At 72.8% G+C, this 57671-nt stretch carries 44 protein-coding genes, 1 pseudogene and 1 riboswitch (1 of these 46 running past the window's edge); of the genes and pseudogenes, 19 read left to right on the top strand and 26 right to left on the bottom strand.

Annotated features, from left to right (window positions below; all coding sequences use genetic code 11):
- Window positions 1-319 carry the 3' portion of an SDR family oxidoreductase gene (locus ACFXGI_RS05305; RefSeq protein WP_384703568.1) on the top strand. 440 nt of this gene lie to the left of the window's left edge, so the window shows 319 of its 759 coding nt (coding positions 441-759); its start codon lies off the left edge, out of view; the stop codon is at window positions 317-319.
- Between the two features lie 88 nt (window positions 320-407).
- Window positions 408-1091: an HAD family acid phosphatase gene (locus ACFXGI_RS05300; RefSeq protein WP_384703566.1), complete on the top strand. Its 684-nt coding sequence runs from the start codon at window positions 408-410 to the stop codon at window positions 1089-1091.
- Window positions 1092-1181: 90 nt separating this feature from the next.
- On the opposite strand, the gene ACFXGI_RS05295 is transcribed toward ACFXGI_RS05300, so the two are convergent.
- The 10 genes from ACFXGI_RS05295 to ACFXGI_RS05250 all read right to left on the bottom strand — a co-directional run bounded on the left by ACFXGI_RS05295 (window position 1182) and on the right by ACFXGI_RS05250 (window position 11893).
- Window positions 1182-2423 carry a cytochrome P450 gene (locus ACFXGI_RS05295; RefSeq protein WP_384703563.1) on the bottom strand — a complete coding sequence of 414 codons (1242 nt, stop codon included), beginning with the start codon at window positions 2421-2423 and terminating at the stop codon, window positions 1182-1184.
- Between the two features lie 26 nt (window positions 2424-2449).
- Window positions 2450-3841: an NAD(P)/FAD-dependent oxidoreductase gene (locus ACFXGI_RS05290; protein ID WP_384703561.1), complete on the bottom strand. Its 1392-nt coding sequence runs from the start codon at window positions 3839-3841 to the stop codon at window positions 2450-2452.
- Window positions 3834-4082 (bottom strand): ferredoxin, encoded by a 249-nt coding sequence (locus tag ACFXGI_RS05285; protein ID WP_384704086.1) that lies wholly within the window; start codon window positions 4080-4082, stop codon window positions 3834-3836. The genes ACFXGI_RS05290 and ACFXGI_RS05285 overlap by 8 nt, the downstream gene beginning before the upstream one ends.
- 131 nt (window positions 4083-4213) lie before the next feature.
- The gene (locus ACFXGI_RS05280; RefSeq protein WP_384703558.1) at window positions 4214-4843 is read right to left on the bottom strand and encodes a hypothetical protein; all 630 of its coding nucleotides are present in this window, start codon (window positions 4841-4843) and stop codon (window positions 4214-4216) included.
- A gap of 105 nt (window positions 4844-4948) precedes the next feature.
- Window positions 4949-5752, bottom strand: coding sequence for an IclR family transcriptional regulator (locus tag ACFXGI_RS05275; RefSeq protein WP_384704084.1), 804 nt, complete (start codon window positions 5750-5752; stop codon window positions 4949-4951).
- 950 nt (window positions 5753-6702) lie between these two features.
- On the bottom strand, window positions 6703-7281 hold the full coding sequence (locus ACFXGI_RS05270; RefSeq protein ID WP_234435147.1) for an RNA polymerase sigma factor: 579 nt from the start codon (window positions 7279-7281) through the stop codon (window positions 6703-6705).
- Between the two features lie 346 nt (window positions 7282-7627).
- Window positions 7628-8239, bottom strand: a complete 612-nt coding sequence (locus ACFXGI_RS05265; RefSeq protein ID WP_384703554.1) for a nucleoside/nucleotide kinase family protein — start codon at window positions 8237-8239, stop codon at window positions 7628-7630.
- 50 nt (window positions 8240-8289) lie between these two features.
- A complete protein-coding gene (locus tag ACFXGI_RS05260) occupies window positions 8290-10380 on the bottom strand; it encodes a SpoIIE family protein phosphatase (RefSeq protein ID WP_384703551.1) in 2091 nt (696 codons plus the stop codon).
- A 59-nt stretch (window positions 10381-10439) separates the two neighbouring features.
- The gene (locus ACFXGI_RS05255; protein WP_384704082.1) at window positions 10440-11642 is read right to left on the bottom strand and encodes a beta-ketoacyl-[acyl-carrier-protein] synthase family protein; all 1203 of its coding nucleotides are present in this window, start codon (window positions 11640-11642) and stop codon (window positions 10440-10442) included.
- Entirely contained in the window at window positions 11642-11893 is a 252-nt protein-coding gene (locus tag ACFXGI_RS05250) for an acyl carrier protein (protein WP_384703548.1), read from the bottom strand. Before ACFXGI_RS05250 ends, ACFXGI_RS05255 begins: the two co-directional genes overlap by 1 nt.
- 141 nt (window positions 11894-12034) lie before the next feature.
- On the opposite strand from ACFXGI_RS05250, the gene ACFXGI_RS05245 reads away from it, so the two are divergent.
- On the top strand, window positions 12035-12817 hold the full coding sequence (locus ACFXGI_RS05245; protein WP_384703546.1) for a lysophospholipid acyltransferase family protein: 783 nt from the start codon (window positions 12035-12037) through the stop codon (window positions 12815-12817).
- Window positions 12818-12848: 31 nt separating this feature from the next.
- Here the strand turns inward: ACFXGI_RS05245 and ACFXGI_RS05240 are convergent, their stop codons facing one another.
- The 3 genes from ACFXGI_RS05240 to ACFXGI_RS05230 are packed head-to-tail and all read right to left on the bottom strand — an operon-like array spanning window position 12849 to window position 16928.
- Complete coding sequence (locus tag ACFXGI_RS05240; RefSeq protein ID WP_384703543.1) at window positions 12849-13895, bottom strand: beta-ketoacyl-ACP synthase 3; 1047 nt, start codon at window positions 13893-13895, stop codon at window positions 12849-12851.
- 13 nt (window positions 13896-13908) lie between these two features.
- Window positions 13909-15405, bottom strand: coding sequence for a hypothetical protein (locus ACFXGI_RS05235; protein ID WP_384703540.1), 1497 nt, complete (start codon window positions 15403-15405; stop codon window positions 13909-13911).
- A 38-nt stretch (window positions 15406-15443) separates the two neighbouring features.
- On the bottom strand, window positions 15444-16928 hold the full coding sequence (locus ACFXGI_RS05230; protein WP_384703537.1) for a hypothetical protein: 1485 nt from the start codon (window positions 16926-16928) through the stop codon (window positions 15444-15446).
- Window positions 16929-17233: 305 nt separating this feature from the next.
- Between ACFXGI_RS05230 and ACFXGI_RS05225 the strand changes: the two genes are divergently transcribed.
- From ACFXGI_RS05225 to ACFXGI_RS05205, 5 genes are all read left to right on the top strand, one after another.
- The gene (locus ACFXGI_RS05225) at window positions 17234-18043 is read left to right on the top strand and encodes a dienelactone hydrolase family protein (protein ID WP_384703534.1); all 810 of its coding nucleotides are present in this window, start codon (window positions 17234-17236) and stop codon (window positions 18041-18043) included.
- An 84-nt stretch (window positions 18044-18127) separates the two neighbouring features.
- Window positions 18128-19897 (top strand): PQQ-binding-like beta-propeller repeat protein, encoded by a 1770-nt coding sequence (locus tag ACFXGI_RS05220; RefSeq protein WP_384703531.1) that lies wholly within the window; start codon window positions 18128-18130, stop codon window positions 19895-19897.
- Window positions 19872-20600, top strand: a complete 729-nt coding sequence (locus ACFXGI_RS05215; protein WP_384703528.1) for a hypothetical protein — start codon at window positions 19872-19874, stop codon at window positions 20598-20600. Before ACFXGI_RS05220 ends, ACFXGI_RS05215 begins: the two co-directional genes overlap by 26 nt.
- Before the next feature lie 47 nt (window positions 20601-20647).
- Window positions 20648-21049, top strand: a complete 402-nt coding sequence (locus ACFXGI_RS05210; RefSeq protein ID WP_384703525.1) for a hypothetical protein — start codon at window positions 20648-20650, stop codon at window positions 21047-21049.
- A 54-nt stretch (window positions 21050-21103) separates the two neighbouring features.
- On the top strand, window positions 21104-21964 hold the full coding sequence (locus ACFXGI_RS05205; RefSeq protein ID WP_384703522.1) for a hypothetical protein: 861 nt from the start codon (window positions 21104-21106) through the stop codon (window positions 21962-21964).
- A 146-nt stretch (window positions 21965-22110) separates the two neighbouring features.
- On the opposite strand, the gene ACFXGI_RS05200 is transcribed toward ACFXGI_RS05205, so the two are convergent.
- Entirely contained in the window at window positions 22111-22575 is a 465-nt protein-coding gene (locus ACFXGI_RS05200) for a hypothetical protein (protein ID WP_384703519.1), read from the bottom strand.
- Between the two features lie 523 nt (window positions 22576-23098).
- Between ACFXGI_RS05200 and ACFXGI_RS05195 the strand changes: the two genes are divergently transcribed.
- From ACFXGI_RS05195 to ACFXGI_RS05185, 3 genes are all read left to right on the top strand, one after another.
- On the top strand, window positions 23099-24136 hold the full coding sequence (locus ACFXGI_RS05195) for a terpene synthase family protein (protein WP_384703516.1): 1038 nt from the start codon (window positions 23099-23101) through the stop codon (window positions 24134-24136).
- A 22-nt stretch (window positions 24137-24158) separates the two neighbouring features.
- Window positions 24159-25520, top strand: coding sequence for a cytochrome P450 (locus ACFXGI_RS05190; RefSeq protein WP_384703513.1), 1362 nt, complete (start codon window positions 24159-24161; stop codon window positions 25518-25520).
- A 190-nt stretch (window positions 25521-25710) separates the two neighbouring features.
- Window positions 25711-28611 carry an ATP-binding protein gene (locus ACFXGI_RS05185; RefSeq protein ID WP_384703510.1) on the top strand — a complete coding sequence of 967 codons (2901 nt, stop codon included), beginning with the start codon at window positions 25711-25713 and terminating at the stop codon, window positions 28609-28611.
- A 100-nt stretch (window positions 28612-28711) separates the two neighbouring features.
- Here the strand turns inward: ACFXGI_RS05185 and ACFXGI_RS05180 are convergent, their stop codons facing one another.
- From ACFXGI_RS05180 to ACFXGI_RS05155, 6 genes are all read right to left on the bottom strand, one after another.
- The gene (locus ACFXGI_RS05180) at window positions 28712-29527 is read right to left on the bottom strand and encodes an enoyl-CoA hydratase (RefSeq protein ID WP_384703507.1); all 816 of its coding nucleotides are present in this window, start codon (window positions 29525-29527) and stop codon (window positions 28712-28714) included.
- The gene (mmsB, locus tag ACFXGI_RS05175) at window positions 29524-30429 is read right to left on the bottom strand and encodes a 3-hydroxyisobutyrate dehydrogenase (protein WP_384703504.1); all 906 of its coding nucleotides are present in this window, start codon (window positions 30427-30429) and stop codon (window positions 29524-29526) included. The genes ACFXGI_RS05180 and mmsB overlap by 4 nt, the downstream gene beginning before the upstream one ends.
- A complete protein-coding gene (locus tag ACFXGI_RS05170; protein WP_384703501.1) occupies window positions 30426-31511 on the bottom strand; it encodes an enoyl-CoA hydratase/isomerase family protein in 1086 nt (361 codons plus the stop codon). The genes mmsB and ACFXGI_RS05170 overlap by 4 nt, the downstream gene beginning before the upstream one ends.
- Window positions 31511-32659, bottom strand: coding sequence for an acyl-CoA dehydrogenase family protein (locus tag ACFXGI_RS05165; protein ID WP_384703498.1), 1149 nt, complete (start codon window positions 32657-32659; stop codon window positions 31511-31513). Before ACFXGI_RS05165 ends, ACFXGI_RS05170 begins: the two co-directional genes overlap by 1 nt.
- A 5-nt stretch (window positions 32660-32664) precedes the next feature.
- Window positions 32665-34164 (bottom strand): CoA-acylating methylmalonate-semialdehyde dehydrogenase, encoded by a 1500-nt coding sequence (locus ACFXGI_RS05160; protein ID WP_384703495.1) that lies wholly within the window; start codon window positions 34162-34164, stop codon window positions 32665-32667.
- 328 nt (window positions 34165-34492) lie between these two features.
- A riboswitch (cobalamin riboswitch) is annotated at window positions 34493-34689 on the bottom strand.
- A 65-nt stretch (window positions 34690-34754) separates the two neighbouring features.
- Window positions 34755-37313, bottom strand: a complete 2559-nt coding sequence (locus ACFXGI_RS05155) for an MDR family MFS transporter (protein WP_384703492.1) — start codon at window positions 37311-37313, stop codon at window positions 34755-34757.
- A gap of 210 nt (window positions 37314-37523) precedes the next feature.
- Here ACFXGI_RS05155 and ACFXGI_RS05150 point away from each other — a divergent pair, with 210 nt between their 5' ends.
- The gene (locus ACFXGI_RS05150) at window positions 37524-38333 is read left to right on the top strand and encodes a class I SAM-dependent methyltransferase (protein WP_384703489.1); all 810 of its coding nucleotides are present in this window, start codon (window positions 37524-37526) and stop codon (window positions 38331-38333) included.
- Between the two features lie 19 nt (window positions 38334-38352).
- On the opposite strand, the gene ACFXGI_RS05145 is transcribed toward ACFXGI_RS05150, so the two are convergent.
- Entirely contained in the window at window positions 38353-38511 is a 159-nt protein-coding gene (locus ACFXGI_RS05145) for a hypothetical protein (RefSeq protein WP_229334564.1), read from the bottom strand.
- A gap of 292 nt (window positions 38512-38803) precedes the next feature.
- Entirely contained in the window at window positions 38804-39592 is a 789-nt protein-coding gene (locus tag ACFXGI_RS05140) for a peptidoglycan recognition family protein (RefSeq protein WP_384703486.1), read from the bottom strand.
- A gap of 68 nt (window positions 39593-39660) precedes the next feature.
- Here ACFXGI_RS05140 and ACFXGI_RS05135 point away from each other — a divergent pair, with 68 nt between their 5' ends.
- Window positions 39661-40038, top strand: coding sequence for a hypothetical protein (locus tag ACFXGI_RS05135; protein WP_384703483.1), 378 nt, complete (start codon window positions 39661-39663; stop codon window positions 40036-40038).
- A gap of 59 nt (window positions 40039-40097) precedes the next feature.
- On the opposite strand, the gene ACFXGI_RS05130 is transcribed toward ACFXGI_RS05135, so the two are convergent.
- The 4 genes from ACFXGI_RS05130 to ACFXGI_RS05115 all read right to left on the bottom strand — a co-directional run bounded on the left by ACFXGI_RS05130 (window position 40098) and on the right by ACFXGI_RS05115 (window position 45127).
- A complete protein-coding gene (locus ACFXGI_RS05130) occupies window positions 40098-40991 on the bottom strand; it encodes a geranyl diphosphate 2-C-methyltransferase (RefSeq protein ID WP_384703480.1) in 894 nt (297 codons plus the stop codon).
- A gap of 14 nt (window positions 40992-41005) precedes the next feature.
- Window positions 41006-42262 (bottom strand): family 2 encapsulin nanocompartment cargo protein terpene cyclase, encoded by a 1257-nt coding sequence (locus tag ACFXGI_RS05125; protein WP_384703477.1) that lies wholly within the window; start codon window positions 42260-42262, stop codon window positions 41006-41008.
- 63 nt (window positions 42263-42325) lie between these two features.
- Window positions 42326-43738: a family 2B encapsulin nanocompartment shell protein gene (locus ACFXGI_RS05120; protein WP_384703473.1), complete on the bottom strand. Its 1413-nt coding sequence runs from the start codon at window positions 43736-43738 to the stop codon at window positions 42326-42328.
- A gap of 258 nt (window positions 43739-43996) precedes the next feature.
- Complete coding sequence (locus ACFXGI_RS05115; RefSeq protein WP_384703470.1) at window positions 43997-45127, bottom strand: PP2C family protein-serine/threonine phosphatase; 1131 nt, start codon at window positions 45125-45127, stop codon at window positions 43997-43999.
- Window positions 45128-45304: 177 nt separating this feature from the next.
- On the opposite strand from ACFXGI_RS05115, the gene ACFXGI_RS05110 reads away from it, so the two are divergent.
- The 6 genes and pseudogenes from ACFXGI_RS05110 to ACFXGI_RS05085 all read left to right on the top strand — a co-directional run bounded on the left by ACFXGI_RS05110 (window position 45305) and on the right by ACFXGI_RS05085 (window position 57553).
- Window positions 45305-46234 (top strand): cyclase family protein, encoded by a 930-nt coding sequence (locus ACFXGI_RS05110; RefSeq protein ID WP_384703467.1) that lies wholly within the window; start codon window positions 45305-45307, stop codon window positions 46232-46234.
- 105 nt (window positions 46235-46339) lie between these two features.
- On the top strand, window positions 46340-49078 hold the full coding sequence (locus tag ACFXGI_RS05105; protein ID WP_384703464.1) for a SpoIIE family protein phosphatase: 2739 nt from the start codon (window positions 46340-46342) through the stop codon (window positions 49076-49078).
- A gap of 129 nt (window positions 49079-49207) precedes the next feature.
- On the top strand, window positions 49208-50791 hold the full coding sequence (locus ACFXGI_RS05100; protein WP_384703461.1) for a sugar ABC transporter ATP-binding protein: 1584 nt from the start codon (window positions 49208-49210) through the stop codon (window positions 50789-50791).
- Complete coding sequence (locus ACFXGI_RS05095; RefSeq protein ID WP_384703458.1) at window positions 50788-51861, top strand: ABC transporter permease; 1074 nt, start codon at window positions 50788-50790, stop codon at window positions 51859-51861. The genes ACFXGI_RS05100 and ACFXGI_RS05095 overlap by 4 nt, the downstream gene beginning before the upstream one ends.
- Before the next feature lie 17 nt (window positions 51862-51878).
- On the top strand, window positions 51879-53024 hold the full coding sequence (locus ACFXGI_RS05090) for a substrate-binding domain-containing protein (protein WP_384703455.1): 1146 nt from the start codon (window positions 51879-51881) through the stop codon (window positions 53022-53024).
- Window positions 53025-53300: 276 nt separating this feature from the next.
- A pseudogene (locus ACFXGI_RS05085) lies at window positions 53301-57553 on the top strand (molybdopterin-dependent oxidoreductase).
- Window positions 57554-57671 lie beyond the last annotated feature (118 nt).

Here is a 57671-nt window from a genome sequence, read left to right as displayed (position 1 = left end):
CGTGGCCGCCAAGCACGGACTGGAGGGGCTGAACAAGGTGACCGCGGTCGAGAGCGCCCCGTACGGGGTGACGAGCAACTGCATCAGTCCGGGCTACGTCCGCACGCCCCTGGTCGAGGCGCAGATCGGACAGCAGGCCGCCGCGCACGGCATCGGCCCCGGCGAGGTCCTGTCCGAGGTACTGCTCACCCGGTCCGCGATCAAGCGGCTGATCGAACCGGAGGAGGTCGCGGCGGCCGCGGTATGGCTGTGCGGACCCCACACCGGCTACCTCACCGGAACCTCGCTCCCCCTCGATGGTGGCTGGACGGCCACCTGAATTTAACTACCGACCAGTAGACAGGGGGTTCGATCTTACGGATTCTGGCTCCGTACATGTCAATTCAGCCATTGAGGAGCGCCCCCACATGCGCAGCACCCGCGCCCGCGTCCGCCTGCTCGGCACCGCCACCGGCACGGCCGCGGCCACCGTCGTCCTGATGCTGGCCCCCACCGCCTCCGCCCAGGCCGCGCCCGCTCCGGTCCCCGCCCCGGCGGTCGCCCCGGCCTCGGCCACCGCCTCCGCGCCCGGCGGAAACGCGCTCATCCGCGGGGTCGACTACGGCACGTGGAAGCGTGACGTGGCCGCCGTCATGGCCACGGCGCGCCCGTACGTCGAGCAGCGCATCGCCCGGTCGCCCGCCGGCGAGAAGCCCGCGATCGTCCTGGACATCGACAACTCCTCACTGGAGACGGACTTCCACTGGTTCTGGACCTTCCCGACCCCGGCGATCTCCGAGGTCCGCGACCTGACCCGGTACGCCGACGACCACGGTGTCGCCATCTTCTTCGTCACCGCCCGCCCCGGGATCATCCAGTCCCTCACCGAGCACAACCTCAAGGCGGTCGGCTACCCCGTCACGGGCCTGTACGTCCGGGACCTGCCCGACCTCTTCGACGAGGTCAGCGCGTACAAGACGGGCAAGCGCGCCGAGATCGAGGGCCGCGGCTACACGATCATCGCCAACATCGGCAACAACAACAGCGACCTGGTCGGCGGCCACGCGGAGCGCACCTTCAAGCTGCCGGACTACGACGGCAAGCTGTCCTAGCCGCCTCCGGTGCCGACCGCCCGCGCACAGGCGGGCGGTCGGCACCGGTACTCCGGCCTCCCCGGGGTCCGGGCGCCGGCTGCTTCCGCCTCAGGAGGGACGGACCCCGTCGCAGGTGATCCGCAGGTGGCGCGGACCGCGCAGGACCGCGTTCTGCCGGTAGGGCGGCGGGTCCTCGACCAGGCGCGGATTCTCCAGGCGGCGGGCCAGCTCGGTCAGCGCGAGCTGCGCCTCCAGCCGGGCCAGCGGGGCACCGAAGCAGCTGTGGATGCCGCTGCCGAGGCCGAGGTGCTGGACGTCCTTGCGGTACGGGTCGAAGCGGTCCGGGTCCTCGAAGCGGTCCGGGTCCCGGTTGCCGGCGGCGAGGACCAGCCACATCGACGAACCCTTGGGGATCGTGACCCCGCCGATCTCGATGTCCACGAGCGGGGTGCGCTGCGGCAGCAGCTGCACCGGGGGCTCGAACCGCAGCAGTTCCTCCACCAGCGGCACGGCGAGGTCGGGCGTCTCCCGCAGCTGCCGGAGGATGTCCGGGTTGCGCAGCAGGGTCAGCATCCCGTTGGTGATGAGGTTGACCGTCGTCTCGTGGCCCGCGATGAGCAGCAGGGCCGCGGTGCTGAGCAGTTCCATCGTGCTCATGGTCTCGTCCTGGCCGTGTCCGACGGCCAGTTGGGAGAGCATGTCCTCGCCTGGGTTCTTGCGGCGCTCCTCGATGAGCCCGGCCAGGTACATGCCGAGCTCCATCCGGGCGTCGTGGGTCGTCTTCTCCCGTTCCTTCGGGTCTGCGCCGGGGTCGGGGTCCAGGCTCGCGGCGAGGGTGTCGGCCCAGACGTGGAAGCGGGCCTCGTCCTCGCGCGGTACGCCGAGCAGCCGGCAGATCATGGTGACGGGGAACGGGTAGGCGAACTGGTCGACCAGGTCGATCCGTTCCGGGTCGCCGAGGTTGTCGATGAGTCCGGTGACGGTGGTGTGCAGGAAGCCGCGCATGTCGTCGACGCGGTGCGGGGAGTGCGGCGGCCCGAAGGGGCGGTTGGTCATCCGGCGCAGCCGGTCGTGCTCCGGCGGGTCCAGCTTGAGGAAGCTCGGCGGCAGGGCCGAGGCGCCCTCCTCCTCCGCCCCGGCCAGCGGGTCCCCGGCGCCGGCAGCCAGGTTGCGGGCGTCGGAGCTGAGCCGCGGGTCGTGCAGCAGGCCCTGGATGTGGTGGTACGTGCTGATGACGTACGGGCCGTCCCCGTCGTGGAAGACCGGGGTCTTGCGCAGCTCCGCGTACAGCGGGTACGGGTTCGCGCGGTTCGAGTAGTCGAGGATGTCGCTCAGGATGCCTTGCTTCATGCCGGGTCCTCCGGAGGGCGGGCGGGTCAGTGCCCGGCGGGGGTGAACGTGAGGCGCCGGTCGGCCGGCGAGTATCCGCTGAGGGTGACGGTCGGCCCGTGCGTGGGCACGGAGGGGTCCGGGAAGTCCGCGGGGAGGGGCTTTTGCCCCTCGGGGCGCCGGTCGACCGTGGGGAACGGGGGCGGGAACGGCGCGGTGGCCTCGATCTGCTGCTGGTAGAACTGCAGCCAGCGCGAGTTGTCGAAGGTGACCGCCCCGATGACGCGGCCCTGGTAGCCGTAGACGCCGGTGAAGCGGCGTTCGGCGCGCGAGCCCTGGGTGATCATGATCTCGGTGCCCATCGAGGGCACTCCGACCGATTTGATGCTCACCCCGAACTGCGAGGACCAGAAGGCCGGCACCCAGATGTGCGGGCGGCGCTCGGTGCTCTCGCTGAGCATGTTGTGGGCCGCGGTCTCCGCCTGCGAGACGGCGTTGCCCCAGTGCTCCAGGGACAGGAACTGGTATCCGAACAGCGGGTGCGGGGAGCGGGCGACGTCGCCCGCCACGAAGATGTCGTCGGTGACGATGCCGCGGATGTCGAAGGCCCGGCAGCCCGCGTCGCAGGCGATGCCGCGGGGGCCCGCGCCGAGTCCGGAGCCGGTCAGCCAATCGGTGTTGCGCTGGGCTCCGAGCGAGACGACCACGACGTCGCACTCCAGCGACGTGCCGTCGGAGAAGTGCGCGGCGCGGACCCGCCCGGTGGAGTCGCCCTCCAGGGCCGTGACCATGATTCCGGTGCGCAGGTCGACGCCGTTCTCCCGGTGGAGTTCGGCGGCGACCGCGCCGATGACCCCGCCGAGGGCTCCGACCAGGGGCGCGTCGGCGCGCTCGGCGACGGTGACCTCCACGCCTCGCTCGCGGCAGGCGGAGGCGATCTCGGAGCCGGTGAACCCGGCGCCGATGACCAGGACCCGGCGCGGGCCGGCGTCGAGCCGCCGGGCCAGGGCCACTCCGTCGTCGCGGGTCCGGAGCACGAACACGCCGTCGAGCTCGCCCTCGGCCTGGTTCGGCCAGGGCCGGGCCCGGACGCCGGTGGCGATCAGCAGCCGGTCGTAGGGGACCTCGTCCCCGTCGGCGAGTCTGACCCGCCGGGCCGCCATGTCGAGGCCGCTGGCCGCCACCCCGAGGCGCCATTCGGCGTCGATGTCGCGGCGGCGGGGCAGCGCGGTGCCCTCGGCCGTCCCCATGCCCAGCAGCGCCTGCTTGGACAGGGGCGGGCGGTCGTACGGCTCGTGGGGCTCGTCGCCGATCATGGTCAGCGAGCCCTTGAAGCCCTTCTCGCGCAGGGTCTCGGCGCCGCGCAGCCCGGCGAGCGAGGCGCCGACGACGACGATCCGGCCGTTCGCCTTGAGGTGGTCCAGGGCGGTGTCAGCCATCGGATGCCTCCCCGGCGGCACCCGGGGCGCCGGGCGCGGTGGCGGCCATGTCCAGCTCGTCCACGAGGATCGCCTGCACGGGGCAGGCGGCGACCGCCTGGGCCACGCGCTCACGGTGGGCGTCCTGCGCCTGCGGGTCGTAGAGCAGGCCTTCGTCTCCGTGCATCGCGAAGACGTCGGGTGCGAGGAAGGCGCACTGCGCGTATCCCTGGCACCGATTGAGATCGACGACAAGCCTCAGCAAGGTCCAGTCCTTTCGTTGGCCCCTCCGGCTTCCCGGCCAGCGTGCGGCCGGGAGAGCGGGACGGCCCGTCCGGCAAGGCCATTGGGGTGACGGCGGGGTGGCGGTGACGCGGCGCGGCCCGGTGGGGATCACGCGGAGCGGCGGGCGATGCGCAGGATGTACAGGCTGATGAGCAGCGCCCAGGCCGGGAAGACGAGCTCGCAGTAAGGCACGCTGGAGCCCACCACCAGCAGGAGCAGACCGGCCACGGTCCCGATCGCGACCAGGGGTCTGGGCAGGACTCGGAGCTTGCGGCCGAGCGTCGACGTCGCGAGGACGAAGACGGCGGCCATCCGCATCCCGTACGTGGTGAGCAGCGTGTACGCGAAATGGCGGCCGAAGCCGGTGGGGTCCTCGGCGTCGAGCACGGTCCCGGCGGCGGCGACGGCGCCGAAGAGGCAGGCGACGAAGACCAGTCCGCTGCCCAGGAACACGGTCGCGATGAACCGGTCCTCGGCCTCCCCGGTGTGCTCGCGCAGTGCGCCCATGAACCACAGGAAGGCGATGCCGGCGAACGGAACGAGCTCGGTCGCCGTCTGCAGTGCCCCCCGCTCGCCCTGGGCGACCTTCAGGTCTTCGCCGCCGCCCCCTTCGGGCAGGGCGATCCGGGCGAGCACCATCGCCGTCGCGAGCAGGACGGCGAAGACGACCCCCGCCAGCCCTGCGGCCTTGGGCGTGCTCAGGGCTTGTTGCCGGGTCCGCCCCGGTGCCTGTGTCATTCCTCCAGCAAGCCGCCCACCGGGCCCGCGTGCCAGCGGGGCAGCGCGGTCGGGTGACGCCCGGGGCGGTCCGCGGGAGGACCGCGCCCGGGGACCGAACACCTCCTAGGTTGTGATGAGGATGCTGCCCGGCTCTCCCGCCACCTCCTCCCGCTCGGCGGCCGTACGGGAGGCGCCCGGGCCGGTGCCGGCCACGATCAGGGCGAGCAGCACCGCCGAGGCCTCGCTCTGCAGGATCCTGGCGGCCTGCACGAGGCGGTGCGGGTCCGGGGCCGGGATGGACAGGGCCAGGCATTCGGCGTTGGGGCCCGAGGTGATCGGGACGGCCGCGCAGACCGTGCCCACGGCGTACTCCTGGAGGTCCAGCAGGGGGGCACCGGGCCGGCGGGTGTCGAGCTGGCGGAAGAGCTCGTCCTGCCGGGTGATGGTGTGGGCCGTGAACCGCGCCGCCCGGTGGCGGGACAGGTGGTCCTTGCGGCCGTCGGAACCGAGCTGCGCCAGCAGGGCCTTGCCGACCGCCGAGGCGTGGGCGGCGGCCCGGAAGTCGACCCACTCGTCCACGAGCGGGGTCGCCGGACCGTCGGCGTACTGGGTGATGCACACCTCGCCGTCGGTGTAGCGGGCCACGTAGACGGCGGCCCCGACCGCGTCCCGGACCCAGGCGAGGGTCTCCTGCAGGTGTCCGTGCCCGTCGCCGGACGCCGCCTCGGTCAGTAAGAGCGCCCGGCCCGCGATGTACGCGCCGGGGGCGGCCGGGGCCGCCAGGTTCGCCCGTACGAGCTGCTCCATGACCCGGGCCAGCACCAGCTGCGGCAGCCGCGTCTCGCGGGCGATCTGGGCGAGGCTCACCCCGCCGGAGTACCGGTTGACGATCTCCAGGACGCGCAGCGCCCGGTGGACGGCCTCCATCGCGACCGGCGCCGGCCGCCCTTCGGAGGCTCTGCGCCCGGCGCGTTCCGGCTGCGGCTGCCGGAGCGCTTCCAGTGCCCAGGCGTTCGCCTCGTCCGTCAGGTGCAGGAGGTTCAGCCGCGCGTGCTGGGCGACGGCCACCGCCACGTGCGGGCCGAGGAGGAACACCTCCCCCAGGTCCTGGTCGTCGTTCCAGCTCAGGGCCGTCACGGCCCTCCGCAGCCGGGCGGGCAGCCGGTAGGGGGGCCGCCCGCCGTGCCCTCTCACCGCCGTGAGGGCGGTCAGGTCCTGGGTGCTGATCGGCGGTGAGGTCCAGATGACCGAGGCGCCGAGGGCCTCCTCCAGGTTCTCCGGGACCTCCGGCAGGTGCGGCAGACCCTCGTCCGGGGGCAGCGCCTCGGCCAGTGCCTTCCAGTGCCGGGCGGTGTCCACCTCGGCGCGTGCGAGGTGGTGGAGGTGCAGGAGGCTCGCGGCGGTCCGCGATCCCGATCCGGCCGCGTACTGGAACCAGAACTGCGCGCCCTCCATCCGGTCGGCCAGATGCAGGAGACAGCCGAACAGCAGGGCCGGTTCCGATCCGTGCGGCCAGGTCCCCGCGGCGAGGGCCAGCTCGGCGAAGGGCCGGCTCTCGGCCAGCGACCAGGCCAGGTCGTCCAGCGCCCGCGCTGCCCGTACGTGGCAGGCGGCGTCGAGTACGAGGTCGTCCGCCGGACTGGGCACGAGCGCGGGCAGCGGCCTGCGGCCGGTGAGGGAGGCCGGTGCAGGGAAGCCGCCGAGGCCGGTGGCGCCGGTCGCCGAGCGGGCCCGGTCCGCCGCGATGCGGCGGGCGATGCGCCGCCGGGCGGCGTCCTCGTCGTAGCCGGCGTACTCCTCCACCAGCACCTCGGCGTCCTCCAGTGCCGCCGCCAGCTTCTCCCCCGGCACGGCGTCGTGGTCGGCCGACATGTCGCTCACTGGCCCTTCTCCTCTCCAGGCGCCCAGTCCGCCCCGAGTTTGTGGGACAGGATTCGGCTCGCGCCTCGAATGTGCGAACGGACCGCCGCGGGGGAGATCCCCATCATCCGGCCGACGGTGCCGTTGTCGTACCCCAGCAGGAAGGCCAGCAACACCACGTCGTAGTGCCGTTCGGGCAGGCACGCGATCGCCGCGTACAGGCCCAGCTTGGCCTCCAGCAGTTCCATCCGGTGCCGGGACGCACGGCGCAGCGCGGCGAACCAGGCCGTCTCGACCATGGCGGCCGGCCGGCCGAGGAGCGCCAGCCTGCGTGCGACGTGTTCGCGCAGCACCGCCCAGGCGAAGCCGTGCAGGCTCGCCTCCTTCAGTGCCTGGCGCCACACCTTCAGCAGGAAGGTGAACACGTCGTCGACGACGTCCTCGGCGTCCTGGCGGGAGCCCAGCTGCAGGTGTGCGTAGCGCAGGTAGGCGCGGTGGTGCTGGGAGTGGAACGCGCTGAACTCCACCGGCAGGACGCCGGCCAGCTCGCTGGAGACCGCCCGGTCCCCGGACGGGTCGAACTCGCCCTCACTCATGCGCTCCTCCAGGGATGCCGGTCGTCGCCGGCACGAGCGGTCGCCGCCCGGGGCCTCGCACCCGGCAGGCGTGGGTGTCTCCTGACGGCATCGAAAGCGACGAAGGCGACGAGTATCAGCACGGGAGTGAAGGTCTGGAAACGATTCACGTCGGCGGGAAGCCTTCCGGTGAAGAGAACGGAACGGACATGCCTGCCCCCCACATCCAGCGGCCGGTCGGACCGGCCGCTCCCCCAACACCACCCCATCGGAAAACACGCCCGAATGTGCACGGCTGTCGACGGAAATCTTTCGGGAAATGGCGCATCTGATCCGCTGCGCGCCCCCTTGGCCGCCGCGTACGCCCCTACTCCACCACCAGGTCGGCCCGGATCCGACCGGCGGCGATCAGGCGGGCGTTCGCCTCGTCCGAGCGCGCCACCCACTCCTCGGCGTGGGCCGGCGCCATGCCGTGGCGTACGTGGCGGTCGACCAGCCGCCTGACCCTCAGGGCGTCGTCGGGCGCGAGGAACCAGACCTCGTCGAGGAGCTCCCGCAGCGCCGCCCACTCCCCCGCCTCGTACAGCAGATAGTTGCCCTCGGTGATCACCAGGCGTACGGCCGGGCCGACGGGGATGCTCCCGGCGACGGGCTCCTCCAACGACCGGTCGAAGGCCGGGGCGTAGACCGCGGCGGCCGCGGGCGTGCGCAGCCGGGCCAGCAGCGCCGCGTACCCGGCGGCGTCGAAGGTGTCGGGGGCGCCCTTGCGGTCGGCCCGTCCCAGCCGCTCCAGTTCGGCCTGGGCCAGGTGGAACCCGTCCATCGGTACGACGACGGCCCGCTCGGGACCGAGCGCCCGCGCGAGGCGGGCGGCGAGGGTGGACTTGCCGGCTCCGGGCGGCCCGGTGATGCCGAGGATCCTGCGCACGCCCGAGTCCGCGAGCGCACGGGCCCGCTCCTCCAGTTCGGTGAACTCCATCCCGCCATCCTGCACGAGGGGGTGTCCGGCGGACCGGGCCCGGCCCCGCCTCAGGGAGGGGGCGGCGTGTGGGGGTCGGTGCCCACGCGGGCGACGAGCAGGGCGATGTCGTCGTCCGCGGACGCCGGGACCAGTTGCGCGATCAGCGAGTCGCACAAGTGGTCCAGCGAGCGTGGGGGTTCGGTGAGCAGCCGGGTCAGTTCCGCCAGGCGCTCGTCGATGTCGCTGCCGCGGGCCTCGACGAGGCCGTCGGTGTACAGGACGAGGAGGCTGCCCGGGGGCAGGGTCAGCTCGGTGGAGGAGTACACGGTCCCGCCGACGCCCAGCGGAGTGCCGGGCGGCAGGTCGAGGAGGCGGACCGTGCCGTCGGGGGTGACGGTCGCGGGCGGCGGGTGCCCGGCGCGGGTGATGCGGCAGCGGCCGGTCTCGGGGTCGACCACGGCGTACAGGAAGGTGGCGATCATCGGATCGGCGAGGTCGTCGAGCGTCGCTTCCAGCTGGTGCATCAGGGCCTCGGGGGCGAGGTCGAGCCGGGCGAGGGCGCGCACGCTGGCGGAGAGGCGTCCCATGACCGCCGCGGCCCCGATGCCGTGGCCCATGACGTCGCCGATGAGCAGGGCGGCCTTGCCGCCGGGGAGGTGCAGGACGTCGTACCAGTCGCCGCCGATCTCGTTGACGTCGCTGGCGGGCAGGTAGCGGTGGGCGACCTCGATGCCGGGCGGCGGGGTGATGTGCTGGGGCAGCATGCTGCGCTGGAGGACGACGGCGGTCTCGTGTTCGCGGTGGTAGAGGCGCGCGTTGTCGATGCTGATGGCGGCGCGGGCGGCGAGCTCCCCGGCGAGGGTGACGTCGTCGGGGCCGAACGGGCCGACGGGGCTGGTGCGGTAGAACGTCGCGACGCCCAGTACGAGGTCCCGCGCGACCAGCGGAGTCATCATGAACGAGTGCACGCCGACGGGCAGGAGCTGGGCGGGCTTGCCCGTGTGGCGGGCGGCGGAGGCGACGGCCTGCTCGTCCAGGTGCGCGATCACGAAGGGTCTGCGGGCGGCCAGGGCCTGGGTGTAGGGGGCGGCGGCCGGGAAGACGAGGGTCCTGCCCAGCGGGGCGAGGATGCCGATCACCGCGGAGCCGGTCAGCGGCGCTTTGCCGAGGCGCCGCAGGCCCACGCCCCCGGCGAGCCCCGGGCCGGGCTCGTCACCGCGCGCGAGGGTGTCCAGTACGTCCACGGTGGCGGCGTCGGCGAGCTGCGGTACGGCGAGCTCCGCCAGCTCCTGCGCGGTGCGCTCCAGCTCCAGGCTCGCGCCGATGCGGACGCTGGCCTCGCTGAGCAGCGCCAGCCTCCGGCGGCCGGCTTCGGCCTCGATGTGGTCGCGCTGCTGCTCGGTGATGTCGAGCAGGGAGGCGATCACGCCGATCGGCCGGCCGCCCGGGTCCTCGACGCGGACGTACGAGCACGCCCAGACCCGGTCGCGGGTGGGTTCGGCGGGGGTGCGGCCCGAGCGTCGGCGGTCCAGCACCGGCTCCCCGGTGGCCAGGACCTGCCGCATCGCGTCCTCCATGTCCCCCGCGTTCACCTCGGGCAGGACCTGGACGAGGCGCCGTCCGATGTGGGCGGACTCGGGGAGGCCGTTCATGACCTCCAGGGCCGGGTTGACCTGGAGGAACCGCAGCTGCGTGTCGAGGATGGCGATGCCGACGGGTGAGCGGGCGAAGAGTCCGTCCCAGACCGCCGACGATCCCCGGATCCGGCGGGCCGCGTGGGCGTCGGCGGCGAAGACCAGCACCGCGGAGGTGCCGTGCCGCCGGCTGGGCACCGGGCAGGCCCAGATCTCCAGCTCCAGCGGGTGCCCGTCCTGGTGCCAGGCGGTCACGGTGCCCATCACCCCGCGTCCGGTGACGGCGGTCTCCCACAGGGCGCGGCCGAGGCTGCGGTCGGCTCCCGGGTGGAGGAGGTCGGCGATGTGGCGGCCGACGATCTGCGGCGGGGCGTAGCCGAGCAGCTCCTGTGCCGCCCGGTTCCAGCGGACGATCGTCCCGTCGGCGCCTGTGGCCAGCTGCGCCACGGGCAGGGAGCCGAGCCAGCCTCCGGCGTCCTGTGCGGCACCGCTGATCAGATCCTCGATGGGCGTCTGCTCGGTCATGGCGCACCTTCCACACCCCCATGGTCGCCCGGCGGGCCCGGGGACGCCCCCCGGCGCCGTCAGGGGCGTGCGAGCACCGCCACCGCGTTGTGGCCGCCGAACCCGAAGGAATTGCTGACGGCGACCTGTGCGGCGTGCTTCCTGGCCGTTCCGGCGACGGCGTCGATGTCCGTCCCGGGGGCGGTCGCGGCCAGCCCGGCCGTGGGCGGAACGATTCCCTCGGCCAGCGCCAGGACGGTCAGGGCGGCCTCGATGGCCCCCGAGGCCCCGAGCGTGTGCCCGAGGGCGCCCTTGGCCGAGGTGACGGGCGGCCGGTGGGGGAAGACGCGGCGCAGGACGGCGGCCTCGACGGCGTCGTTCCGCCGGGTCGAGGTGCCGTGCGCGTTGACGTGGCCGACGTCCTCGGGACCGACCCCCGCGTCCGCGAGGGCGGCGCGGACGGCCTGCTCGGCGCCCCGCCCTTCGGGATGCGGCGCCACGAGGTGGTGCGCGTCCGTCGAGGCGGCGTGGCCGATCAGGCGGGCGAGGGGCCGGGCCGCCCGGGCGGCGGCGTGCCCGGGGCGCTCCAGGACCAGCGCTCCGGCCCCCTCTGCGATGACGAACCCGTCGCGGGTGGCGTCGAAGGGCCGCGATCCCGTGTCCGACAGGGCGCCCAGCTGGGAGAACCCCGTCACCATCAGCCGGGTGACGGCCGCCTCGGCGCCGCAGACGAGGGCGATGTCGCACTGGCCGGTCGCCAGCAGGTCCCGGGCGAGGCCGAGGGCGGTGGTGCCCGAGGCGCAGGCCGTGGAGGTGGCGAGGGCGGGCCCGGTCACCCCGAAGCGCAGCGCGATGTTGGCGCACGTCATGTTGATCAGATAGCCGGGGAGGAAGTACGGGGAGACGAACTCCGGTCCCTGCTCCCCGAGCCGGGCGAGTGCCTGGTCCTGGGTCCGCAGACCGCCGACGCCGCCGCCGGTGACGACGGCGACCCGGCTGCCGTCCCACTCCCGCGGGTCGAGCCCGGCCTGCTCGAGTGCCTGCGCCGCGGCCACCAGGCCGAACCGGTCGACCGGGTCCAGCCGGGCCGCCCCGCGCCGGCGCAGGACCGGGTGGTCCAGCTCGGGCACGCGGCAGCTGAGCGTGACGGGCAGGCCGTGCAGCAGGGGGTCGGGGGCGGCCGTGGCGCGGCCGGCGCGGACCGCCGACCACGTGGTGTCCCGGTCGCATCCGGCCGCCGTGACCAGTCCGAGCCCGGTCACGACGGCCTCGGGGCGTCTGATCAACGGCCCGCCAGCCGTTCGTCGACGGATGCGGCGAACTCGGCGAGGGTGGCGACGCGGAGCTCCTCCTCCTCGACCTTGATGCCGAGCGTCTCGTGAACGGCGATGGCCATCTCGACGATCATGAGGGAATCGATCAGCAGGTCGCTCATGGGCGCGCTCCCCCGCACCTCTTCGGAGGGGACTTCGAACTTCTCGACGAGAAGGTCGGTGATCACGTCAAGGACGGATTCCGGCGCGGAAGTAGTCACGGTATCTCTCATTTGCGGTGGCAGTTGACGGCGAGGGCAGGGCCTTCTCGTGCTCAAATAGGTACCACGGCAGGGAATTTACTCAAAACCCGTCCCCGCCGCGCTTGTTGATGATTCGAAATGCGAGAGTGGGGATCATTCGTGTCGGAAAGCATGACCGATGTGATCGAGGTCGCCGGAGCCGAGCTCAGGAACGTGCAACGGCTGCTCGGTGACGCAGGCGAGGATGCCTGGGACCGCTTCCTGGACTGGCTCGTCGACGACTACTTCCGGCTCGAAGTGGCCGGGGTGGAGAACATCCCGGCCGAAGGCCCCGCGGTGGTCGTCGCCAACCATTCGGGCGCGTGGGGACTCGACGGATTCGTTCTCCAGAAGGTGTTCTCGCGCAGCCTGCAACGGCCCCTGCACGTTCCCGCCGCGCCGCTCGTCTTCCGATTTCCGGTCCTCGGTTCCTATGCCCGGAAGAAGGGTGCCATTCCTCTCGAACCGACCCTGGGAATGGAACACCTGACCGCCGGGGAACTCGTCGGGGTGTTCCCCGAGGGGCTTTCCGGTCTGGAAAAGCCCTTCCGCAAGCGCTATCAGCTCCGGCCCTTCAGCCACGGATTCGCGGTCACGGCCGTGCGGGCGGGCGCCCCCGTCGTCCCGGTGTCCGTCATCGGGGCCGAGGAGGCCTGCCCCCGCATCGGCCAGGTCCCGGCCCTGGCGCGCCTCTTCGGCCTCCCCTACTTCCCGATCACCACGCTCTTCCCGCTCCCCGCGAAGTGGCTCGTCACGATCGGCGAGCCGATCCCCGCGCCGCCGCGCCCCGAGTCCTACGCCGCCCGAGCGGCCGCGGCCCGGCTGCTGTGCGCCGAGTCGCACGCCGCCGTACAGGCCCTGGTGGACCGGGAGCGGCGCAGGCGCGACACGCCGTTCTGGTAGGCCGCCCGCAGCGCCCCGGGCCGGGGGCGGCTCACCCGCCCTCGGCCACCGCCCGTACGCCGGGCCAGACCAGGGTGGTCGACCCCCAGGCCAGCCCCGCGCCGTACGCGGTGAGCGCCACCCGCAGGCCCGGCTCGAGCGTCCCGGCGGCGGCCGCCTGGGCCAGCAGTACGGGAACCGAGGCCGCCCCGGTGTTCCCGTACGCCTCGATGTGTGACAGCACCTGCTCGGGCGCCAGGCCCAGTTCGGCGGTGAGCCCGTCCAGGATCCGCTGGTTGGCCTGGTGGGCGACCACCAGGTCGAGGTCGCCGAGCCGCCACCCGGCCCGCTGGGCCGCCCGCGTCACGGAGTCGCACATCCCGACGACGGCCTGCTTGAGTACGGTGGGCCCGTCCATCCGGAAGTACGGCGAGAACACCGCTTCCGGAGCGGCCCGCTGCCGCTTCCTGGCCCGTGTGCCGCCACCGGGGACCTCCAGCAGATCCGCCCCCGCGCCGTCGCTGCCCAGGTCGAACGGCCCGAAGGCACCGGGGGTGCCCGCCTCGCCCGCGCGCAGCACCACCGCTCCGGCCCCGTCTCCGAAGATGGCCGCCATCAGCCAGTCCTGCGGGTCGAGGAACGCGGTGAACACGTCCGAGGCGACCAGCAGGACACGGTCGAAGGACCCGGCCGTGATCATCGAGGACGTCACGCCCAGGCCGTACAGGAACCCGCTGCAGCCCGATGCCATGTCGAACGCGGGTACCGTGCCCAGACCCAGCCGCGCCGCCACCTCCGGGGCCCCGGCCGGAACGAGCCGGTCCGGGGACGTGGTGACCAGGACGACCGCGTCGACCTCGGACGTCCCGGCCGCCGTCAGCGCGTGCCGGCCCGCTCGTACCGCCAGGTCGACGGTGGCCTCCCCGTCCGCGATCCGCCGGTTCGCCACACCGATGCGGGCGCGGATCCACTCGTCGCCGAGGGGCCGCCCGCCGCACAGCTCGGCGTTGGTGAGGACGCGCGGGGGCACGTACGCGCCGAGCCCGGCGAGGACGGCGGTGCGGCCGGGTCCCGACGGTGAGGGTGCCGAAGTGCGCATGGATCCGTCCGCCTCAGTCCGTCAGCCGCTTCGCTGCCCGCCGTACGCCGTCGGCGGCCGTGGCGCACCGCTCGGCGTGGTCCAGCAGGACCATGCGGAACCGCTCGCCCTCCTCGTCGGTGTTCCAGCCGCTGTTCCCGGCGCAGGCGGCGAGGCTCTCCGCGTGCCGCTCCAGCCGGTCGGCGCTGGCGTGAGCCAGGGCCCCGTACGCCGCCGGGGCGTAGCCGAAGGCCGAGACGGGCACCGCCGTCGGCAGGGTGACGGTCCCCCGGCCGCCGGCCGGCCGGGCGGTGAGGTCCTCCAGCGCCACCACCAGCGTCTTCGGGTCGAGCGTGTCCGGCAGCCGGTCCGCGGTGAACTGCGGGGCGATCAACAGCGGGCGCACCGTCTCGGTGACGGCGCGCACGATGTGCTCGGCCACGAGCGCGGCGAACCGCGTCGCCGCGCACCCGGTCGGGGCCGCGCACAGCGGCGGCGTCCCCGAGCTCCCCGCCGCGGCCGAAGTGCCGGCCGGCGCCCGGTCCGTGTGGTCCTCGCCGTCCAGACCGCGCAGCCAGCCGGGCACGCGCAGGATCTCGGTGCCCGCTTCGACCGCCAGGTCCTGCCAGACGAAGTCCGCGCGTACGGGGTACACGGCCGCGGCCACCGGAGGCCAGCGGCGCAGGGCTTCGGCGACGGCCGCTTCCGGGGTCGCCGCGGCGCCCACGGCGAGCAGGGCCAGCGCCTGGAGCACGGTCTCGGCGGCGGCCCGGGACACCAGCGCGAGCGCGTGCGCGACGGCGGGGCCCGCGGCGTCCGGACCGCTTTCCCCGCGCCCGGAGCCGTGGGCCAGGAGCCGGCCCGTCAGCGAGGCGGGGTCCGGGTCGGCCAGGTACGGCGCCAGCCGGCGCCGCAGGGCTTCGGCCCGGCCCTCGTACGATCTGCTGCCGACGGCCGCCGTCGCGCCCGCGAGCACCTCGCCGAGCAGCGTGTCCTCGACCGCCGCGGCTCCGACCACCACGCGCCGGCTCAGCCGCACCATGCCGCGCTCCCAGTCGGCCCACTCCAGCGTGCCGTCCCCGCGGCGGGCCGCGATCACCCGGTCCACGTCCTCGGCCGGCAGGGCGCCGAGCTCCGCGGCCGGCACGGCCGCGTCGCGGGGCAGCGGCACGTGCGGCGACAGGCCGTACCGCTGCCCACCGGCCGTGAGGCCGACCGCGGGCGCGAGGGCCCCCGCCTCGTCCGCCGCCGCGAGCAGGCCCGCGGCGTCGGCGGCGGCCAGCGGCAGGAGGAACGGCCCGAACGGGGTGCGCAGTTGTACCGGTCGGCCCGAGCGGGTGCGCCGCAGGAACGCCAGCAGCCCGCGCGTCACCCCGTCCCGGGTCAGCATGTCCAGCCCCAGGGCGCGGGCCGGGGCGTCCACCCAGGGCACGCGCTGGGCGACCATGGCCGCGCTGAACACGGCGTTCTCCAGGGGCCAGGCCGTCGCGGGACGTCGCGCCGCGGTGGCCGGGCTGTCGGCAGTGGTCATCGGTCGGTCTCCCTTGTGGTCCCTTGGGTCACGTGAGGTCACTTGTCGCGCAGCATGTAGGGCTGATTGCCGACGACTTCACCGTCGTACTCGCCGATCAGCTTGTTGACCTGGTCCCGGTAGTGCCTGAACTCCCCGCGCAGCGCGTCGGAGTACGCCTGCGGGGCGTGCGACAGCGGGTAGTCGTACGACTCGTCCAGCCAGGCCAGTTCGACCCAGCTCTCGGGAAGGTCGTGGGGCGAGGCCGGTCCGCGCCCGTCCAGTCCCGGGATCACGTCGTGCTTGTTGACGAGGCTGATCACCCGGGTGGTGTGGTCGGCGGGCCGCTTGCCGTCGATCGGAGAGCCGATCGCGATCACGTGGGTGACCCGGTAGGCGGCGCAGACCTCCACGTCGGACGCGAGGTTCATCGCGGTCATGCCGCCCAGGCTGTGTCCGACGATCATGAGCTCCGAGCCGGTGGGCACCCCGGCCCGCCGCAGCAGCTTCTTCGCGGCGCGCGTGTACGTCGTGTCGGTGCGCAGCAGCCCGTCGAACGCGCCGACCAGGTCCTGCGGAGTGCTGTTGCTGAGCAGGCCGAAGCTGGTGCCGGGCAGCAGGAGTACGTACCGTACGGCGCCGTCGGCGCACTCGACGCGGCGCAGCAGCACGAGGCCGTGGTTGCCCAGGGCCCCGATGTCGCCCACGTAGCTGACGATGTCGTTGCGGGAGCCGGCGAGCACCTTGGCGAGAATCGGGTCCGGATCGGTGCGCTCGGCGCGGCCGGGCCCGGGGTTGAGGAACTTGAGTACCGAGCTGGGCAGTCCGAGGATCGGGTCGGTGGTCGGCACGCCCCCGGCGAGCGTCACCCACGAGAAGTCGTCGTTGACCGGATTCTCGTCGAGCATGCCGAGCAGGGCCAGCAGCTCCATGATCACGGGGCTCACCGTGGTCAGCGCGCGCGTCACGCCGAGCAGTTCGATCAGCGCGTACATGGCCCGCGCCGCCTCCAGCCGGTTCCCGGCCACCATCGCGTCGGTGAGTCGGCGGGCGGCCGGGGCGTCGAGGCTGGGGTGGTCGACCGCGGCCGCCTTGATCCGCAGGGCGAAGGCGTCCACCGCCATGGCCACCTTGGCGGGCCGGCGGTAGGTCATGTTGCCCGCCATGCGCAGGAGTTCACCGGCCACACCGCCGTTCGCCCCGAAGCCGAGCCCGCCGGATCCGGTCAGCGCCCGGGCGCAGGAGACGGCCGTGCCGAGGGCCCAGCCGGGGCGCCGCAGCGCCTCCAGCCCGAACCGCCGGCTGAACATCGCGCCGGTGAGCTCCGCGCCGGACTGCTTGGCCGTGAGCGCCGCGTCGGCGAGCAGGACCGAGGCGGCGATCAGGAGTTCGGCGTCGACGCGCTCCGGGGCCGGTTCGGGTGCGGTGGGGGCCGGTACGCGTACGGAACCGGGCGCGGCCGGGGGCGTGCCGGGGGCGTCGGCGCCCGGTTCCCTCCGGCCGGGGAGACGCTGAGCCGTTTCGTCGACCACCTGAGGCGCCACTTTCGTACCTCTCATCCCTGTGAACGGCTTCGCAGCCTTGCCTGCCCGCTGTGTGCGGGGGAATCGTGGCATCGAACGTGATCCTTTCCGCGCGGCCGGAGCTCCCTTCACCGGCTCCGCCCCGCCCGGAACCGGTCCCGGGGCCCTTCCCGGACCAGTGCTCACGGGCCTTGGCGGATCCGGCGGGCGCCCCGCTCACCCGACGGGGTGGGACGGCTCCGGGAGGATGACCTCGCCCCCTCGCTGTTGACGCACGCGGCGTACAGTCGGCTGCCGACGCCGGGACCCGACCGAGAGCAGGGACAATGACAGGCACCGCACCGACTTCCACCCTCGCCGGCTGGCGCCGGGGTCCGTTCTCCGCCGAGGGGCTCACGTACGACTGCTTCGAGAAGGGCGAAGGGCCGGGCGTGGTGCTCCTTCCGGAGCTGCCCGGCATCACGCCCGAGGTGCTCGGGCTCGCCGAACACCTGGTGGACGAGGGGTTCACCGTCGTGATGCCCTCGCTGTTCGGCACGCCGGGCAAGCCCCTGTCCGTCGCCCGGACGGCGGCCGTACTGGCCCGTGTCTGCGTCTCCGCGGAGTTCCGGGCCTTCGCCACGAACGCCCGGCGGCCCGTCGCCGACTACCTCAGGGCCCTTGCCCGCGACCTCGCGGCCCGTACGCCCGCCGCGGGGGTCGGTGTCATCGGCCTCTGTTTCACGGGCGGTTTCGCCCTGGCCGCCGCGGTGGACGAGGTCGTTCTGGCCCCCGTGATGAGCCAGCCTTCGGCCCCGATCGCGCTGACCGCCGCCCGGCGCGCGGACGCGGGTGTCTCCGAGGACGAACTGCGGCGCGTCGTCGAGCGCACCCGGAACAACGGCCTCTGTGTGATGGGGCTTCGCTTCAGCGAGGACTGGATGGCCCCGGAGGAACGATTCGCCACCCTGAGCTCCCGTCTCGGGGAAGCCTTCAAGGTCATCCGGCTCGGCTCGGCCCCCGGCAACGGCGACGGATTCGGCCGCCAGGCCCATGCGGTGCTGACCTTGGAGGTCCGCGAAAGCCCGCAGGACCACCCGGCCTTGAAGGCCCGCGCGGAGGTCACCGCCTTCCTCCACGAACGACTGGACGGCTGACGTCAGTCGGAGGGCGGCCGGGCGGACAGTCTTTCGTCCAGAAATGTGTTCCAGCCGGGTCGCCCCACCGGCAACACTTGCACCATGACCGGTCGCGACCTCGACGAACTGCCCGACCCTGAACAGCGGTGGCCCGCGGGGCAGGCGTCAGGCCCCACCCCGCCGCCCGCCGTTCAACCCGGCTACGGCTCCGACTACCAGGCGGCGCCCCCCGGTTCCGGACCCGTGCCCGGCAACCCGTACGCGCAGCCGTCGCCCCCGCCCGTCCCCTTGCCGCCTCCGCCGCCTCCGCCGCGCCTGCCTCCCCTGCCGCCCGGTGTCCACGGGGCTCCGGGCCGACAGCCCGGTTCCGGGGGCCCGTTGCCTCCGGCTCCGGGCAGGGCGGGCGGGAGCCCCTTCCGGGGCCGGCCCGCCGTGCTGGTCGCGGCGCTGGCCGCGGGTCTGCTGGTGATCGGCGGCGGCGCGTACGCCCTGGTGGGGGTAGGCCGGGACAAGCCGGCGGCCGGGGCCGGGAGTACGGATCCGGCCGTGCCCTCCGGCTCCCCCTCGGTCGACCGGGGCGACGGCAAGGGCGCGGGCGGCGGCCCGGACGAGTACGACCTCAACTCCGGCATCAAGCCGGGCGAGGCTCCGGTCTGGCTGAGCGAGAACAGGACCGAACTGCCCGGTTCGGGGGCCTCCCAGTACGGTCCGTGGCGGGTGGGCGACGTGGTGGTCAAGGCGATGTTCAAGGAGATCACCGCGTATGGGGTGACCGATGGCCGGGAGAAGTGGAAGGTCGCGCTGGAGAGTCGGACGTGCGCCGTCGCGCCGGCCCCGTCCGCGAACGGAAAGCTGGTCGTCGGACTCATGTCGAGCGACAGCGAGGGTGCCCGCTGTACGCACCTCCAGCAGATCGACCTGACCACGGGCAAGGCGGGCTGGAAGGTCGAGGTGCCCCAGGAGAACTCCTATGACCTCGCCGTGGAGTTCCGCCTGGCGATCGCCGGGGACACCGTCTCGGTCGCCCGATCGGCGGTCGTGAGCGGCTTCTCCGTCACCGACGGCCGAAAGCTCTTCGGCACGTCGAAGACGGGTGCCTGCTATCCGGCGGCCGTCGGTGGCGGCGGCGGCGGCGCCAGGTTGTTCAACGTACGGAGCTGCCCCGACCCGGACGACGCCGCCGGCAAGCCCCGGGCCATGATCGAGGAGGCCGACCCGGCGACGGGCGCGCCCAAGTGGAACTACCAGTACGAAAAGGGCTGGAACCTCGGCCGGATCTACTCGGTGGACCCGCTGGTCGTGGCCGCCTACCACTCCGACCGGAAGATCTGGAACATCACCGCCTTCACCTCCGACGGCAAGATCCGCTCGCAGACGGAGTCCGGGTTCGGCGTCCCCGGCCGGTGCAACGGCTGGGGCGACGGCACCGGCGATCTGCACGGCTGCGTCGGCGCCGTCACCGATGCCGACACGCTCTACATCGCGGCGGGCAAACCCGGTCGGGACCTCGGCATCGACACCACGGACGAGGTCGTCGCGGTCGATCTGAACAACGGCGCCGAGAAGTGGCATGCGGCCGCGCCCAAGGGCCGCGCCATGTGGCCGCTGGCCGTCGAGAACGGCAAGCTGCTCGTCTACGTCCACTCCGGCGCCGGAGTGGCGGGTGCGGTCGCGGCCCTCCCGGTGGCGAGCGGCGGCGATCCGCAGGTGGTCCTGGCGAGCCCGGACGCCGCCAAGGGCGCCGAGTCCGTCTTCTACCCCGGCTTGGCGCGCGTGGCCTGGGCGGGCGGCCGGTTGTTCCTGCTCAACGGCCGGGTGTACAGCCCGAAGCCGACGGAGGTGAGCCATGCGATCCTTTCCTTCGGCCGGTGACAGGCGCGGCGTCGTGGCCGTGTGCGCGGCGACGGCCGTCGCCGTCACCGCCGCGGTCGCCGCAGTCGTCGTCCTGAGCGACGACGGCGGCGAGGCAGGGCCGCCCGCCTCGGGCTCGGCGGGGTGGAAGACCGTGGTCAACCCCCTGCACGGCACCGCGTTCGACGTCCCGCCCGGCTGGGAGGTCATGTCCTCCGATGTGTTCAGCGGCTTCTCGGACCACGTCGTCCCCGACAAGCCGGTCGTCGGGCACACGGCTCCCGCCTTCTACAAGTACACGTGGTGCAGCGTCGACTCGGACGGCGACGGCAGGATCGAGGACTTCGCGCTCGCCGGTACGGGCACCAAGGGCGGCGACGGCGCCAAGAGCACCGACGAGGTCGCGCGGAAGACGGCGGCGGCTTGGGTCTACGGCGCGTACACCCAGCCGGACAAGGACGCGGTCACGTGGGACGAGCCGGTGGAGTACACCACCAGGTCCGGGGTCAGGGGCAGCTACGTCAAGGCGCACTCGAAGGGCTCCAGGCGGACCGGCAAGTGCGCCGGCGAGGGCCGGGCCATCGCCTTCGGCTTCAAGAACTCCAAGGGTGACTTCGTCGCCTGGGACCTCTACGGCAGGACGGGCGTGCCCGGCGCGGTCAGCGACGAGCTGATCATGAGGATCCTGAGCACGGTGCGCTTGTCGGGAGAGCCAACAGGTTGAATCGGGGAGACTGATGCGTCCGTGCACGCTGACGTTGTTCTGCTTCGGTGTCGCGAGCGGGCTCGTGGCCCTGGCACCCGCTGCGGCGATGGCACTCGGCGGCGCCGACGAGGCGCGGCCGCCGGAGCCCGCACCGGCCTCGGCCTCCGCCTCGGTACCCGCTTCGACACCGGCCTCGCCACCCGCTTCGGCATCCGTGCCGCCCGTGGGGACCCTCGGTCGCCGCGACGGAACCGGCCGGCGAGGAAGAGGGCGCTGATCCCTCCGTCTCCGGGACGCCGCACCCGGCCGGTCCCGCCGCACGCGGCAGGGGCGAGACCGCGGGCGCGGCCGTACGGGAGACCTTCGACCACGCCGTGACGGTCACCAACGACGGCCCGTCCGACGCCCGGCAGGTGACGGTCACCGACCACCTGCCGTCCTCCCTCGAAATTCCTCTCCTCCCGTGACGGTGCACCGCCTCGGGCCTGACCGTGACCTGCGGGACGCCGGCGGTCCTGCCGGTGAACCGCTCGCACACCTGGGTGATCGCCGTCCGGCTCGCGGCCGGGTACCGCGGCGACGGATCGGACATCGTCAACGAGCCGGTCGTCGGTGCGCAGACGGCCGACCCCGACCAGGCGAACGACAAGACCTCCCTTGACGGGCCTGGACATCCCGCCCAGCGCGCGCATCGCCGATCTGTCCCTGGAGAAGACCGCGCTGCTCGCGGCCGGGCGCAAGGCCGTCAGGCCGTCAGGCCGGGCGAGAAGTTCGTGTACCTGATCACCGCGCACAACCACGGGCCGGCCACGGAACGGACGGTGCAGGTCGGCGACTTGCTGCCGCCCTCCCTCACCCTGCTCTCCTCACCCGACGACTGCGCGGTGCCCGAGGGCGAGGACCGGCTGGTGGTGTGCCCGCCGCGGGAGCGCCTGGAAGCCGGTGCGAAGGCGGAATTCCGGATCACCGTCAAGGCGAAGGACAAGGGTGCGGGCAAGGACGGAAGGGACGGAGCCGACCGGGGCGGCGACAGCGGGCACACGTGCGTCCCGATCGACAACATCGCCCGTGTCACCTCCGCGACCTTCGACCCCGACCTCGCCGACAACGCCAACAGGCCCGGCACGACGGGCCCGGGCGGCGGGCCCCCGTGCCTGGAGACCGGCACGGAGGACCACCACGCTCGCAAGCCCGACGGGCTGGCGTACGTGACCTCCTCGCCGACGGGCTGCACCGTCTCGGGGCACTTGGTCTCGTGCAAGCGCACCAGCCTCTTGAAGGCCGGCGACTTCACCGGATACGTCCTGACCGTGCGGGTGGACCCCTCGTACAGCGGGGACGGGAGCGACCTTCGAGTACGCCCTCCTCCGGCCGTACGGTGACCTGCCGTCCGCTGCCCACCCTCGCCCCCGGGGCGGACGTGACCTGGGTGTTCAGGGTGAAGCTGGACCCGGACTACACGGGGAACGGCTCCGAGATCCTCGCGCGAAGCCCCCGGCCTTCCGAGCCGGGGGGCTTCCGTGTGGCATCAGCCCCGTGCGCTCCCGCTGCCCGGGTCTTGCGTGGCGCGTGCGATGCCGTCGAGCTCCCGGTCGATCCACGCCCGCTCCGCGGCCTCGCACGGGGACGGGGGCGGGGACACGGACGCCGCGAGCGCGGGTTCCTGGCGGGGGCCGGTGTTGTCCACGACCGCCCAGCCCTTGCCGCCGTCGGGGGCGGACAGTTCGACGAGGCGGTGATCCAGGTGGCCCGTGATCATCACGGCCATCAGGGACAGGTACTCGCACTGCAGATCGGGGACGAGATCGGTCTCTCCCGGCACTTCGAGGACGGCTTCCCGGCCCTCGGCGAGCAGTGCACAGGTGGTCTGGACGGCGCGGATGAGCACCTCGAACCGCTCGCCGGTCAGGCGCGCCCGCAGGACTTCCAGGTAGGAGCCCAGGACATCGGCCTCCTGGCCGTCGCCCGAGTCCGCCGCATGCTGCTCGATCATGTTCCCCGCCCTCCCCGGACGGCCGCGTCCTCTCGGAAGTGTAGGGAGGGCCTCGTACCTCCACGGCGCTCTTCGGCCACCGCAGGACGGCACGGCCGCCCCATCTTCAACAGGCGCCACGGTCGGTCGAGTTGGCAGACGCCCGTTCCAGCGGTCCCGTGAGTGGCCGGAAGACGCCCATGAGGACGGACTTATCCGGAGGAATCACTTCCGAATGTCTGCGACTATGCCGCACGCACATCCTAAAGGGATATTCCCTGCCCAATAGCAGGGACAATGCAGTATCTCCGCAATTTCTACATTGACAGTGCGCCGCGCCCTGAGGGTTAATTACTTCACGAGTGGCCTGATGTAGTCGTGCGCGGATGGGTTCTGGTCGGTTCCCGACCGGTTCTTTCCGTCAGCTGCGGCGTGTGCAGACGTAACGACGCCGCAGCAGCGGGGTGCTCTTGAAATTGCACGTGCCATGACGATCGTACATTGAGCGGGTATCGGCGAATCCGACTCTTCCGTGGGGGGATCAATGGCCCGGCTCGACCCATTCCTTGTTCCTGATTTTCATCTTCCGTTCGGGAACTCCAAGCATCCACTGGCCGCACGGGCCAACGCCGAGGCCACGTCATGGGCGCTGGGCCACGAGCTCGTCACCGATGCCGCCGAGCAGTTCACCGCGATCGGCTGCGGGCACCTCGCGGGCCGCGTGAGCGGTGAGGTGCCGTACGAGACCATCGTGCTGCTCGCCGAGTGGATGGCCTGGTCGTTCGTCCTGGACGATCAGCACGACCACCTCATCAGGACGGGTGAACTTGCCGCCTGGCGGCCCGTCACCGATGCCATCACCGAGTACCTGGACACGGGCCGGACATCAAGGTCGACATCGCGCCGCAATCCACTGGTGAAGGGATTCATCGAGCTGTGCGACCGGATCCTGGACGGCATGTCCGCGGGTACGGCGGCCCGATACCGAACGCATGTACCCCAGATGCTGCACTCGTTGGACCAGGAGGCGGGCAATCGCGGCGCGGTCAGGCGCCCTTCGGTCCAGGACTACGTGCTCATGCGCCGGCACAGTTCCCAACTGCTGCCGATGATGGACATGGTGGAGGCCGGACTGGGAATCGACCTGCCTCAGCACATCCACGACCTCCCCGCATTCCAGGCGGTCGTGGAGAGCGCCGTGGACATCATCTCGTGGGGCAACGACGTGTTCTCCCTGCCGAAGGAGCACGCCTGCGGGGACAACAACAACCTGGTGTCCCTCATTGCCTCCTGGGAAGGATGTTCGCTTCCGGACGCGGTCCGGTCGGTCGAGGCCCGCATCCAGGTCCGCATAGAGGACTACGTGACGGCGGAACGACGACTGTTTCAAGTCATGGACTCCCAGGGGGAGATGGACCCCGCGATGAGGGCGGGGGTCACTCGGTGCGTGCGCAGTTACGAAGACTGGATGATCGGCGCCGATCTGTGGCAGCGTTACGAGTGCACACGGTACAGCGACGAACGGTTCGCGGCCGGGCTGGAGTCCGCGTACACCCGCCCGGACCTCGTTTCGGTGGCATGACGGCATGACAGGGAGTCGACCCATGGCCCGTACGGAACAACTCGGCCCTGCGGTCCACGCACCGGCGGCTCCGGGGCGGTTACCGCTCCTGGGGCACGCCATCCCCCTGTGGCGCCGGCCGATCGGCTTCCTCGAATCGCTGCGCGAGCACGGCGACATCGTGCGGCTCGACATCGGAACCTGGCCCGTGCACGTACTGACGAGCCCGGACCACGTCCACGCCGTACTGGTCCAGCAGGCGCAGAAGTTCGGGCGCGGCCGGGTCTTCGACCGGCTGCGGCCGATGTTCGGCAACGGCCTCGTCACGACGGACGGCGAGTTCCACCGCAAGCAGCGCCGGATGATCCAGCCGGCTTTCCACCGGAGCCACATCGCCGAGTACGCCGAGGTCATGAGCCGGGCGGCGGAGGAGATGACCGCGTCGTGGACGGCGGGCCGGGAGATCTCGATGGTCACCGAGGCACGGCGGTACGCGCTGTCCTCGGTGGCCGAGATGATCTTCTCGGGGGACCTGAGCCGCCCCGCCATCGCCGAGGTGCACCGCTCGCTGCCGATCGTCCTGGAGGGGATGCTGCTGCGGGCGGTCATGCCCAAGTCCCTGGACCGGCTGCCCATCCCGCTGAACCGGCGCTTCGACGCGGCGGCCGCCCGCCTGCGAGGGATCATCGACCAGGTGATCGCGCAGTACGGCGCCGAGGAGGCCGGGGCGGACGACCGCCACGACCTCCTGTCCCTGCTGCTGTCGAGCGTCGACCCGGAGACGGGCGCGACGATGAGCCCGGAGCAGGTGCGGGACGAGGTCATCGCCATCCTGTTCTCCGGTACGGAGACCTCGGCGACCACGCTGTCCTGGGTGTTCCACGAGGTCGGCCGTCACCCCGAGGTGGAGAAGCGGCTCCACGAGGAAGTCGACGCGGTCGTGGGCACGCGCCGCGTCCGCCCGTCCGACATCGCCCAGCTGCCGTACGCCAACCACATATTCCAGGAGGCGCTGCGCCTCCACTCGCCGCTGCTGTTCACCCGGCGGGCACTGGTGCCCCTCACACTGGGCGGTGTCTCGATCCCGGCCGGCGCGGAACTGGCCTACAGCCCGTACGCGTTGCACCGCGACCCCGCGCTGTTCCGCGATCCGACCGTGTTCGATCCGGACCGGTGGGAGGAGAAGCCGGACGAGCAGCCGCGCGCGCACCGGTACATCCCGTTCAGCGCCGGCCAGCACAAGTGCATCGGGGACACGTTCGCCGTGGCGGAGATCCTGACCGCCCTCGCGACGGTGGCGTCGCGATGGCGGCTGGTACCCGCTCCGGGGGTGACGGTGCGGGAACTCCCCGCGGGAATGCCCCAGCCCAGCGAGCTTCCGATGATCCCTGTTTCACGCCATTGACGGAATCCGATCGATTCGATTCCATTCAAGGCGAGTTCAGCGATCGCGCGCCGCCACGGGCCGCGTAAAGGCAGATGAGGATACAGCGTTGTCCCCTTACGGGTGACGTGATCCCGCAATAATGTGCTTAAGCAGCAAGTTCCCGTCCGCGGGGTCGTACACTCGGCCGCACGCGCTGGAGGGGGCAAGAATGTCACATGTCACGGAACCGCGAGGGTGGGCGACCCAGCCGCTGCTCGAACGGGAATCCGAGATTCGCGCGATCCACCGGGCGGTGGACGAGCTGTGCGGGACCTCGGAGAACGGTCCGACCGCACGCCGCGGAGGTGTCCTGACCTTCGCGGGATCGGGCGGCATCGGCAAGACCACCCTGCTGGGAGAGGCCCGCCGGCACGCGGCCGAGCGCTCGTGCACCGTACTGTTCGCCCGCGGCGGCGAGCAGGAAAAACAGGTGCCGTTCCACGTGATGCGCCAGCTCATCCAGCCGGCCTTCGCCGCCATGACCGAGGACGAACGGCGTGACGTACTCGGCACCTGGTACAGCATCGTCGCCCCGGCGCTCGGGCTGACCGCCGCCTCGGAAGGCCCGACGGCACCGGACCCCCAGGGTGTGCGCGACGGCCTGGACTGGGTCGTCACCCACCTGACGGTGCGCAGCGCGCCCGTCGTCCTCATCCTCGACGACGCCCACTGGGCGGACGCCGAGTCCCTGGCCTGGCTGACCGCGTTCGCGGCGCGGGCCGAGGAACTCGCCATGCTGATCATCGTGGCCTGCCGCCCGGACGAGATCCCCGCCGGCGCCGGTGCGCTGCGTGCCCTGATGGGGCGCCAGGGGACCCGTCCGCACGAGCTCGCTCCCCTCACCACCAGCGCGGTGGCGCGCATAGTGCGGGACGCCCTCGGCCAGAGCGCGGACGACGTGTTCTGCCGCGAGTGCTGGGCGATCACCGGCGGAAACCCCTTCGAGGTCGTCGAACTGGCCATGAAGGGGCGCGACCGCGAGCTGAAGCCGCACCAGGACAGCATCCCCGAGCTGCGCGACCTGGCCTCCGCCGTCAAGGGCAGCGGTCTGATCGACCGCCTCGAACAGCTCGGTCCGTCCATCGTCCGGCTCGCCTGGGCCGCCGCGGTCCTCGGCACCGCCGTCCCGACCGGCATCGTCGGAAGCGTGGCGGCGCTGGGGGACGCACAGGTCGCCGACGCCATCAACAAGCTGCGTGCCGCACGCATCCTGACCGTCCTCACCGGCCTGCGCCGCAAGGAGGTCGTCGAGTTCTTCCACCCGCTCGTCGCCACCGCCGTGTACCGGTCGATCCCGCCCGGTGTGCGCGTCGCGATGCACGGCATGGCCGCGCAGGCCCTGGTGGACGACGGGCAGGGAGCCGCGGCCGCCGCCCGGCACCTGCTGGAGATGCACCCCGACGGCGACCCCTGGGTCGTACAGCAGCTGCGCCAGGCGGCGCGCGACAGTTTCTCCGCGGGCGCGCCCGACGCCGCACGCCGCTATCTGGCCCGGGCGCTGCGCGAGCCTCCGGACGTGGAGGACCGGGCCGAGGTGCTGTTCGAGCTCGGTTCCGCGAACCTCCTGCACGATCCCGCGACCACGATCAACCAGCTCAGGGCCGCGCTGGAGGAGCCCAAGGCCGAACAGGGCCTGCGGGAGGCGATCACGTACCGGCTGGCCCAGGCCCTCGCCCACACAGGTCAGCTGGCGGAGGCCGCCGGGCTGCTCCAGGAGGAGGCCAAACGGGCCACCAGCTCCCGTACGCGGCTGCGCATGCAGGCCGAGCAGTTCAAGTGGAACTCGGTCCGGGTCGACGAGGAGAACTCGCCCGCCCGGTCCCGGCTCCTCGCCCAGTTCGCCAAGCGGATCACCGGCCGCGGTCTGGCCGAGCGGCACATCCTGGGCCTGCGGGCCTGGGACGCCGCCATGCGCGGCGAGCCCGCCACGACGGCGCTGGAGTACGCGGAACAGGCGCTGGACGGCGGGATGAGCTGGACCGACCAGGACTTCGGGTTCGAAGTGCCGTCGGTCATCGCGGTCACGCTCATGTACTGCGATCAGCCCGGCCGCGCCGAGGACCTGTTCAACACCGGCATCGTAGAGTTCGAGGCCAAGGGCTGGCGCGGCGCACACCTGTCGTTCGTGTACACCCTGCTCGGCTACGTCCGCTACCGGCGCGGACGGCTCGCCGAGGCCGAGGACTTCGTACGCAACGGCCTGCAGATCGCCGACCGTGTCGGGCAGGGCATCCCGGCACAGTGGTACGCGATCGGCACGCTCGTCGAGACGCTGCTCGCGCGCGGGAACACCGAGGAGGCGCTGCGGGTCGCCCACACCTACAAACTGGGCGAGGGCTTCCCGGCCGCGGTCGTCTATCCCGACCCCCAGGCCGTGTGGGGCAAGCTGCTGCTGGCCCAGGGCCGGATCGACGAGGCGATGCAGCACCTGGCCGCGGCGGGCAAGCGGCTGGATCTGCGCGGCACCCGCAATCCGTCGTGGAGTCCGTGGCAACTGGACCTGGCGCTGGCGCAGGTGTCCCGCGCGCCCGACCAGGCACGTGCCACGGCGGCCGAAGCGGTGGCCCGGGCGCGGGCGTTCGGCACGTCCAGCGTGATCGGCCACGCCCTGCGCGTGTCGGCGGCGGCCACGGATCCCGCGCACGCGGCCGTCCTGCTGCAGGAGGCGGTGGGGCACCTCGAACAGTCCCCGGCCGCCTGCGAGCTGGCCCAGGCGCTCGTCGACCACGGCACGGCCCTGCACACCCTGGGTGACCCGCACCGGGCGGCGCAGCAGCTCTACCGGGGCATGGAGACCGCCGCTGCCTGCGGCGCCGACGGCCTCGCGCGCCGCGCCCGCTCCCAGCTGGTGTCGGCGGGCCTGCGCCCCCGCCGGCTGCACACCTTCGAACAGGACACGCTGACGGTGGCCGAGAGCGCGGCGGCCGAGCACGCCGCGCTCGGTCTGGACAACACGGCGATCGCGGCGCAGATGCACAGCAACCCGCAGGCGGTCTCCGAACTCCTCTCGGCGGTCTTCACCAAGCTCGGTACCGACCGCCTCGGCCTGCGCAGAGCCCTGCGGAACTGACGGTCTGACGGTCCGAGCACGACCGCGGTCGCTCCGCACGCTCGCATGACCCTGCGATCCGCCCCTCTGCCGGCCGGGAGAGGGGCGGATCGCAGTCCGGTCAGCGGTGGGTGAAGTCCGCGGCGCGCTTGTCCACGAAGGCGCTCATGCCCTCCTTCTGGTCGGCGGTGGCGAACACGGCATGGAAGAGGCGGCGTTCGAAGCGGACCCCCTCGGCCAGGGTGGTCTCGAAGGCCCGGTTCACGGCCTCCTTGGCCATCATGGCGACGGGGGCGGACATGGCGGCCACCGTCTCGGCGACGGTGAGGGCCTCGGCGAGCAGCTCGCCCGCCGGGACGACACGGGAGACCAGGCCGGCCCGTTCGGCCTCGGCGGCGTCCATGGTCCGCCCGGTCAGGCAGAGTTCCATCGCCTTGGCCTTGCCGACGGCGCGGGTCAGCCGCTGGGAGCCGCCGATGCCGGGGATCACCCCGAGCTTGATCTCGGGCTGCCCGAAGACGGCGGTGTCGGCGGCCAGCAGGATGTCGCAGAGCATGGCCAGCTCACAGCCGCCGCCGAGGGCGTAGCCGGAGACGGCCGCCACCGTGGGGGTGCGCAGGTCGCCCAGGCGGTCCCAGGCCGTGAACCAGTCGCTGAGGTACATGTCCATGTACCCCTGCGGCTGCATCTCCTTGATGTCCGCACCGGCCGCGAAGGCCTTCGCGGAACCGGTGAGGACGATGCAGCCGATCTCCGGGTCCCGGTCCAGCGCCTCGGCGGCGGCCACGACCTCGTTCATGACGTGGAGGTTGAGCGCGTTGAGGGCCCCCGGCCGGTTGAGGGTGAGGAGGGCGGTACGGCCCTTGCGCTCGACGAGGATCGTCTCGTACGGGGTGTCGGTGTCGGTGTCGGTGTCGGTGTCGGTCACGGGGCTCATCCGTTCTGTGCCGCGGCGGCGCCGCGCAGAGCGTTGACGATGCCGGAGAAGTCCTTTTCCGCTCCGGTGCCTTCGGCGAAGGCGGCGTACATCTCGGCGGCACGCAGGCCGAGTCCGGTGTCGATCCCGCCCGCGCGCAGGGCGTTGGCCGCAAGGCCCAGGTCCTTGGCCATGAGGGGCGCGGCGAATCCGGGGCGGTACCCCCGGTTGGCGGGGCTGGCCGGGACCGGGCCGGGGACGGGGCAGTTGGTGGTGAGCGCCCAGCACTGCCCGGACGCGGTGGAGGCCACGTCGTACAGGGCCTGGTGGGAGAGGCCGAGGCTCTCGCCGAGGACGAAGGCCTCGCTGACGGCGATCATGGAGATGCCGAGGATCATGTTGTTGCAGATCTTCGCGGCCTGCCCGGCGCCCGCACCTCCGCAGTGCACGCTCTTCTTCCCCATCGCGGACAGCAGCGGTTCGGCCTGGGCGAACTCCGCCTCTCCCCCGCCGGCCATGAAGGTGAGGGTGGCGGCCTCGGCGCCCATGACGCCGCCGGAGACGGGTGCGTCGAGGGCCCGGTGGCCGGCCTCGGCCGCCGCCTCGTGGGCAGCGCGGGCGTCGGCGACGTCGATGGTGGAGCAGTCGACGAAGAGGGTGCCGGGCTTCGCGGCGGCGAGCAGCCCCTCGTCCCGGTAGAGGGCGAGAACATGGCGTCCCGCGGGCAGCATGGTGATCACCACGTCCGCCTCGGCTGCCGCCGCGGGGGCGGATTCCGCCGCCTCCACGCCCGCCGCCGCGGCCTGGGCCAGGGAGGCGGGGACGAGGTCGTGGCCGAGCACCCGGTGTCCGGCGGCGGCGAGGTTGGCGGCCATCGGGCCGCCCATGTGGCCGAGGCCGATGAAAGCGATGACCGTGGTCACCAGGGCACCTCCTGAGGGGAGTCGACGGGCGCGAGCCGCAGTTCGCGGTCCGCGTCGAGCGGGGCGAAGTACCGTGCCACGTCCGCCTCGGACACCTCGGCGAGGGTGCCGGGCGACCAGTGCGGATCGCGGTCCTTGTCGATGACCTGCGCGCGGATGCCCTCGACGAGGTCGGGTGAGCTCAGCGCAGCGCACGAGACGCGGTACTCCTGCTCCAGCACCCTTTCCAGCGGCCCGAGTCCGCGGGCACGGCGCAGGGCGGCCAGGGTGACCTTCAGCGCGGTCGGGGACTTGGCGGCCAGGGTGTCGGCGGCCTCCTTGGCCTCCGGTTCGCCGCTCGCGAGGAGGCGGGACAGGATCTCCTCCACGGTGTCGGCCGCGTAGCAGTGGTCGATCCATTCGCGCTGGGCGGCCAGCCGGCCGGGCGGTGCCTCGGCGACATGCGGGGCCAGGGCGTCGCGTACGGGGGCCTGGGCGAGGTCCGCCACCAGCCGGCCCTGCCGGTCGGCCGGTACGAAGTGGTCGGCGAGGCCGCAGAGCAGGGCGTCGGCGGCGCCGACGGGGGCGCCCGTCAGGGCCAGATGGGTGCCCAGCTCCCCGGGGGCCAGGGCCAGCAGGTAGGTGCCGCCGACGTCGGGGACGAAGCCGATGCCCGTCTCCGGCATCGCGACCCGGGACCGCTCGGTGACGATCCGTACCGTGCCGTGGGCCGAGATCCCGACCCCGCCGCCCATCACGATCCCGTCCATGAGGGCGACGTACGGCTTGGGGTAGCGGGCGATCCGGGCGTTGAGCCGGTACTCGTCGCGCCAGAACTCGGCCGAGGCCGTGCCTCCCGCGCGGGCGTCCGCGTGGATGGAACGGATGTCCCCGCCCGCGCAGAGGCCGCGTTCTCCGGCTCCGGAGATCACGACCGTCCGTACGGAGGGGTCCTCCTCCCAGGCTGCGAGCGTCTCTTCGATGCGCAGCACCATGGGGTGGCTGAGGGCGTTGAGGGCTCTGGGCCGGTTCAGGGTCAGGTGGCCGCAGTGGCCCTCGACGCGGACCAGGACGTGCTGGTCCTCTTCCGCCGTGGCCGCCATCACAGGTTCTCCGTCAGGCCGCGGGCGACGATGACGCGCATGATCTCGTTGGTTCCTTCCAGGATCTGGTGCACCCGGAGATCGCGGACGATCTTCTCGATGCCGTACTCGCTCAAATAGCCGTATCCGCCGTGGAGTTGCAGGGCCCGGTCCGCGACGGTGAAGCCGGTGTCGGTCGCGAACCGCTTGGCCATGGCACAGAGCTGGGGCGCCTGCGGATCGCCCCGGTCCAGTGCCCCGGCGGCCGTACGGACCAGGGCGCGGGCTGCGGTGAGCTCGGTGGCCATGTCGGCCAGCCGGAACTGCAGCGCCTGCGCGTCGAGCAGCCGTCCGCCGAACGCCTCCCGGTCGGCGAGGTGGGTGAGGCTGCGGTCCAGGGCGCTCTGCGCACCGCCGAGGGAGCAGGCCGCGATGCCGAGGCGGCCGCCGTTGAGGCCGTTCATGGCGATGCGGAAGCCTTCGCCCTCGGCTCCCAGTCGCCGGTCGGCGGGGATCCGCACCCCGTCGAGGACGACCTGCCGCGTGGGCTGGGCGTTCCAGCCCATCTTGCGTTCGTTCGGGCCGAACGAGAGCCCGGGGTCGCCGCGTTCGACGAGGAAGGCGGAGATCCCGGCCGGGCCGTCCCCGCCGGTGCGGGCCATGACGACGTACACGTCGGCGGCGCCGGCCCCGGAGATGAACTGCTTGACGCCGGTCAGTACGTAGTGGCCGTCGCCGTCCCGCTCGGCGCGGGTGCGCAGGGCGGCCGCGTCGGAGCCCGCCCCGGGCTCGGTCAGGCAGTAGCTGCCCAGGGTCTCGGCGGCGCAGAGGCCGGGCAGCAGGCGGGCCCGCTGGTCCTGGTCCCCGTACCGGTCGATCATCCAGGCGACCATGTTGTGGATGGAGAGGTAGCCCGCGATGGAGGGGCAGCCCGTGGCCAGCACCTCCAGGACGAGGACGCCGTCGGTGCGGCTGAGGCCGGAGCCGCCGGACTCCTCGCGTACGTAGAGCCCGGCGAGGCCGAGGCCGGCCGCGCGGCGCAGCACGTCGACGGGGAAGTGCTTGTCCCGGTCCCAGGCGAGGGAGTGCGGGGCCAGCTGCTCCTGGGCGAAGTCGAGGGTGACCTCGGCCAGGGCGAGCTGGTCCTTGGTGAGCAGGGTCGTGGTCACGGCGGTCACGCCATCGTCGGGATGGTGAAGCTCGCGCCCTCCTTGACCCCTGAGGGCCAGCGCGAGGTGACGGTCTTGGTGCGGGTGTAGAAGCGGACGGCGTCCGGGCCGTGCTGGCCCAGATCGCCGAACCCGGACTTCTTCCAGCCGCCGAAGGTGTGGTAGGCGACGGGGACCGGGATGGGGACGTTGACCCCGACCATGCCGGTGTTGACGCGTCGGGTGAAGTCGCGGGCGGTGTCCCCGTCGCGGGTGAAGATGGCCACGCCGTTGCCGTACGGGTGCTCGCTGGGCAGCCGCAGGGCCTCCTCGTAGTCGGCGGCCCGTACGACGCACAGCACCGGGCCGAAGATCTCCTCACGGTAGATCCGCATCTGCGGGGTCACCCGGTCGAAGAGGGAGGCTCCGGCGAAGAACCCGTTCTCGTGCCCGGGGAGTGTGAACCCGCGTCCGTCCACGAGGAGTTCGGCGCCCTCGGTGGCGCCGATGCCGACGTAGCGGTTGACCCGGTCGAGGGCGTCCCGGCTGACCAGGGGACCGAAGTCGGCGTCCGGGTCGTCGGAGGCGCCGATGCGCAGGGCGGCGATGCGCTCCTTCAACTTGGCCACCAGCGCGTCCGCGGTCTCCTCCCCCACGGGGACGGCGACGGAGATCGCCATGCAGCGCTCGCCGGCCGAGCCGTAGCCGGCGCCGATGAGGGCGTCCGCGGCCTGGTCGAGGTCGGCGTCCGGCATCACGATCATGTGGTTCTTGGCGCCTCCGAAGCACTGGGCACGCTTGCCGTGGGCGGCGGCGGTGGCGTAGATGTGCGCGGCGATCGGGGTGGAGCCCACGAAGCCGAGGGCCTGGACGCGGGGGTCCTCCAGGAGGGTGTCGACGGCCTCCTTGCCGCCGTTGACCACGTTGAGCACGCCCGGGGGCAGGCCGGCCTCCAGGAACAGCTCGGCGAGGCGCAGCGGTACGGACGGATCCCGCTCGGAGGGCTTGAGGACGAAGGCGTTTCCGCAGGCAAGGGCGGGCGCGGCCTTCCACAGCGGGATCATCGCGGGGAAGTTGAAGGGGGTGATCCCGGCGACGACGCCGAGCGGGGAGCGCAGGGAGTGCACGTCGATGCCGGTGCCGGCGTTGTCGGTGAAGTCGCCCTTGAGGAGGTGCGGGATACCGGCGGCGAACTCGACCACCTCCAGGCCGCGTTGGAGATCGCCGTGGGCGTCGGCGACGGTCTTGCCGTGCTCGGCGGACAGCAGCCGGGCCAGTGCCTCGCGTTCGCCTTCGACGAGCTGGAGGAAGCGCAGCATGACACGGGCGCGTCGCTGCGGGTTCCACTGGCCCCATTCCGCCTGCGCCTCCTCGGCGTTGGCGATGGCCGCCTCGGTGTCGGCGCGTCCGGCCAGCGGGACCCTGGCCTGGACGGCTCCTGTGTTGGGGTCGTACACGTCGGCGTGGAGACCGGAGGTCCCGGTGGTGTGCTTTCCGCCGATGAAGTGGGTGAGTTCACGGACCATGGGAAGCCTGCTCTCGTCAGGTGAGATCCGAGGAGGGCGCGGCAGGCCCGCGCGGCGGCACCGGTCGTGGTGCGCGCCGCCGTCGGGCAGCCGCGGGACAGCGAAGGCGGCAGGCGCGCGGCGGATTGCGGATTGCGGATTGCGGGTGCCGACGCGGCTGCGGACGCGGAGGGGGATGCGCTTGCGGGAAGCGGGTGCAGGCGCGGGTGCGGATGCCTTCGGTGAGCTACGAACGCGCGGTCAGGGCCGCGTGCTTCGCGAACTCCGCCGGATCACCAGGGCCGTGGTCACGTACCGGTGCCATGCGTGTCTTCTCCATCCTCGTGGACAACACGGAACACCCCACGGCCGGTATCCTGACTCCCGGATCATCGCGCGCCGCCCGGCCTTCCCGACGGATCTCTCCGTCAGTGGCCTGACCTGCTGGACAGCACGCTTCCCGGTCACAGTGGCGGGACCGCGCCGGATTCACACCGGCTTCCCTGCACCGCGGGCTTGGTCACGAACATATAGTTGGACGTCCTAGTAAGTCCACCCCCCTCCACCGGAAGTCCAGCCGGCTCCACCGCGTCGGGTGAACGCGCGCCGGATCACGCCCTTGCGGCGGGGGCCGCCTCCGCGTTGCCCCGGGGCCCCTGGGACCTGATCATCAGGGCGGCGACCAGGGCCGCGAGCAGTACGCTGCCGGCCGCCCACCAGAAGTTCGCCGTCTCGGCGCGCAGCAGCTCCTTCTCGATCATGCTGGGCAGCACGGACCCTGCGCGCAGGCGGTCCACGTGGACGGAGATCACGGTGTCGAGCAGTGCCGCGCCGATCGCCAGGCCCAGTTCCCGGGCCGTGAGGACGGCTGCCGCGGCGCCACCGGAGCGCTCCGCGGCGACCGCGCCGGTCACGGTGGCGAGGATCGGCACGAAGGCCATGCCGATCCCGAGGCCGATGAGCAGCAGGGCGGGCAGCACCCCGATCGCGTACGAGCTGTCGAAGCCGAGGCGGGTCAGCAGGAACAGCCCGACGGCGGTGAGCACCAGGCCCCCCAGGATCGGGACGCGGGGCGCGACGCTGGGCAGCAGCCGGGCGGAGACCTGCGTGGAGCCGATCACGATCGCGGCGACCATCGGGAGGAAGGCCGCTCCGGCCATGACCGGGTCGTAGCGCAGGACGGTCGCGAGGTAGTAGCCGACGACCGGGTACAGGGCGGCGATGCCGGCGCCGGCCAGGAGCATGCCGAGGAGGCTGCCGGCGCGGTTCGGGTCCTTGAAGACGTACGCGGGGACGAGCGGGTTCGCCGCCGCGGACTGCCACCACAGGAAGCCGGCGAGCAGGATGACTCCGCCCACGAGCAGGACCAGGGTCAGGGGGGCGGCCCAGCCGCTGTTCTGGGCCTCGTTCAGTCCGCAGAGCAGGGCGGCGACCCCGCCGGAGCCGAGCAGTACGCCCGGCGCGTCGAAGTGGCCGCCGGTGCGGCCCGGGCGCTCGTGCACCAGGGTGAGCGTCCCGATCAGGCCGATCACGGCGATGGGGATGCCGCCGAACAGCGACCAGCGCCAGCTCATGGCGGTGAGCAGCCATCCACCCTCGGCCATCCCGAGTGCCGTGCCGGCGGCTGTGATCGCGGCGTAGATCCCGAAGGCCCTGCCGCGTTCCTTCGGGTCGGTGAAGCCGGTGGCCACCAGGGACAGCGCGGACGCCGTGAGCAGCGCGCCGAAGACGCCCTGGAGGACGCGGGCCCAGACGAGCGTGCCGGAGTCCCCGGCCGATCCGCCGAGCGCGGAGGCGGCCGCGCAGCCGAGCAGGCCGACGATCAGTGTCTGTTTGCGTCCCGCCAGGTCCGCGATGTGCCCGCCGATCAGCAGCACCGCGCCGAAGGCGATGAAATAGACGTTCGCCAGCGTTCGCAGGCCGTCGGTGGGCAGGTTCAGGTCGGCCTGGACGGCCGGAAGCGCGACGCTGAGGTTCGCCGCTTGGAGCAGCGCCATCAGCTGCACCAGGGCGATCACCGCCAGGCCCCACCAGCGCCCGGGGTGCGCGGGCGCGAGGTCGGGGAGGGAGGCCGGGGGCGGCCACGGGCTCGCGGGTGCGCCCGGGGGCGGTCCGAATCCCCGCGCGGGATCGAAGGGCGCGGGAGACGTCGGGGCGTAGGCGGGCGGCAGGGGCGGCGGCTGGGCCGGGGGCTGATCCTGCGGGGCGGGCGCCTCCGTGGAAGCCGTGGCCGGGGCCTGGGGCTCCGGCCGGTGCTGGGCCGGGATCGACGGGGCGAAGTCCAGCAACTCGGCTGCATGGCGCCCCAGTTGCGCCAGTACGGCGCCCGGCAGCCACTCCGCCGCCTGATCCGGCGCCGTACGCTCGGCCACCTCCCGGGGACTCGGACGCCGGGCCGGGTCCTTGTGCAGGCACGCGCGGACGAGGTCGACCAGCACGTCCGGCACCCCGGCCAGGTCCGCCTCCTCCTCGGCGACCCGGAAGAGGTGGGCGTTCAGGCCGGTGTCCGTGGCGCCGAACAGGAGGCGCCCTGTGGCGGCGTAGACAAGGACGGCGCCCAGGCAGAAGACGTCGCTGGCGGGGGTGAGTTCGAGGCCGCGGACCTGCTCCGGCGACATGAAGCCGGGCGAACCGATCAGCATGCCGGTGCGGGTGTGCAGGCTGTGCTGCTCGGCCAGGCTGTCCATGGCCCGGGCGATGCCGAAGTCGATGACGCGGGGGCCGTCGACGGTGACGAGGACGTTGGACGGCTTGAGGTCCCGGTGGATCAGGCCCGCCTCGTGCACGGCCTGGAGGGCGAGGGCGAGGCGGTTGGCGAGGGTGTGGACCGAGTGCTCGGGCAGTGGCCCGAAGTGCTCGGCGACGACGGCGTGCAGGTCGGGGCCGGGGATGTACTGGGTCGCCACCCAGGGGACGGCGGCCTCCGGATCGGCGTCGAGCACGGCCGCGGTGCAACTGCCGCCCACCCGCCGCGCGGCTGCCACTTCGCGGGCGAATCGCCTGCGGAACTCGGGATGGCCGGCGTACTCGGCCTGCACCACTTTCACGGCGACGGTACGACCGCCCTCGGAGCGGCCCAGGTAGACCAGGCCCATCCCGCCGGCGCCCAGTCGGGCGATGAGTCGGTACGGTCCGATGCGGGTCGGGTCTTCGGCGATCAGCTGGTCCACGGGGGCAGGATAGGCCAACCGTCCGCCACCGGCCGGGACATCAGGCGGATCGATGCCCGGGCCGCCGATTCATCGTGCCGAGGGGTTCATCGCGCCGAGGGGTTCATCGCGCCGAGGGGTTCATCGCGCCGAGCCCCCGCGGTCCCGGCCGGAGCCCCGCCCCGGTGTCTCGCCGGGCGGCTCGGGGGCGGGGCGGCGATAATGGGACGCATGAGCACAGGTGCCGGGCGCGGGCGCTACGGCGAGGCGGTGTTCCGGCCCGAGCAGGCAGGCGAGGACGACCGCATCGACCTCGGGGCGCTCACCTACGACGACATGACGCTGGACCGCCTGCGCGCCCTGGGCGCCGGGCCGGGCTGGAACTGCCTGGACGTGGGTGCCGGGACCGGCACCGTCGCCCGGCGGCTGATCGGGGAGGCCGGGGTGACGAGCGTGCTCGCGGTCGACCGCGATGTCCGCTTCCTCGCCGCCCGTCCGCTGCCGGGGCTCGATCTCCTGGAGGCGGACGCCGTCGCGCCGGATTTCGACCCCGGGGGCCGGTTCCAGCTCGTCCACGCCCGGTTCGTGCTCATGCACCTGCCTTCGTGGCGGCAGATGATCGCCCGGCTCGGCGGCCTGCTGGCCGACGGCGGGGTGCTGGTCCTCAGCGACGCCATCGACCTGACCAGCCGCACCGCCCCGCCGAGCCCGTACACCCGGGTCATGCAGGCCATGTGGCAGGGGCTGCGGGACACGATCGGCACCGACATCTCCTGGGTCCCGGAGTACCCGCAGCACTTGCGGGACGCGGGACTCGTGTCCGCCGCAGCCGAGATCCGCGTGCCACCCCTGACCCCGGGCAGCCCCATCAGCCGTTTCTGGGTGGGGACTTGGGACCGGGCCCGCGAGTCGATGGTGGCCACCGGGCTGGTGGACGACACGACGATCGAGGAGGCGGTCCGATACCTCGGCTCACCGGACTGCGCCGCCCTCTCACCCGGAATGATCACCGCCTGGGGCCGGCGGCCGCTGCCCGCCTGACGAGGGTCTCCGGAGCGGTTCAGGAACGCCCGGTCTGCGTGCCGAGCCGCCCGGGCGCGCCCCGGCGCCGCCGGTCACTGCGGCACCATATGCGGTAGGCGCTGAAGCAGGAGGCCAGGGCGACCGCGACAGCACACCAGAGGCCGACGACGACGAGGATCGTGGCGAGCAGGGACATGTGGCTCACTCCTGTCCGGATGGGTGCGCTGTCCGGGCCGTCCGAAGTCCGGTTCTGGGCCCGCCTCTCGTCATGAAAATACGTGTGGAGGCGGGCAACCGGTTCAGTGCGGCGGATGGTTGGGCGGAGATGCGGAATACCTCGTCACGTACCCGCGTCAACAGATCCTTCAACACGTCCGACGGCACCGGCTCGTACCGGATGCCCGGCGCACGACGACGCCGACCTCGCGGCGCGGGGTGAGCGCGCCCTCGAAGTCGGCGTCGGCGGCAGGATGTCAGTGGCGGAAACCTCAGCGGAACTGACGGCGCAGCAGTCTCTCGGGGACGTACTCCGGGAAGGGCGACAGCGCGTGGGTGGCGGCGTCGTCGATCAGGTCCTGGATCGGGTTCGACTCCGGGTCCGTCAGGGAGGTGCCCAGGCGGGTCGCCACCTGCTTGCGCAGGGTCGGGAGCAGGGCGTAGAGGCGGTCGCCGGGGCAGGACGTGGAGTTGAAGTCCCGGTGGCCGTAGATCTCCGAGGCCGGCAGGCCGTACTGGGTGCAGATGTGGGCGCACAGATCGGCGAGCATCGAGAACTGCACCGCCGGCGGCTCCTCGGTCATGTACGTGCCCTCGTTCTCGATGCCGATCGAGACCGTGTTCTGCCCGACGCAGTGCGCGGCGCGCACCTGGCGCTTGCCGGTGCGCAGCTCCGCGAGGCTGTTGTGGCGGCCTTCCGTCACGAACGCCCCGCGGCTGACCGTGAAGTGCTGCCCGGTGTCGATCCAGCCCTGGGCGTCCATGTGGTACGTCTGGATCGCCCTGGCCAGGGCGTACGCGCGCTGCTGCGAGTAGTCGGTCACGTTCAGCGTCGCCGTGTGGTGGACGATGATCCGCTCGGGGCGGTTGGCCAGGACCACCACGGCCTCGGACGCGGCCCGCGCCCCCCAGCCGGCGCAGCTCACGATCTCCGGCCCGGCCGCGGCAGCGGCCGCGGCGTGCGCCCGGCTCGTCGGCAGGACGGAGAGCGCGGAGCCGGCGGCCAGGGCGAACGCGCCCGTGACGACCGCTCGGCGGGTGTGCTGCGCGGGGGAGGTCATACCGTGCCCTTTCGGTCGGAGGTGCCCATTGAAGGGGCCCCGTCCGCCGTAGCACGTATGACACACCGGTGATCGGCTTCCCTGCGGCGCCACGGGGTGAGCGGGAGCCGCCATCCGGGTGCGGCCCGGGCCGCGTCCTTCGCCCCGGCCGGGCCGTCTCTCACATCCTGGGCCGGGAACACCGTCTTCCGCCCAGCCATCCAGCCAGCCATCCGCCCAAGGAGTACGGGATATCCTTCGACGCCGTCGACCGCTTTCTGACCGCCCTCGACCCGGCACACCGCGAGGCCGTCGGCGGCCTGCCGCGTGCCGAGCAGGAGCGGCTCGCCGCGGCCTGGGAGGAGGAGCTGGAGCGGGACACCGACATCGACACCCTGGACGAGCTGTCACCGCCGGCCGCCGAGAGCGAGGCGGCGCGGCGGGTGATGGAGCGCCTTTCCGAGTAGCCGGGCCCGCAGGTCACGGGCCCCGCCGCCCTTCCGGGCCTCCCCCGGGTCCGGCGGGCTCAGACGCGGTCGGCTGCGATCAGCACGTACTGGAACGAGCCGTCCTTGTAGGAGTTGATGAACGCCTCCTCGATGCCGGTGACGAGGGAGGAGGTGGCCCGCAGCTCCCAGTACGGCAGGGTCGCCGGGGTCAGGTCGATGACGGCCTGCGGTACCAGGCGGTTGTCGGCCATGGCCCGCATGTACTCCCGGCGGGAGTGGATGTTGCACTCGAAGTGCGCGTTGATCTGGGAGACCCACTTCGAGGGCTGGCCGTAACGGGGGTTCCAGCAGCCGGTGATGGTCACGTACCGGCCGCCGACGGCCAGGACGCGGGCGTGCTCGGCGAACAGGTCGTGCAGGTCCACGTACATGCTCGACTCGTTGTTCCACGAGCCCGCGGCCTGCCCCGTCTCGAACGGCATGTCGAGCATGTTGCAGACGCGTGCGCGGACCGAGTCCTCGATGCCCAGTTCGCGGGCGCGCCGGTTCGCGAACTCGGCCTGCTTCGCCGACAGGGTGACGCCCTCGACCTTGCATCCGAACCGCTGGTGGGCCATGACGGACGAGCCGCCGCGGCCGCAGCCGGCGTCCACGAGCGTGTCGCCGTGTCCGATGGCGCCCAGGTGGTCCAGGAGGACGTCGGCCTGGGCCGACTCCAGCCGGTGGAGCTCGGCGATCAGCTTCTTCTCGTATGCGCTGTCATCGGTGTTCCCGAGGGCAGCGTGGTCGACGTCACCGATGCCGTAGTGGTGGTGGTACAGGCCGTCCACGTCGCCGAGGCGCAGGTTCACCGGCCGGGCCTCGTGGTCCCAGTAGCGGGCGATGTCGCCCTGGTAGGGCGTGGCCGGGGACGGGATGAACGCCGAGGTGGTGGAGGCGGCGGGGGCAATGGTGAGATCGGTGTCGGTCACTTATAAATCCATCCTTACCAGAAGTCGGGCAGGCTGTAGCGGTAGGTGTTGGTCATGTGCCAGTAGTGGTTGCCGTCGACCCACGCGGCGACCCCGCGCAAGAAGCGCGCCACGTTCGGGGCGGGGCAGGCGGCGGCCAGGTCTGCGGCCGCGGCCTCGAAGGCGTGCATGAGGTCGTTGTGGACCTCGACCGCCTTCAGGTAGGCCTCCTTGACGGAGACGCCCTCGCGTTCGGCGATCACCACGGGCAGGTTCAAGTGCCGGCCGGGGCCGGCGAGTTCCTTGGTGTACGAGTAGAGGTCGTTGACGATGGTGGTGGCGTTCCCCGCAAGCGCGATGACCCGTTGCATGGCGGGCTGGGCGTGCAGGTCCGCGGGCAGTTCGTAGCCGCCGACGGTGTCGGTGATCGTGGGACAGGGGCGGAAGTTGTTGAACTGGCGCATCGCCAGGTACTCCCACACCTGCGGGACGTAGTCCGTCTCGGCCCAGGCCGCCTCGGCGAGGTACCCCATGTGCAGGCGGGCCATGTCGTGCCGGAACCGGTCGGCCTGGGAGGCGCTGGCCCCCTGGAGGAGGTGCTCCATGGCCGAGCGGTAGGCGCGCCGCGGGGCGTCCGAGTGGAGCGACTGCGACCACTGCGGCTGGTATTCGGTCGTGGTGTGGAGGGGGTCGAGCGCGGTGTGCGCCAGCAGCAGGCGTCCGCCGAGGCCGACGGGCGAGCCCCCGTGGTCCTCGCAGTAGCAGTCGTCGACCACGTTCTCGGCGACCATCAGCCGGGTGGCGAGCATCAGGTGGTCGAGAGTGGGGGCGTCGGGGTGACAGGCGACCATGTACCGGCCCACGGAGAAGCCGTCGAACTGGTCCTCCCACTCGGGCGGATAGAGGTCGACCTCGTCCGCCCACGCCTTGATCCGGCGGCTGACCTCCTCCACCCGTACGGGGTCGGGTTCCGCTACGGGGTGGTAGTAGAGGCCCGGGATCGGCCGGCCGGCCGCCGGCTCCGCCGCTTCCGCCGGTGCGGACGGCGGCCCCTGGATCCGGGCCGGGTGGAGGCCCACCGTACCCAGGCCGCCGGGGCCGCGCAGGATCCGCTCCAGGGCGGGGTTCGGCACGGCCGCGGGAGCCGGCGGCCCGGCGGGGGCGGGCACGGCGAGCTGCTCGGGCCGGATGCAGCCGACGGCTTCGACTCCGCGTCCGTGGCCGTACGTCCCGAAGGCGGCCGCGGCGGCGGGCAGGCTCGACTGCACAGGGGAGGGCCCGGGATCGGGCATCCGTGACTCCTTGGTGAGGTGGTTGGGCTGTCCCGGTTCCCGGGCACCGCCCCGGGCGGCCTGCTAGTCGTGCCTGCGGGCGATCTGTACGTTCTCCAGGACGCCGAGCGCGTCGGGCACGAGGATCGCGGCGGAGTAGTAGGTGGAGACCAGGTAGGAGATGATCGACCGCTCGTCGATGCCCATGAACCGCACCGACAGGCCCGGTTCGTACTCCTCCGGCAGGCCGGTCTGGCGCAGGCCGATGACGCCCTGGTTGTCCTCGCCGGTACGCATGGCGAGGATCGAGCTGGTGTTCTCCTTGCTGATGGGGATCTTGTTGCACGGCAGGATCGGGACTCCGCGCCAGGCCGGGACCTGCTGGCCGCCGAGGTCGACGTGGTCCGGGTAGAGCCCGCGGGCGTTGAACTCGCGCCCGATCGCCGCGATCGTCTTGGGGTGTGCGAGGAAGAGCTTGGTGCCGCGGCGGCGGCAGAGCAGCTCGTCGAGGTCGTCCGGGGTGGGCGGGCCGGAGTGGGTCTGGATCCGCTGCTTGAAGGCGGCGTTGTGGAGCAGACCGAACTCCCGGTTGTTGACCAGCTCGTGCTCCTGGCGCTCGCGCAGCGCCTCGATGGTGAGCCGGAGCTGCTCCTCGGTCTGGTTCATCGGCTCGTTGTAGAGGTCGGCCACCCTCGTGTGCACCCGCAGGACGGTCTGCGCGATGGAGAGTTCGTACTCGCGCGGATTGAGCTCGTAGTCGACGAAGGTGCCGGGCAGTTCGGGCTCGCCGGTGTGGCCGGCCGACATGGCGATCTCGGCCTCGCCGTGCTTGTTCTGCCGCTGGTGCGGCAGCGAGCCGAACTGCTGGACGTGGGCCTGGAGGTGCGGCGCCGAGGACAGTACTGCGGCGAAGTCGGAGCGGGACAGGGTGAGCAGGGTGCCCGCGGTGGCGGCGGTCGCGGTGTAGTCCCAGCCGCCGGCGCCGTCGAGCAGGGCGTTCTCGCCGAACCGGTCGCCGTCCGCGAGCACCGCGACCCCGACCTCGTCGCCGTACTTGCCGACGGAGGTCTGGTTGATCCGTCCGTGGGCGATCAGGTGGATGTCGTTGGCGGGGGTGCCGCGCTCGACGAGCACCTCACCGGCGCGGAAGTCGCGCTGGACGCACCGGGCGGCGAGGGCGGTCAGCACGTCCAGGTCGTCGAAGCCGCGCAGCATGGCGATCTCGCCGAGCTCACGGGGGATCACCCGGACGTGGGCGCCGTCCTGGACGAACTCGATGCGGCCGTCGCCGACGGTGTAGGTCAGCCGGCGGTTCACCCGGTAGGTGCCGCCCTTGGTCTCCACCCAGGGAAGCATCTTCAGCAGCCAGCGGGAGGTGATCTCCTGCATCTGCGGGGCGGACTTGGTGGTGGTGGCGAGGTTGCGGGCAGCCGCCGTGCCCAGGCTGGTCTGCCGGGACGGGTCGAGCTGCGCCTCCGGGCTGGTGTCCACGGTCATCGGACAGGCGCTCCTTCATCAGGGCGGTGACCGGCGACGCGCACACGCCGCCGGTGAAAAAGAAGAAGAAAGGGGTCGGAATTCCGGGCAATCCGTCCGGATCCGGGAGCACACTAACCGTCAACGCGTCACATCAGCCCCTTCAGCCGTAGCCATTACCTCGATACGGCGATCTTGTACCGCGCGGGGTTTACGGACCGGTACAGCGGCATTCAAGCCAGCTCGAATACCTGTTCCCCGTACCGGCTTTGATCGAGGTCACCGGTCGACGAGGAACATCGCCGCGTCGTCCGCCAGGCGGTGCCCGGTGTGGCGGAGCAGCCCCCGATGGAGCTCGTTCAGGAACTCCTGCGCCTCGGGCGCCGCCTCCACCGCCTCCACCGCCTCCATCGCCTCGGGCAGGGCGAAGAATGCGCCGCCGCCGTCGCGGGCTTCGATGACCCCGTCGGTGTACAGGAGCAGCCGGTCCCCGGGCACGAAGGAGTGGCGGTCCGGCGTCCCGGGGGACCCGGTGATGAACTCCGCCAGGCCGAGCGGCGGCAGCGGGCGCGCGGGCATCAGGGCGCGGACCGTTCCGTCGCGGAGCAGCAGCGGGGGCGGATGGCCGCGATTGACCACCTCGACCACCGCCCCCTCCGGCACCTGCGCCACCAGCGCGGTGACGAAGCCCTCCGCGAGCACTCCCGGGTCGATCACGCCCGGCACGGCCGCGTCCCGCAACAGCGCCGCCTCGCAGCGGTTGATGACCCCGACCAGTTCGTCCTCGTAGTGCGCGGCCTCCCGGAACGCGCCCAGCACGGCCGCTGCCGCCCGTACGGCCGGCAGCCCCTTGCCCCGGACGTCTCCCACGATCACCCGGACCCCGTACCGCGTCTGTACGGCCTCGTACAGATCGCCGCCGATCTGCGCCCCCGTCTCGGCCGCCAGGTACGTGCCGGCCACGCGCAGGGGGCCCAGCCGGACCGGTACGGGCCGCAGCACTGCCTCCTGGGCCGCCACGGCGATCCGGCGGACCTGTTCGAGCTCGTCCTCCCTCCGCTTGCGGACGGTACTGCTCGTCGCGAGGCTCGCCAGCGACACCAGGAACAGGGCCAGGAAGTTGGTGTAGACCTGCTGGCTGCCCCAAGCCCCGTTGTACGTGGCGGTGGCGACGCTCACGGCCACGGCCAGCGCCACGGCCGCCAGGGTGCCCTTCGGGCCCATCGCCACGGCGGCCAGCGCCGGCGTCGCGACCAGGAGGGGGCCGGTGTACAGCACGTGCGCGGGCGTGAATTCGATGGTCAGCACCGCGAGCGCGATCGCGAAGGGCAGACACTCCGCGAGTACGAAGAGGACCTGGTGGTGACCGCCCGCTCCCGGTCGAGGAGGTGGGCGGAAGGGCACCCGCATGGATCCAGCCTGCGCCGCCGAAGCCGCTTGCCGCCACCGTTCGCCCGAGCGGGGCGCGTCGGGCGTAGAGCCCGCGGCCGGCGGGCATGTGAGGCGGTGCGGGTGTCGGGGCGCCCGTTCCCCGGCCCCGCCCTCCCCGGAGCGGGGCCATGCCGAGCCTTGGAGCCGTGAGTCCGGATGAGCAGCAGCCCCGAGCGCCGGGTCTCCCGTCGGGAGTTCGACGCGATCTTCACCGCGGTCCGCACCTGGGGCCGCTGGACCCCGGCCGACCGCGGCGCCTGGAACCGGGTCACCCCGGACCACGTGGGGCGGGCCGCCGCCCTGGTCCGATCCGGTACGGCGGTGCCGCTGGGCCTGCCCTGGGACACCCGGACCGGACCGGACAACCGCAGGCCCGCCCTGCACCACATGACCGACCTCGGCGACGTGGAGGCCCCGGAGCCCGCGACGTACAAGGACTTCCTCGCGGCCGACTACCACGGCAAGGCCGTGACCCACCTGGACGCGCTGTCACACGTCGCGTACGAGGGGCGACTCTACGAGGGCCGCCCCGCACGGGAGGCCATCGACGCCGGGGGCGCCCGGTTCGGCTCGGTGGCGGCGCTCGGGCCCCTCGTCACCAAGGGCGTGCTCCTCGACCTGCCGGCCGTTCTCGGGGTCGACTGGCTGGAGCCCGGGCAGGCGGTCCACGCGCAGGACGTCCTGACCGCGGAGCGGGCACTGGGCGTGACGGTCGACGAGGGCTGCGCGGTGCTGCTGCGCTCCGGCCGCTTCCGCCGCAGCCGGGAGCTCGGCCCGTGGGACTCCGGCGCCGCGAGCGCCGGTTTCCACGTGGACGCCGTGCCGCTGCTGGCCGAGCGCGCCGTCGCCCTGCTCGGCGGCGACGGGGACAGCGACCTGCGTCCCTCACCGGTCGAGGGCGTCCACTCCCCCGTGCACGCCCTCGCCGTGGCCGCCATGGGCGTGCCGCTGCTGGACAACCTGGACCTGGAGGCGCTCTCGGCCGCCTGCTCCGAGGCCGGGCGCCACGAGTTCATGCTCGTCGTGGCACCGCTGGACGTGCCCGGCGGGACGGGTTCCCCCGTCAATCCGGTCGCCATCCTCTGATGCGGACAAATGGGTGGGAATATACTCAGAAAGCACTTGCTCGGTGTAGCGCTCCGCTGTGGCGCCTCGCCGCGGCCGGGCGCTCGGTAAGGGGACGTGATGCGTATGGGGGCCACGGGAGAGCAGATCGGCCCCGCACGCTCCCGTGAGCGGTTCCTGGTGGGCGAGGCGATCGCGGACGGGGTACGGAGCCCGATCCTGAACTCGTGGCAGCGCTGCCAGTCGCTCGGACTCTCGCCGGACCAGACGGACCTTCCGTACCGGGACGATTTCGACCCGGACAGCCGGCTGGTGCACGCGGCCGGGCCCGTGCTCGACGAGCTGGCGTCCCGGTTCGCGGGCAGCCAGATGAACGTCTCCCTCGCCGACGGGAACGGGACGGTGCTCCAGCGCCGCTTCGGAGAACCCACCCTGGCCCGCAGCCTGCCTCCCATCCAGACCGTCCCCGGCTTCGTCTTCGCCGAGCGGTTCGCGGGGACCAACGGCATCGGCCTCGCGCTCGCCGAACGGCATCTCGTGCAGGTCTACGGGGCCGAACACTTCGCCGAGCGCTCCCAGTCGAACGCCTGCTCCGCGACCCCGATCCGTGACCAGCTGAGCGGGCACATCGTCGGCGTGCTCTGCTTCGGATACCCGCACGGCTACGAGCACCCGGCGCTGCCCGCCCTGGTCCGCCGGGCCGCGCAGTCCATCGAGCGGCGGCTGATGGAGCAGCATTCGGCGCGGGAGCGCGCGCTGCTGCGTGCGTACCTCGACGCCGGCCACCCGGCCCGGAACGGCGCGGGCCCCGGGGAGGGGCCGACGATCGGGCTGGAGGAGCTCGGCGACAGCGGGCTGGACCTGTACGACCAGATGATCCTCAAGGAGAAGGCCACCGAGCTCATGTCCTCGACGCAACGGTCCTGCGTCGAGGTGTCCCTGCCCCACGGGCGGGGGGTCACGCTGCTGAGCAGCCCGGTCACGAGCCCCTCCGGGGTGGAGGGCATCGTCGTCGAGGCCGTGTTCACCGGCGAGCCGCCGCCGGCGCACCACCTCTGCGTCGCGACCGGCGCGGGACCGCCGCACGAAATGCCGCACGGGACGCCTTCCGGCCCGGCAAGCGCGGACCCGCCCTCCCCCGGCAAGGTCCGGGGCCTGGTGCTGGTGGGCGAGCCGGAGGTCGGCAAGTACGCCGTGGCGGCGCGCCGCCGCCTGGAGCTGCTGGCCGAGGCCAGTACCCGTATCGGCACCACGCTGGACGTGACCCGCACCGCGTGGGAACTGGCCGAGATGGCGGTCCCCCGCCTGGCCGACTACGTCACCATCGACGTACCGGAGGCCGTGCTGCGCGGCGAGGAGTCCGCCCATCCGCGCAGCGAGCTGCACCGCGCGGTGGTCCACGGCATACGCGAGGACCACCCCTTCTACCCCGTCGGCCTCCGGGTGGAGCCGCACGCCGGCACCCCCCACGTGCGGTGCCTGGACGCCGGGCAGGCGGTGCTGGAGTCCGACCTGCGGGAAGGCATCGGCTGGATCGACCAGGAGCCCGAGCACGCGCGGGAGATCCTCGCCCGGGGCGTGCACTCGCTCATCTGCGTCCCCCTCCTCGCCCGCGGCGTCCTGCTGGGCATCGCCAGCTTCTACCGCTCGGAGGACCCCGCCCCTTACGGCGAGGACGACAGCTGGCTGGCCGGGGAGCTCGCGGCCCGCGCCGCCCTCTGCATCGACAACGCCCGCCGCTACACCCGCGAGCACACCCTGGCCCTGGCCCTGCAGGAGAGCCTGCTTCCGCACGGCATCCCGGAGCAGGGAGCGGTCGAGGTCGCACACCGCTACCTGCCCGCCGAATCGGGGGTCGGCGGCGACTGGTTCGACGTCATCCCGCTCTCCGGCACCCGCGTCGCCCTCCTCGTGGGGGACGTCGTCGGCCACGGCCTGCACGCCGCCGCCACCATGGGCCGACTGCGTACGGCCGCGCGAAACTTCGCCGAACTGGAACTCGCCCCCGACGAGCTCCTCACCCACCTGGACAACCTCCTGGTCCGCCTGGACCGGGAGGAGGGCGGCGACAACGACTCCGGCAGCATCGGCATCGTCGGCGCCACCTGCCTCTACGCCGTCTACGACCCCACGTCGCGGCTGTGCACCATGGCCCGCGCCGGGCACCCCCCGCCCGCGCTGGTCCACCCGGGCGGCCGGGTGACGTTCCCGGAGCTGCCCGCCGGACCGCCGCTGGGCCTGGGCGGCCTGCCGTTCGAGACGGCGGAGATCCTGCTCCCCGAGGGCAGCACGATGGTCCTCTACACCGACGGACTCGTCGAGGACCGCGAACGCGACATCGACGTGGCCCTCGACCAGCTGAGCGGCATCCTGTCCCAGCCGGACCGCTCGCCCGAGGACACCTGCCAGGCGGTCATCGACGCCATGGCACCCGCACATCCCGCGGACGACATCGCGCTGCTCGTCGCCCGCACCCGTACCGTGCCCGCCGACCGGATCGCCACGTGGACCGTGTCCGCCGACCCGTCCCTGGTGGCCGGCGTCCGCGCCGCCGCCACCCGCCAGCTCGCCGACTGGGGGCTGGACGAGCTGGCGTTCGCCGCCGAGCTGATGCTGAGCGAGCTGGTCACCAACGCGGTCCGCTACGGCACCGAGCCCATCCAGGTACGCCTGGTCCACGACCGCTCGCTGATCTGCGAGGTCTCCGACGGCAGCAACACCGCCCCGCACCTGCGGCGGGCGGCCTCCACGGAGGAGGGCGGCCGCGGCCTGTTCCTCGTCGCACAGCTCGCCCGCGCCTGGGGCACCCGGTACACCACGCAGGGCAAGGTCATCTGGGCCGAGTGCGCCCTTGACGCGGCCTGACGGCCGACAGGCCTGACAGCCGACATATCACCCATATCCATACAGCCGGCAGTAGCATCACCGGTGTCCTCACCGCTACAGGCTGTACCTCCCCCAGCACCACCTCCCCAGGCGGCCCCGGAGAAGTCCGTGCATGACACTCCCGCCACTCCCGTCAGCTCGACGCACCCGCCCTCGCGCCCCGGCGGAGAACCCCTCGTCCGGATGCGCGGTCTCGGCAAGCGGTTCGGCGGCACCGTCGCACTGGACGCGGTCAGCCTCGACGTCCACGGCGGCAGCGTCCTCGCCCTGCTCGGCCCCAACGGCGCCGGGAAGTCCACCCTCATCAAGGTGCTCGCCGGTGTCCACCGCGCCGACGAGGGCGAGGTGACCGTGGCCGGGCACCCGCTCGGCTCCGAAGCCGCCTCGCGCAGCATGTCCTTCATCCACCAGGATCTCGGCCTGGTCGACTGGATGACCGTCGCCGAGAACATCGCCCTGGGCACCGGGTACCCGCGCCGCCGCGGCCTGATCTCCTGGCGGCGGACCCGGGAGCGCTGCGCCGAGGCGCTGGACATCGTCGCCGGGCACCTGGACGCCGACACCCGGATCGCCGACCTCGCCCCCGCCGAGCGTTCCCTGGTCGCGATCGCCCGCGGGCTGGCGAGGCGCGCCGAGCTCTTCGTCCTCGACGAGCCGACCGCCACCCTCCCCGCCGCGGACTGCGCGCGCCTCTTCGGCATCCTGCACGCCCTGCGCGACCGGGGGCACGGCATCCTCTACGTGAGCCACCGGCTCGACGAGGTGTACGAGGTCGCCGACTCCTTCGCCGTCCTGCGGGACGGCAGGCTCGTCAGCCAGGGACCCCTCGCCCCGTACGGCCCGGCCCGGCTGGTCCGCGACATCGTGGGCCACGAACCGACCGGGCGCCCGCCCCGCGCCACGGCCCCGGCACCGGCGCCGGCCTCCGGGCACCGCCCGCCGCCCGTGCTGCGCCTCGACGGCGTGAGGACCGAACGCACCGGACCCGTCAGCCTGGAGCTGCGCGGGGGCGAGATCCTCGGCATGGCCGGCCTGACCGGCGCAGGGCACATGCACCTCGGCCGCGCCCTCGTCGGCGCACTGCCCCTGATCGGCGGGCGGGCGCTGCTCGACGGGCGCCCCTACCGCCCCCGTACGGTCGCCGCCGCCCTCGGCGCCGGCGTCGGCTTCGTCGCCGGCAACCGGCAGGAGGAGGGCTGCGCCGCGGAACTGACGGTTCGGGAGAACTTCCTGGCCAATCCCCGGGCCGCCGGTGTGCCGGCCTGGCACTGGATCGCGCCGCGGCGCGAGCGCGCCGAGGCCGCCGCCCTGATCGAGCGGTACGCCGTACGCCCCCGCGACAGCGAGGTGCCGATCGCCACCCTGTCCGGCGGCAACCAGCAGAAGGTCATGGTCGGCCGCCGGCTCCGGGGGCGGCTGCGCCTGCTGATCCTCGAAGAGCCGACGGCCGGCGTGGACGTGGGTGCCAAGGCGTCGATCCACCGGCTCCTCGCGGAGGTGCCGGCCGACGGGACGGCGGTGCTGCTCATCTCCACCGATTACGAGGAGATCGCCGACGTGTGCCACCGCGCGCTGGTGTTCGGGCGCGGGACCGTGGTGGCCGAGCTGGCGGGGGAAGCCCTGAGCGTCACGGAACTCACCCGCACCGCCTCGGCCCTGCCCGCGATCACCGGAAGCGCGGAGGGCCGGTGAGCCCGTCCTCCACCCGCCCCGCCCGCACGGGGCACCGGCACCGGCGCGGGCACGGGCACTTCATCGGCACGTACGGCCTGCTGACCCTCACCGTCCTGCTGTTCCTGCTCTTCTCCGTCCTCCTGCCGGACACCTTCCCCACGCTGGACAACGTCTCCTCGATCCTCTCCAGCCAGTCGATCCCGGCCATCCTGGCGCTCGGTGTGACGATCCCCATCGCGAGCGGCAAGTTCGACCTGTCCATCGGCTACGCGCTGGGCCTGGCGCACGTGATGGTGCTGTTCCTCATCGTCGAGAAGGGCTGGCCGTGGCCGCTCGCCTGCCTGGCGGTCGTCGCCGGAGGCGCCCTGATCGGCGCCGTGAACGGGGCCATCGTCGAGTTCGCCCGTATCGACGCCTTCATCGCCACGCTCGGCACCGGCAGCATGATGTACGCCGCCACCGGATGGATCACCGACGGTGGCCGGATCGTCCCCGGTCCCGACGGCCTCCCGGCCGCGTTCACCGACCTCTACGACGCCCGGTTCCTCGGGCTGCCGGTCCCCGCCTTCTACGTCCTCGGCCTCGTCATCGTCCTGTGGGTGGTGCTGGAGCGGCTGCCGTTCGGCCGGTACCTGTACGTCATCGGCTCCAACCCCCGCGCCGCCGAGATCGTCGGCATCCCCACCCGCCGGTACTGCGTCTACGCCTTCGCCTGCTCGGGCACGGTCGTCGGGTTCGCCGGGGTGCTGCTCGCCGCACAGCAGCAGATCGGCAACCCGAGCGTGGGCCTGGACTACCTGCTGCCCGCCTTCGTCGGAGCCCTGCTCGGCTCCACCGCCATCAAGCCGGGCCGGGCCAACGCCATCGGCACCCTCGTGGCCGTGACCGTACTGGCGGTCGGGCTCGCCGGGATCGGCCAGCTCGGCGCCCAGTTCTGGGCCACCCCGCTGTTCAACGGCGCCACGCTGCTCATCGCGGTCGGGCTGGCCGGCTACTCGGCCCGGCGGCGGCTGCGCACCGACACCGTCGCGACGGCGGACGCAGGCGTCGGCGGCACCGGCATTGGCACCGGCACCGGCACCCCTTAGACAAGCTCAGGAGCACCGTGTACCCGAAGTACCCGAACCGCAGGACCCCGCTCGCGACCGCCGCCCTGCTGGCAGCGGCCGCCGCCGCCCTCGCCGGCTGCGGGGGCGGCTCCCCGAACGCCACCGGCCCCTCGGCCGCCGGATGCCCGGCCGTCCTCCAGGAGGCCAAGGCGGCCGTCCGGCGGGCCGAGAGCACCGACACCACGTGGAACGGCCCCACGACCGGCCCGCGGGCGGTCCCCGGCAAAACCCTCGTCTATGTCGCCCAGACCATGACCAACCCCGGCGTCGCGGGGGTCGCCAAGGGCGTCCGGGAGGCCGCGCAGAACATCGGCTGGAGCGTCCGGGTGATCGACGGGGAGGGCACCCCGGCCGGCATCCAGGCGGCGCTCGGCCAGGCCGTCACCCTCAGGCCTTCGGGCATCGTCATCGGCGGCTTCGATCCCCGGCTGACCTCGCAGCAGGTGGCACGGGCCGGGGCGGCGGGCATCCCGCTCATCGGCTGGCACGCGGTCAGCTCCCCGGGCCCGAGCACCGACCCCCGGCTCTTCACCAACGTCACCACGAAGGTGGAGGAGGTGGCGAAGGCCAGCGCGGACTGGGTCATCGCCCGGTCCGACGGGGCCGCCGGGGTCGTCGTCTTCACCGACGACTCGATCCCCTTCGCCGGTACGAAGTCCAAGCTGATCGAGCAGCGGCTCGCCGCCTGCCCGGGGGTCGAGCTCCTCGCGCACAAGAACATCCCGATCCCGGACGCGAGCCGGCGCACCCCCCAGGAGGTCGCCTCGCTGCTGTCCCGCTTCCGCAAGCAGTGGACGTACTCCGTCGCCATCAACGACCTGTACTTCGACGACGCCGCGCCCGCCTTCCGTGCCGCGGGCAAGCCCGGCGCCGGGCCGCCGTTCAACATCGGCGCCGGGGACGGGGACCCGTCGGCCTTCCGGCGCATCAACAGCGAGCAGTTCCAGGCCGCCACCGTCCCGGAGCCGCTCTCGCAGCAGGGCTGGCAGATCGTCGACGAGTTCAACCGGGCCTTCGCCGGGCAGCCGGCCAGCGGCTACGTGGCCCCCGTCCACATCGCGACGGCCGAGAACAGCTCCGGGGCCACGTCCTGGGATCCCAAGGGCTACCAGGCGGCGTACGAGAAGATCTGGCACGGCTGACCAGGCCGTGTTTACGTGGATGCGCGCCTCACGGCCGGTGGGAGCGCACGCGCAGCCGCTTGTAACCCCGGGGCGGCACCGCCCGTCACATGTGCGCAACAGGGGTTTCCTACGTTGGGCGCCACGGGATCGACCTGCACGCGGCCGCGGCGCCCGGGGATCTGGGGGGTCGGCCGGTGTACTCCGAGGAGGTCTCCTGTGTCCGAGGCGGAAGCGGCGAGCGGACGCACGCGGCAGACGGCGGCCGGGCCCGCAAAGGACGCGGCCACCGGATCCGTGCGCACGGTCTGCTCCTACTGCGGCGTCGGCTGCGGGATCGTGCTGGACGTCGTCCGGGGCGCCGACGGCCGCCGTACGGTGGCCAAGGCCGTCGGCGACAAGCAGCACCCCGCCAACGCCGGGCGGCTGTGCACCAAGGGCGCCACCCACGCGGACCTGCTGGCCGCGCCCGGCCGGCTCGGGACCGCCCTGGTCCGCGAGGAGCGGGGCGCCGGGCCGACCTCGGTGGACGTGGACGCGGCCATCACCCGGACGGCCCAGCGGCTGCGCGCGGTCCTCGACGCGCACGGCCCCGACGCGCTGAGCCTGTACGTCTCCGGCCAGATGGCGCTGGAGGCCCAGTACCTCGCCAACAAGCTGGCCAAGGGGTTCCTGCGCACGAACCAGATCGAGTCCAACTCCCGGCTGTGCATGGCGAGCGCCGGCAGCGGTTACAAGCTCTCGCTGGGCGCCGACGGGCCGCCCGGCTCGTACGAGGACTTCGAACGGGCCGACGCCTTCTTCGTGATCGGCGCGAACATGGCCGACTGCCACCCCATTCTCTTCCTGCGGATGATGGACCGGGTCAAGTCCGCGGGCGCCAAGCTGATCGTCGTCGACCCGCGCCGCAACGCCACCGCCGACAAGGCCGACCTGTTCCTGCAGATACGGCCGGGCACCGACCTGGCCCTCCTCAACGGGCTGCTGCACCTGCTGGTCGAGGGCGGCTGGACCGACCCGGCCTTCATCGCCGAGCACACCGAGGGCTGGGAGGACATGCCCGCCTTCCTGCGGGACTACCCGCCCGCGAAGGTCGCCGAGATCACCGGCATACCGGAGGCGGACATCCGGCTGGCCGCCCGCTGGATCGGCGAGGCGGGCGAGTGGACGAGCTGCTGGACCATGGGACTCAACCAGTCCACCCACGGCACCTGGAACACCAACGCCCTGGTCAACCTGCACCTGGCCACCGGGGCGATCTGCCGCCCCGGCAGCGGCCCCTTCTCCCTGACCGGACAGCCCAACGCCATGGGCGGCCGGGAGATGGGCTACATGGGACCGGGCCTGCCCGGCCAGCGATCGGTCCTCGTCGACGGGGACCGGCGCTTCACCGAAGAGCTGTGGGGGCTGCCGGAGGGCACTCTGCGCACCGACGTCGGGCGCGGCACGGTCGAGATGTTCGAGAAGATGGCGGCCGGCGAGATACGGGCGTGCTGGATCATCTGCACCAACCCGGTCGCCTCCGTCGCCAACCGCAGTACGGTCATCAAGGCGCTGGAGACCGCCGAACTGGTCATCACGCAGGACGTGTTCGCCGAGACCGAGACCAACGCCTACGCCGACATCGTGCTCCCGGCCACCCTCTGGGCGGAGGCGGACGGCGTGATGGTCAATTCCGAGCGCAACCTCACCCTGGTCCGCGGGGCCGCCGACCCACCCGGACAGGCCCTGCCCGACTGGCAGCTGATCGCCCGCGTCGCCTGCGAGATGGGATTCGCCGAGGCGTTCACGTACAGCGGCTCCGAGGAGGTCTTCGAGGAGCTGCGGAAGGCGTGGAACCCGGCGACCGGCTGGGACCTGCGGGGCGTGTCGTACGAGCGGCTGCGCCGCGGGCCGGTGCAGTGGCCGGCGGCCCCGGGCGGACCGGACCGCAATCCGGTCCGGTACCTCAACGACGGCGTCAGCCAGACCCCGGCCGAGCGCCCGGACGGCAGCCGCCCGCGGCTGGTCTTCCCGACCGCCTCCGGGCGGGCCTCCTTCTTCGCCCGGCCGCACCTTCCGGCCGATGAACTGCCCGATGACGACTATCCGTTCGTCCTCAACACCGGGCGTCTCCAGCACCAGTGGCACACCCTGACCAAGACGGGCAAGGTCGCCAAGCTGAACAAGCTCGCCCCGGGTCCGTTCGTGGAGATCCACCCGCAGGACGCCGCGGCGCTCGGCATCGCGCAGGGCGACGGGGTGGAGGTGGCCTCGCGGCGCGGCCGGGCGGTGCTGCCGGCCGTCGTCACCGACCGGGTGCGGCCCGGGAACTGCTTCGCCCCGTTCCACTGGAACGACCTGTTCGGCGAGTACCTCAGCGTCAATGCCGTCACCAACGACGCCGTCGACCCCGTCTCCTTCCAGCCCGAGTTCAAGGTGTGCGCCGTGACGCTGGCCAGGACGCGGGTGCCGGTTCCCGTGACCGCCACGGCCACGGGAACCGCGGCAGCCTCGGGCGGGACCGGCGGGGCGTCAGGCGGGGCGTCGGACGAGGTGGCCGGCCAGGGCCGTACGACCACGACGCTGATGCACCCCGTGACCGTCCGGCCGGCGACCGCGGTCCCCGCCCTGACCTCCCTCTTCGGGCTGGAGGGGCACACGCCGCCCGCCCTGTCCGACCGGGAGCGCCAGTACCTCGCCGGATTCCTCGCCGGGCTCGCCTCCACCCCGCCCGGTACGGACGTCCCGCTGCTTCCCCTCGGCGCCCCCTTCGAGGACGGGCACTCGCTCTGGGTCGACGGGGTGCTCGCCGGGACGTACTCCCGTACCGCGACGGCCCTCGCCGCGATGCCCTCGTTCGCGCCCTCGGTCGCGCCGCCCTCCGCTCCGCAGCCGGACTCCTGCGATCCGGGCACGCCGACCCGGCAGACGCTGGTCCTGTGGGCCTCTCAGACGGGGAACGCCGAGGAGCTCGCCGCCACCGTCGGCGCCGCGCTGGCCGAGGACGGCCGCGCGGCAGCCGTGCACGGCATGGCCGACCGGCTCCCCGCCTCGCTCACCCCCGGCACGGATCTGCTGGTCGTCACCAGCACCTTCGGCGACGGCGACGCCCCCGACAACGGAGCCGGGTTCTGGGAGGCGCTCAGCGCGGCCGACGCGCCCCGGCTGGAGGACGTCCGGTATGCGGTGCTCGCCCTCGGGGACTCCTCGTACGACGCCTTCTGCGGCCACGGCCGGCGGCTCGACGGGCGCCTCGAGGAACTCGGGGCGCTGCGCCTGCTGCCGCGCGTGGACTGCGAGCCCGATTACGAGGAGCCCGCCGGCCGGTGGCTGGAGCAGGTGCGCAGCGCCCTGGCGGCGGGCGGCCCGGTCGCGGGGGCCGCCGAACCGCCCGCGCCCGCCGAGCCGCCTGTGACCGCCGAGCCGCCCCGGACCTCCGGCGCCCCGGGCCGGGCGGCCGCCCGGCACACCGCCCGGCTGTCCGGCAACCGGCTGCTGAGCCTGGCCGGCGCCACCAAAGAGGTCCGGCGGTTCACCTTCGACCTCGGCGAGGACGGCCCGGCGTACGAGGCGGGCGACGCCTCGGCGTCCAGCCGGTCAACTGCCCCGATCTGGTGGCGGAATGGCTGGCCGCCACCGGCCTGGCGGCGGACGCCGAGGTCGCCGTACCCGGCCACGACCGGCCCATGCCCTTCGCCCGGGCGCTGCACCGGCACCTGGACATCACCCGTGTCACGCCCGACCTGCTGCGGTTCATCACCGAGCACACCGGCGACCGCAGGCTCCGGCAGTTGACGCGCCCCGACAACAAGGACGGCCTCGCCCGCTGGACCTGGGGGCGCCAACCCGTCGACATCCTGGCCGAGTTCCCGGTCCGGCTCGGCGCGCAGGAGTGGGCCGAGCGCCTCAAACGGCTCCAGCCGCGCCTCTACTCCATATCCTCCAGCCCTCTCGTCGACCCGCGCGAGGTCAGCCTGACCGTCTCGGTGCTGCGCTACGAAGGTCCGCGCCGCCACCCCCGCAAAGGGGTGGCCTCCGCCTTCCTCGCCGACGCCGAACCGGGCAGCCCCGTGCCGCTGTTCGTCCAGCGCTCCGCGCACTTCCGCCCGCCCGCACGTCCCGAGACACCGGCCGTGATGGTCGGCCCGGGGACCGGGATCGCCCCCTTCATGGCCTTCCTGGAACACCGCCGCGCCCTCGGCCACCACGGCGGAAACTGGCTGTTCTTCGGCGAGCAGCGCCGGGCCACCGACTTCTACTACCGCGAGGAGCTGGAGGAACTGCACCGGCACGGCACGCTCAGCCGTCTGGACCTGGCCTTCTCCCGCGACCAGCGGGCCAAGGTCTACGTCCAGGACCGGATGCGCGAACAGGGGGCCCAGTTGTGGTCCTGGCTCCAGGAGGGCGCCCACTTCTACGTGTGCGGGGACGCGAGCCGGATGGCCAAGGACGTGGACCGGGCGCTGCGCGACATCGCCGTGGCCCACGGCGGCCTGACCGAGGACGAGGCCGCCGCGTACCTGAAGCAGCTCTCCGCCGAGAAGCGGTACGCCCGCGACGTGTACTGACGGGCGTCGCCTCCCCCGGCTGTCGGTCAGAACCAGTGGGTGGTGAGGGGGAAGGTGGTGGTGGCGGTGGTTGTGGTGGAGTCGGTGGCGGTTGCGGTGATCTGGAGGGTTCCGGTGG

The sequence above is a fragment of the Streptomyces sp. NPDC059355 genome, from assembly GCF_042752335.1.
In the GTDB taxonomy this organism is placed as follows: domain Bacteria; phylum Actinomycetota; class Actinomycetes; order Streptomycetales; family Streptomycetaceae; genus Streptomyces.
The sequence above is the reverse complement of the archived record's forward strand: the minus strand, read 5'-3'. Positions and strand labels throughout refer to the sequence as shown.

Bases quoted from the DNA above. Each gene is read 5' to 3' on its own strand.
- ACFXGI_RS05300 (WP_384703566.1), top strand. From the start codon at position 408: ATGCGCAGCACCCGCGCCCGCGTCCGCCTGCTCGGCACCGCCACCGGC.
- ACFXGI_RS05295 (WP_384703563.1), bottom strand. From the start codon at position 2,423: ATGAAGCAAGGCATCCTGAGCGACATCCTCGACTACTCGAACCGCGCG.
- ACFXGI_RS05290 (WP_384703561.1), bottom strand. From the start codon at position 3,841: ATGGCTGACACCGCCCTGGACCACCTCAAGGCGAACGGCCGGATCGTC.
- ACFXGI_RS05280 (WP_384703558.1), bottom strand. From the start codon at position 4,843: ATGACACAGGCACCGGGGCGGACCCGGCAACAAGCCCTGAGCACGCCC.
- ACFXGI_RS05275 (WP_384704084.1), bottom strand. From the start codon at position 5,752: ATGGAGGCCGTCCACCGGGCGCTGCGCGTCCTGGAGATCGTCAACCGG.
- ACFXGI_RS05270 (WP_234435147.1), bottom strand. From the start codon at position 7,281: ATGAGTGAGGGCGAGTTCGACCCGTCCGGGGACCGGGCGGTCTCCAGC.
- ACFXGI_RS05265 (WP_384703554.1), bottom strand. From the start codon at position 8,239: ATGGAGTTCACCGAACTGGAGGAGCGGGCCCGTGCGCTCGCGGACTCG.
- ACFXGI_RS05260 (WP_384703551.1), bottom strand. From the start codon at position 10,380: ATGACCGAGCAGACGCCCATCGAGGATCTGATCAGCGGTGCCGCACAG.
- ACFXGI_RS05240 (WP_384703543.1), bottom strand. From the start codon at position 13,895: ATGCGCACTTCGGCACCCTCACCGTCGGGACCCGGCCGCACCGCCGTC.
- ACFXGI_RS05235 (WP_384703540.1), bottom strand. From the start codon at position 15,405: ATGACCACTGCCGACAGCCCGGCCACCGCGGCGCGACGTCCCGCGACG.
- ACFXGI_RS05225 (WP_384703534.1), top strand. From the start codon at position 17,234: ATGACAGGCACCGCACCGACTTCCACCCTCGCCGGCTGGCGCCGGGGT.
- ACFXGI_RS05220 (WP_384703531.1), top strand. From the start codon at position 18,128: ATGACCGGTCGCGACCTCGACGAACTGCCCGACCCTGAACAGCGGTGG.
- ACFXGI_RS05215 (WP_384703528.1), top strand. From the start codon at position 19,872: ATGCGATCCTTTCCTTCGGCCGGTGACAGGCGCGGCGTCGTGGCCGTG.
- ACFXGI_RS05200 (WP_384703519.1), bottom strand. From the start codon at position 22,575: ATGATCGAGCAGCATGCGGCGGACTCGGGCGACGGCCAGGAGGCCGAT.
- ACFXGI_RS05195 (WP_384703516.1), top strand. From the start codon at position 23,099: ATGGCCCGGCTCGACCCATTCCTTGTTCCTGATTTTCATCTTCCGTTC.
- ACFXGI_RS05190 (WP_384703513.1), top strand. From the start codon at position 24,159: ATGGCCCGTACGGAACAACTCGGCCCTGCGGTCCACGCACCGGCGGCT.
- ACFXGI_RS05185 (WP_384703510.1), top strand. From the start codon at position 25,711: ATGTCACATGTCACGGAACCGCGAGGGTGGGCGACCCAGCCGCTGCTC.
- ACFXGI_RS05180 (WP_384703507.1), bottom strand. From the start codon at position 29,527: ATGAGCCCCGTGACCGACACCGACACCGACACCGACACCGACACCCCG.
- ACFXGI_RS05170 (WP_384703501.1), bottom strand. From the start codon at position 31,511: ATGGCGGCCACGGCGGAAGAGGACCAGCACGTCCTGGTCCGCGTCGAG.
- ACFXGI_RS05160 (WP_384703495.1), bottom strand. From the start codon at position 34,164: ATGGTCCGTGAACTCACCCACTTCATCGGCGGAAAGCACACCACCGGG.
- ACFXGI_RS05150 (WP_384703489.1), top strand. From the start codon at position 37,524: ATGAGCACAGGTGCCGGGCGCGGGCGCTACGGCGAGGCGGTGTTCCGG.
- ACFXGI_RS05145 (WP_229334564.1), bottom strand. From the start codon at position 38,511: ATGTCCCTGCTCGCCACGATCCTCGTCGTCGTCGGCCTCTGGTGTGCT.
- ACFXGI_RS05140 (WP_384703486.1), bottom strand. From the start codon at position 39,592: ATGACCTCCCCCGCGCAGCACACCCGCCGAGCGGTCGTCACGGGCGCG.
- ACFXGI_RS05125 (WP_384703477.1), bottom strand. From the start codon at position 42,262: ATGCCCGATCCCGGGCCCTCCCCTGTGCAGTCGAGCCTGCCCGCCGCC.
- ACFXGI_RS05120 (WP_384703473.1), bottom strand. From the start codon at position 43,738: ATGACCGTGGACACCAGCCCGGAGGCGCAGCTCGACCCGTCCCGGCAG.
- ACFXGI_RS05115 (WP_384703470.1), bottom strand. From the start codon at position 45,127: ATGCGGGTGCCCTTCCGCCCACCTCCTCGACCGGGAGCGGGCGGTCAC.
- ACFXGI_RS05110 (WP_384703467.1), top strand. From the start codon at position 45,305: ATGAGCAGCAGCCCCGAGCGCCGGGTCTCCCGTCGGGAGTTCGACGCG.
- ACFXGI_RS05105 (WP_384703464.1), top strand. From the start codon at position 46,340: ATGGGGGCCACGGGAGAGCAGATCGGCCCCGCACGCTCCCGTGAGCGG.